General features: G+C 64.7%; 55 protein-coding genes (1 of these 55 only partly in view). 29 read left to right on the plus strand and 26 right to left on the minus strand.

The features are described from left to right. Positions 1 to 151 precede the first annotated feature (151 nt). The 3 genes from L6637_RS35755 to L6637_RS35765 all read right to left on the minus strand — a co-directional run bounded on the left by L6637_RS35755 (position 152) and on the right by L6637_RS35765 (position 1,667). A complete protein-coding gene (locus L6637_RS35755) occupies positions 152 to 436 on the minus strand; it encodes a hypothetical protein (protein WP_338076888.1) in 285 nt (94 codons plus the stop codon). 127 nt (positions 437 to 563) lie between these two features. Beyond that, the gene (locus L6637_RS35760) at positions 564 to 1,001 is read right to left on the minus strand and encodes a hypothetical protein (protein ID WP_237873612.1); all 438 of its coding nucleotides are present in this window, start codon (positions 999 to 1,001) and stop codon (positions 564 to 566) included. A 39-nt stretch (positions 1,002 to 1,040) separates the two neighbouring features. After that, entirely contained in the window at positions 1,041 to 1,667 is a 627-nt protein-coding gene (locus L6637_RS35765; RefSeq protein ID WP_237873614.1) for a LysR family transcriptional regulator, read from the minus strand. A 128-nt stretch (positions 1,668 to 1,795) separates the two neighbouring features. Here L6637_RS35765 and L6637_RS35770 point away from each other — a divergent pair, with 128 nt between their 5' ends. Further along, positions 1,796 to 2,188 (plus strand): RidA family protein, encoded by a 393-nt coding sequence (locus L6637_RS35770; protein ID WP_237873616.1) that lies wholly within the window; start codon positions 1,796 to 1,798, stop codon positions 2,186 to 2,188. Positions 2,189 to 2,226: 38 nt separating this feature from the next. Next, positions 2,227 to 2,919 carry an L-2-amino-thiazoline-4-carboxylic acid hydrolase gene (locus L6637_RS35775; RefSeq protein WP_237873618.1) on the plus strand — a complete coding sequence of 231 codons (693 nt, stop codon included), beginning with the start codon at positions 2,227 to 2,229 and terminating at the stop codon, positions 2,917 to 2,919. A gap of 32 nt (positions 2,920 to 2,951) precedes the next feature. On the opposite strand, the gene L6637_RS35780 is transcribed toward L6637_RS35775, so the two are convergent. After that, positions 2,952 to 3,779 carry an MBL fold metallo-hydrolase gene (locus tag L6637_RS35780; protein WP_237873619.1) on the minus strand — a complete coding sequence of 276 codons (828 nt, stop codon included), beginning with the start codon at positions 3,777 to 3,779 and terminating at the stop codon, positions 2,952 to 2,954. Between the two features lie 94 nt (positions 3,780 to 3,873). Between L6637_RS35780 and L6637_RS35785 the strand changes: the two genes are divergently transcribed. Beyond that, on the plus strand, positions 3,874 to 4,725 hold the full coding sequence (locus tag L6637_RS35785; protein ID WP_237873620.1) for a LysR family transcriptional regulator: 852 nt from the start codon (positions 3,874 to 3,876) through the stop codon (positions 4,723 to 4,725). A gap of 7 nt (positions 4,726 to 4,732) precedes the next feature. Here the strand turns inward: L6637_RS35785 and L6637_RS35790 are convergent, their stop codons facing one another. From L6637_RS35790 to L6637_RS35805, 4 genes are read right to left on the minus strand one after another with little or no spacing between them, the layout of a single operon-like run. Further along, complete coding sequence (locus tag L6637_RS35790) at positions 4,733 to 5,497, minus strand: hypothetical protein (RefSeq protein WP_237859354.1); 765 nt, start codon at positions 5,495 to 5,497, stop codon at positions 4,733 to 4,735. Between the two features lie 2 nt (positions 5,498 to 5,499). Then, positions 5,500 to 5,694: a hypothetical protein gene (locus L6637_RS35795; RefSeq protein ID WP_237859476.1), complete on the minus strand. Its 195-nt coding sequence runs from the start codon at positions 5,692 to 5,694 to the stop codon at positions 5,500 to 5,502. Beyond that, entirely contained in the window at positions 5,694 to 6,137 is a 444-nt protein-coding gene (locus tag L6637_RS35800) for an Ig domain-containing protein (RefSeq protein WP_237859356.1), read from the minus strand. The genes L6637_RS35795 and L6637_RS35800 overlap by 1 nt, the downstream gene beginning before the upstream one ends. Positions 6,138 to 6,162: 25 nt before the next feature. Further along, positions 6,163 to 9,582, minus strand: coding sequence for a CHAT domain-containing protein (locus L6637_RS35805; RefSeq protein WP_237873621.1), 3,420 nt, complete (start codon positions 9,580 to 9,582; stop codon positions 6,163 to 6,165). A 94-nt stretch (positions 9,583 to 9,676) separates the two neighbouring features. Between L6637_RS35805 and L6637_RS35810 the strand changes: the two genes are divergently transcribed. Continuing rightward, positions 9,677 to 10,651 (plus strand): dienelactone hydrolase family protein, encoded by a 975-nt coding sequence (locus L6637_RS35810; RefSeq protein WP_237873624.1) that lies wholly within the window; start codon positions 9,677 to 9,679, stop codon positions 10,649 to 10,651. Between the two features lie 9 nt (positions 10,652 to 10,660). Here L6637_RS35810 and L6637_RS35815 read toward each other — a convergent pair whose 3' ends face one another. Then, a complete protein-coding gene (locus tag L6637_RS35815) occupies positions 10,661 to 11,422 on the minus strand; it encodes a hypothetical protein (RefSeq protein WP_237859359.1) in 762 nt (253 codons plus the stop codon). Between the two features lie 15 nt (positions 11,423 to 11,437). Next, positions 11,438 to 11,626: a hypothetical protein gene (locus tag L6637_RS35820; RefSeq protein ID WP_100177693.1), complete on the minus strand. Its 189-nt coding sequence runs from the start codon at positions 11,624 to 11,626 to the stop codon at positions 11,438 to 11,440. 255 nt (positions 11,627 to 11,881) lie between these two features. On the opposite strand from L6637_RS35820, the gene L6637_RS35825 reads away from it, so the two are divergent. Further along, positions 11,882 to 12,859 (plus strand): DUF2336 domain-containing protein, encoded by a 978-nt coding sequence (locus tag L6637_RS35825; protein ID WP_237859360.1) that lies wholly within the window; start codon positions 11,882 to 11,884, stop codon positions 12,857 to 12,859. Between the two features lie 97 nt (positions 12,860 to 12,956). Here L6637_RS35825 and L6637_RS35830 read toward each other — a convergent pair whose 3' ends face one another. The 4 genes from L6637_RS35830 to L6637_RS35845 all read right to left on the minus strand — a co-directional run bounded on the left by L6637_RS35830 (position 12,957) and on the right by L6637_RS35845 (position 16,301). After that, positions 12,957 to 13,301, minus strand: coding sequence for a DUF1491 family protein (locus L6637_RS35830; RefSeq protein ID WP_237863871.1), 345 nt, complete (start codon positions 13,299 to 13,301; stop codon positions 12,957 to 12,959). Between the two features lie 53 nt (positions 13,302 to 13,354). Continuing rightward, positions 13,355 to 13,564, minus strand: coding sequence for a hypothetical protein (locus L6637_RS35835; protein ID WP_237873625.1), 210 nt, complete (start codon positions 13,562 to 13,564; stop codon positions 13,355 to 13,357). Between the two features lie 153 nt (positions 13,565 to 13,717). Continuing rightward, positions 13,718 to 14,443: a peptidoglycan-binding domain-containing protein gene (locus tag L6637_RS35840; RefSeq protein ID WP_237873627.1), complete on the minus strand. Its 726-nt coding sequence runs from the start codon at positions 14,441 to 14,443 to the stop codon at positions 13,718 to 13,720. Beyond that, positions 14,436 to 16,301, minus strand: coding sequence for a PAS domain-containing sensor histidine kinase (locus L6637_RS35845; RefSeq protein WP_237873628.1), 1,866 nt, complete (start codon positions 16,299 to 16,301; stop codon positions 14,436 to 14,438). Before L6637_RS35845 ends, L6637_RS35840 begins: the two co-directional genes overlap by 8 nt. 387 nt (positions 16,302 to 16,688) lie before the next feature. Between L6637_RS35845 and L6637_RS35850 the strand changes: the two genes are divergently transcribed. Further along, positions 16,689 to 17,135 (plus strand): DUF5330 domain-containing protein, encoded by a 447-nt coding sequence (locus L6637_RS35850; protein WP_237873630.1) that lies wholly within the window; start codon positions 16,689 to 16,691, stop codon positions 17,133 to 17,135. 69 nt (positions 17,136 to 17,204) lie between these two features. After that, entirely contained in the window at positions 17,205 to 17,633 is a 429-nt protein-coding gene (locus tag L6637_RS35855) for a SufE family protein (RefSeq protein WP_237863866.1), read from the plus strand. 119 nt (positions 17,634 to 17,752) lie between these two features. Here L6637_RS35855 and L6637_RS35860 read toward each other — a convergent pair whose 3' ends face one another. Then, on the minus strand, positions 17,753 to 18,169 hold the full coding sequence (locus tag L6637_RS35860; RefSeq protein ID WP_237863865.1) for a Ros/MucR family transcriptional regulator: 417 nt from the start codon (positions 18,167 to 18,169) through the stop codon (positions 17,753 to 17,755). Positions 18,170 to 18,332: 163 nt separating this feature from the next. Continuing rightward, the gene (locus L6637_RS35865) at positions 18,333 to 19,208 is read right to left on the minus strand and encodes a DUF308 domain-containing protein (RefSeq protein WP_237873631.1); all 876 of its coding nucleotides are present in this window, start codon (positions 19,206 to 19,208) and stop codon (positions 18,333 to 18,335) included. Positions 19,209 to 19,522: 314 nt separating this feature from the next. Between L6637_RS35865 and L6637_RS35870 the strand changes: the two genes are divergently transcribed. Both L6637_RS35870 and L6637_RS35875 read left to right on the plus strand, forming a co-directional pair. After that, a complete protein-coding gene (locus L6637_RS35870) occupies positions 19,523 to 21,172 on the plus strand; it encodes a glycosyltransferase family 39 protein (protein WP_237863863.1) in 1,650 nt (549 codons plus the stop codon). Between the two features lie 127 nt (positions 21,173 to 21,299). Further along, a complete protein-coding gene (locus L6637_RS35875; RefSeq protein WP_237863862.1) occupies positions 21,300 to 22,079 on the plus strand; it encodes a class II aldolase/adducin family protein in 780 nt (259 codons plus the stop codon). A gap of 206 nt (positions 22,080 to 22,285) precedes the next feature. Here L6637_RS35875 and L6637_RS35880 read toward each other — a convergent pair whose 3' ends face one another. From L6637_RS35880 to L6637_RS35890, 3 genes are all read right to left on the minus strand, one after another. Further along, on the minus strand, positions 22,286 to 23,680 hold the full coding sequence (locus L6637_RS35880; RefSeq protein ID WP_237863861.1) for a M20/M25/M40 family metallo-hydrolase: 1,395 nt from the start codon (positions 23,678 to 23,680) through the stop codon (positions 22,286 to 22,288). Between the two features lie 25 nt (positions 23,681 to 23,705). Next, entirely contained in the window at positions 23,706 to 25,034 is a 1,329-nt protein-coding gene (locus L6637_RS35885; RefSeq protein WP_237873632.1) for a glycosyltransferase family 87 protein, read from the minus strand. A 137-nt stretch (positions 25,035 to 25,171) separates the two neighbouring features. Beyond that, positions 25,172 to 26,791, minus strand: a complete 1,620-nt coding sequence (locus L6637_RS35890; RefSeq protein ID WP_237873634.1) for a helicase HerA-like domain-containing protein — start codon at positions 26,789 to 26,791, stop codon at positions 25,172 to 25,174. A gap of 343 nt (positions 26,792 to 27,134) precedes the next feature. Between L6637_RS35890 and L6637_RS35895 the strand changes: the two genes are divergently transcribed. From L6637_RS35895 to L6637_RS35955, 13 genes are all read left to right on the plus strand, one after another. Next, positions 27,135 to 27,500, plus strand: a complete 366-nt coding sequence (locus L6637_RS35895; RefSeq protein ID WP_237863858.1) for a DUF2267 domain-containing protein — start codon at positions 27,135 to 27,137, stop codon at positions 27,498 to 27,500. A 24-nt stretch (positions 27,501 to 27,524) separates the two neighbouring features. Further along, complete coding sequence (locus L6637_RS35900; RefSeq protein ID WP_237863857.1) at positions 27,525 to 27,932, plus strand: DUF4332 domain-containing protein; 408 nt, start codon at positions 27,525 to 27,527, stop codon at positions 27,930 to 27,932. A 185-nt stretch (positions 27,933 to 28,117) separates the two neighbouring features. Further along, positions 28,118 to 28,978, plus strand: a complete 861-nt coding sequence (folP, locus tag L6637_RS35905; RefSeq protein ID WP_237863893.1) for a dihydropteroate synthase — start codon at positions 28,118 to 28,120, stop codon at positions 28,976 to 28,978. After that, positions 28,975 to 29,343, plus strand: a complete 369-nt coding sequence (gene folB, locus L6637_RS35910) for a dihydroneopterin aldolase (RefSeq protein WP_237863856.1) — start codon at positions 28,975 to 28,977, stop codon at positions 29,341 to 29,343. Before folP ends, folB begins: the two co-directional genes overlap by 4 nt. Then, entirely contained in the window at positions 29,343 to 29,834 is a 492-nt protein-coding gene (gene folK, locus L6637_RS35915) for a 2-amino-4-hydroxy-6-hydroxymethyldihydropteridine diphosphokinase (protein WP_237863855.1), read from the plus strand. Before folB ends, folK begins: the two co-directional genes overlap by 1 nt. A gap of 83 nt (positions 29,835 to 29,917) precedes the next feature. Continuing rightward, positions 29,918 to 31,789: a methylmalonyl-CoA mutase subunit beta gene (locus tag L6637_RS35920; protein WP_237873635.1), complete on the plus strand. Its 1,872-nt coding sequence runs from the start codon at positions 29,918 to 29,920 to the stop codon at positions 31,787 to 31,789. Next, on the plus strand, positions 31,786 to 32,250 hold the full coding sequence (locus tag L6637_RS35925) for a GFA family protein (protein ID WP_237863853.1): 465 nt from the start codon (positions 31,786 to 31,788) through the stop codon (positions 32,248 to 32,250). The genes L6637_RS35920 and L6637_RS35925 overlap by 4 nt, the downstream gene beginning before the upstream one ends. A 23-nt stretch (positions 32,251 to 32,273) precedes the next feature. Then, positions 32,274 to 34,430 (plus strand): methylmalonyl-CoA mutase, encoded by a 2,157-nt coding sequence (scpA, locus tag L6637_RS35930; RefSeq protein WP_237863852.1) that lies wholly within the window; start codon positions 32,274 to 32,276, stop codon positions 34,428 to 34,430. Between the two features lie 221 nt (positions 34,431 to 34,651). Further along, positions 34,652 to 35,422 carry an RsiV family protein gene (locus tag L6637_RS35935; RefSeq protein ID WP_237873704.1) on the plus strand — a complete coding sequence of 257 codons (771 nt, stop codon included), beginning with the start codon at positions 34,652 to 34,654 and terminating at the stop codon, positions 35,420 to 35,422. Positions 35,423 to 35,539: 117 nt separating this feature from the next. Beyond that, entirely contained in the window at positions 35,540 to 36,526 is a 987-nt protein-coding gene (locus L6637_RS35940) for a tripartite tricarboxylate transporter substrate binding protein (protein WP_237873636.1), read from the plus strand. A 41-nt stretch (positions 36,527 to 36,567) separates the two neighbouring features. Next, positions 36,568 to 37,557: a methylmalonyl Co-A mutase-associated GTPase MeaB gene (meaB, locus tag L6637_RS35945; RefSeq protein WP_237873638.1), complete on the plus strand. Its 990-nt coding sequence runs from the start codon at positions 36,568 to 36,570 to the stop codon at positions 37,555 to 37,557. After that, on the plus strand, positions 37,554 to 38,201 hold the full coding sequence (locus tag L6637_RS35950; RefSeq protein WP_237873640.1) for a pyroglutamyl-peptidase I: 648 nt from the start codon (positions 37,554 to 37,556) through the stop codon (positions 38,199 to 38,201). Before meaB ends, L6637_RS35950 begins: the two co-directional genes overlap by 4 nt. A gap of 208 nt (positions 38,202 to 38,409) precedes the next feature. Continuing rightward, positions 38,410 to 39,780, plus strand: a complete 1,371-nt coding sequence (locus L6637_RS35955; RefSeq protein WP_237873643.1) for a TIGR03808 family TAT-translocated repetitive protein — start codon at positions 38,410 to 38,412, stop codon at positions 39,778 to 39,780. A gap of 19 nt (positions 39,781 to 39,799) precedes the next feature. Here the strand turns inward: L6637_RS35955 and L6637_RS35960 are convergent, their stop codons facing one another. From L6637_RS35960 to L6637_RS35975, 4 genes are all read right to left on the minus strand, one after another. Then, positions 39,800 to 40,438, minus strand: coding sequence for a TIGR03809 family protein (locus tag L6637_RS35960; RefSeq protein WP_237873645.1), 639 nt, complete (start codon positions 40,436 to 40,438; stop codon positions 39,800 to 39,802). Positions 40,439 to 40,919: 481 nt separating this feature from the next. Continuing rightward, positions 40,920 to 42,605: a S8 family serine peptidase gene (locus L6637_RS35965; protein WP_237863847.1), complete on the minus strand. Its 1,686-nt coding sequence runs from the start codon at positions 42,603 to 42,605 to the stop codon at positions 40,920 to 40,922. A 12-nt stretch (positions 42,606 to 42,617) separates the two neighbouring features. Next, positions 42,618 to 43,310: a hypothetical protein gene (locus L6637_RS35970; RefSeq protein WP_237863846.1), complete on the minus strand. Its 693-nt coding sequence runs from the start codon at positions 43,308 to 43,310 to the stop codon at positions 42,618 to 42,620. Next, complete coding sequence (locus L6637_RS35975) at positions 43,307 to 43,876, minus strand: sigma-70 family RNA polymerase sigma factor (protein ID WP_237873647.1); 570 nt, start codon at positions 43,874 to 43,876, stop codon at positions 43,307 to 43,309. Before L6637_RS35975 ends, L6637_RS35970 begins: the two co-directional genes overlap by 4 nt. 437 nt (positions 43,877 to 44,313) lie before the next feature. Here L6637_RS35975 and L6637_RS35980 point away from each other — a divergent pair, with 437 nt between their 5' ends. Beyond that, positions 44,314 to 45,471, plus strand: a complete 1,158-nt coding sequence (locus L6637_RS35980) for a GGDEF domain-containing protein (protein WP_237873649.1) — start codon at positions 44,314 to 44,316, stop codon at positions 45,469 to 45,471. A gap of 63 nt (positions 45,472 to 45,534) precedes the next feature. Beyond that, positions 45,535 to 46,629: a DUF2336 domain-containing protein gene (locus L6637_RS35985; protein WP_237873653.1), complete on the plus strand. Its 1,095-nt coding sequence runs from the start codon at positions 45,535 to 45,537 to the stop codon at positions 46,627 to 46,629. An 83-nt stretch (positions 46,630 to 46,712) separates the two neighbouring features. Here L6637_RS35985 and L6637_RS35990 read toward each other — a convergent pair whose 3' ends face one another. Beyond that, positions 46,713 to 47,351 carry an NrsF family protein gene (locus L6637_RS35990; protein ID WP_237863843.1) on the minus strand — a complete coding sequence of 213 codons (639 nt, stop codon included), beginning with the start codon at positions 47,349 to 47,351 and terminating at the stop codon, positions 46,713 to 46,715. A 2-nt stretch (positions 47,352 to 47,353) separates the two neighbouring features. Next, positions 47,354 to 47,899: a sigma-70 family RNA polymerase sigma factor gene (locus tag L6637_RS35995; protein WP_237863842.1), complete on the minus strand. Its 546-nt coding sequence runs from the start codon at positions 47,897 to 47,899 to the stop codon at positions 47,354 to 47,356. Between the two features lie 289 nt (positions 47,900 to 48,188). Here L6637_RS35995 and L6637_RS36000 point away from each other — a divergent pair, with 289 nt between their 5' ends. From L6637_RS36000 to L6637_RS36020, 5 genes are all read left to right on the plus strand, one after another. Continuing rightward, complete coding sequence (locus L6637_RS36000; RefSeq protein ID WP_237863841.1) at positions 48,189 to 48,872, plus strand: hypothetical protein; 684 nt, start codon at positions 48,189 to 48,191, stop codon at positions 48,870 to 48,872. Between the two features lie 95 nt (positions 48,873 to 48,967). Next, complete coding sequence (locus tag L6637_RS36005; protein WP_237863840.1) at positions 48,968 to 49,747, plus strand: enoyl-CoA hydratase; 780 nt, start codon at positions 48,968 to 48,970, stop codon at positions 49,745 to 49,747. 189 nt (positions 49,748 to 49,936) lie between these two features. After that, a complete protein-coding gene (locus L6637_RS36010; RefSeq protein ID WP_377803209.1) occupies positions 49,937 to 51,367 on the plus strand; it encodes a TolC family outer membrane protein in 1,431 nt (476 codons plus the stop codon). 22 nt (positions 51,368 to 51,389) lie between these two features. After that, a complete protein-coding gene (locus tag L6637_RS36015) occupies positions 51,390 to 51,947 on the plus strand; it encodes a P-loop NTPase family protein (RefSeq protein ID WP_237873657.1) in 558 nt (185 codons plus the stop codon). A 40-nt stretch (positions 51,948 to 51,987) separates the two neighbouring features. Beyond that, positions 51,988 to 52,899 (plus strand): amidohydrolase family protein, encoded by a 912-nt coding sequence (locus tag L6637_RS36020; protein ID WP_237873660.1) that lies wholly within the window; start codon positions 51,988 to 51,990, stop codon positions 52,897 to 52,899. A 2-nt stretch (positions 52,900 to 52,901) separates the two neighbouring features. On the opposite strand, the gene L6637_RS36025 is transcribed toward L6637_RS36020, so the two are convergent. Beyond that, positions 52,902 to 55,740, minus strand: the 3' portion of a protein-coding gene (locus L6637_RS36025) for an efflux RND transporter permease subunit (RefSeq protein WP_237863836.1). Its footprint extends 278 nt past the window's final position; 2,839 of the gene's 3,117 nt are visible here — the last part of the coding sequence; its start codon lies off the right edge, out of view; it ends in the stop codon at positions 52,902 to 52,904.

Genomic DNA, 55,740 nt, shown 5'->3' on the forward strand with positions numbered 1-55,740 from the left:
GGCAATCATCATCAGGCCGCGACACTGCCTCGCCATCCTGATCGCCGCGCACTTCCTACCCAGATTGCCGCGCTACAGCCTGCGGCAGCGACGCCAGCACGCGCGCGATGCTTCGGTTCACAATTGATTGTGCACTCGTGAAAGGACGCCATCACGCGTGAGGCAGAACGGTCGTGATCTCGTAGATCGCCACCGCCGTTCCGAGACAGCGCCGCCAGGGATTGACGCCGCGGACGATCTCGTCGGCGGCCCAGAGGAGAAGTCCACCTTTGATGATAACGGTCAGCGCAACGTTGGCTTGACCTGAGGGCAGCCAGAGCCACCGGAGAAGGGCCGCTGCGATCACGATCCACAGAACCAGATTGGGCGCCTGAACAATCGTGATAGCGCCTGTTTCACGATTGCGGAAAAACCAGTTCAGGAGCTTGCGCATCATCGCGGGCTGAGCGGTTGCAACGAAGGGACTGGCCTCGTGGTCGTCCAGGAGATGGAGGTGCGCGGCTTTCCGCTCATACAAAACCGCCCCTGACACGAGTCAAGGGCGGTTTCCAGATCGGGCCGGATCAGTGACCGGTGCCCGGCTTGGTGGTTTTCGGCGGCTTGCCGTCTTCCATACGACCTTCGTTGCGAAGATCACGGCCCTCCTGGGCCTTGCGCTGGCTCTTCGGATCCTTGTCGTGCTCGTTCATCTCTTCCTTGATGTAGCCGGCGCCTTCCTTGATCTTACCTTCAACACTCATGACGTCCTCCTTCGATATGGGAGGTAATGCGCTGGCGAGCCTGACGTTCCGGCGCTGGACGTCCGTCTGGCATAGGAACGCAAGGAACTGCCCTGCGTTACGGAGCAAATGAGTCAGGTCCGACGAAGAATACGGCAGGCAAAGACGTTGAGCGAAAGGCTCGCTGAAGCTGCGCGCGAAGCCCGCGCGCAGGTGCAGCCCCTGCCGGATGGACAGTTGCGAGACGTCCGCCTGGAAAAGGCTCGCCAGTACGAGGCGCAAATCCCGCTCAATGCATTTCCGGGACAGCGCCGATAACAATCAGCTCCCGACGCCGCCGACCAGCCGCGGCCGGCGGCTCGCGCGCGCCCTCTCATCCATCACGGTACGCAGCCATTCGCGAAAGCTGACGATCTCCGGACAATCCACGGTGCCCTCGGGCGCGATCAGCCAATCGCCGAGACCTGTCCCCTCGGTGACCCTGTCGCAACGATAGCCGGGATGATGGCCGAGGCTGCGGGCGATCAAGAGATCAACCTTGCCCTCGACAAGCTCATGCAGGCCGGCAGGCTGGAGCACGCGCAAACCGATCTCCGCATGCGCACTCCGAAACGCCGCGAGATCAAGGCGGCGCAGATCGAAGCTGGCATGGACGCCCAATTGCAGCAGCACGACACCTTCAGGCTTCAACTGCGAGGTCGCCTCCGCGATGTGGCGAAAACCCTCGGACACCCCCGGCAGATAGGCCTGACCTGCCGCGGTCAGGATCAGCTGCTTGTGCAACCGCTCGAACAGCTGCACGCCGAGGCGCGCCTCCAGCGCTTTCACCTGCTGCCCGACGGCAGCGGGGGTCACGTGAAGTTCGTGCGCGGCCAGCTTGAAGCTGAGATGGCGCGCAGCAGCCTCGAAGGCGCGGAGCGCGTTGAGTGGCGGAAGGGCGTAGGTCATCGCGCATCAGTTTGACACCGATGGACCGCCGTCTTGCAATAGATTTTCTTGCGCTGAACCGCAGGAATGATGCTTTGCGCGGCAGTGATGTCGCCGGATAGGGTCGGTTCGCAATCCGGAGACAGGTCATGCCCCAAGTTCTCATCGTCAGTCACAATCCCAGAGCGGTTCACCCTCCCGCCGGCGGCTACAGCCTTGGGCTTGAAGTGACGCAGCACCGCCGCCTGCTATTCATCAGCGGCCAGGTCCCTGAAAAGTCCGACGGCTCCGTGCCCGAAGGGTTCGAGGCGCAATGCGAGCAGGCCTGGCGTAACGTCATGGAGGTGCTCACTGCTGCCGGTCTTGGCGTTGAACATCTGGTCAAGGTCACCACCTTCCTGACCGACCGCAATCAGGTCGTAACCAACCGCACCGTTCGCCGCAGGATGCTCGGGGAGCATCAACCCGCGCTGACGGTCATGATCGCCGAGACTGTCGACAGCAAATGGCTGCTGGAGATCGAGGCGATCGCCGCCGAGTGAAAACAGCTTCAAGACTTTTCCAGATGCTCAGGTGCCCCATGCCTCAAACCATCCATCCCTTCTACGAGACCCATCGCGATGCCATGGAATCCGCCATGCGCCAGCGCCTCGACCTGGCCGAGCCGATGCTGCGCGAGCGCACGCATTTGTCCGACGTCGACGTAATCAGGCAGGAGGTGATGGACGAATTCGCCATCGTGCTCGCCCAGATGCCCTATGTCGGCGGCACAGCGAGCCGCATGAGCGATTTCTTCATGCGCCTCACCGGCTTCATGGCCATCAGCCGCGTGCTGCGGCGGCATGGCGTGCCGGTGCCCGTGATCGGCGAGATCGAGCGGGCGATCTACAAGGCACAGCTGCTCACTGAGCCCGAAGCGGATCGTCTCGCCGCAGGGGATCAATTCATGTCGGCGGAGAACCAGATTTTGCTGCGCGAGCAGGCGGCGAGAAGCGTCACAGAGAGCCATCAGGCCGAATTTCCGGAGGATTTCGCCTACGATTTCGTCGAGCCCGGTCCGAATGATAGCTTTGAATTCGGCATCAACTACAAAGCCTGCGGCTTCTGCAAATTCGCTGGCCGCCACGGCGACAAGGAGATCCTGCCCAACATTTGCGGCCTCGATTTCGACGCCTATGCAACCCGCGGCATCCGCCTGGAACGGACGCAAACGCTGGCCGGCGGCGCGAGCCATTGCAATTTCCGTTTCTCGCGATTGCAACGTGACGGATGACGTCGCGCGCGGGCGCCTGTTCGTAAGCTGCGCTAATGCGCGCCGCACCGGCAGTTCTCGTAGTCCACGGGATCGTGGCTGTTGAAAATCGCCACACGCTTCCCATGGTTCAGCTTCAGCTCCCGCAAGCGCGCCTGGTTGGCGCTGCGGGCATTGCGGTCCATGTCGACCTTGCGCTGGAAATAGCGGAGCATCATCGGCGCGCGCGGCGATGCGTCGAGCTGGCCGTGATGGAAGTAGCTGTCGCCGGCATGCAGCAGCCATGTGTCACTGGTGCGGACCGCGATGCCGCAATGGCCAAGCGTGTGGCCGGCGAGCGGGATCATCAGGATATCGGCCTCGCGATCGCCAAGCGCGCGCACGCCCTTGAAGCCGAACCAGTCTTCGCCGGTCTCACCGTAGAAACTCCAGCTCGGTCCGTGGCTCCATTGGCCCGTGACATAACGCCCTTCGGGGGGCGCCGGCTTGTGCAGCACGGCCATGTCGTATTCGGCGCGATGGACGTGGATCGCGGCATGGGGAAAGTCGGGCACGCCGCCGGCGTGATCGCGGTCGAGATGTGTCAGCAGCACGTGACGCACGTCATTGGGCGAATAACCGAGCGCCCTCACCTGCTGCACGGCCGTCTCTGCCGGATCGAGCCTCGGTGCGGTCTGGCGCAGCCATCGCCGCCCGAGCCTTTCGGGCGCGGCGATATCGCCGAGCCCGATGCCGGTGTCGACCAGCGCGAGGCCGTTATTGGTCTCGATCAGCAGGCAATGGCAGACCATGCGGGCGCGCTGGAACAGGCCGCCGGTGCCGTTCACGAGCCGGCGGCCCATCGGGCACATCGTGCCGGTGTTGAGGTGATGAATTTTCATGGATGACGCTCGCCTGTTGTGGACAGCGCCTTCTTGTCATCCTCGAATCCATAGGTAAAATATTGAATATTGATGATATCTCTAGGCACATCCTATGGACATCCGCGAGCTCCGCTACTTCACCGCCGTCTACCGTGAACGCAACCTCACCGCTGCGGCTCGCACCTGCTTCGTGTCGCAGCCGTCGATCTCGACCGCGATCACCAATCTGGAGGCCGAGCTCGGCACCACGCTGTTCATCCGGCACAAGAAGGGCGTCGCGCCGACGGCCTCGGCCGAGCAGTTTCATACCGTCGCCCGCCGCATCATCGACGAGGCCGACGCCGCGCGAAAGCTGTTCCGCAAGCCCAGCGCCAGGACGACGGTCACGCTCGGCCTGATGCGGACGCTCGACGCAACCAGGACGATCGCGCTGCTGAAGCCGTTGACGGCACGAAGCGACGTCGCGCTACGGCTCGTTGGCTGCGACGAACGCACCGATGCACGGATCATCTCGAAAAGCATGTTGCGCGACGACGAGCATTTCGTGCCGCTCTGGAGCGAGCGTTACGTCGCGGCGCTGCCGCCGTCGCATCCGCTGACGCTGAAAGACAAGCTCAGCACCGCCGATCTCGCCGACGTGCCGATGATCGACCGCTGCCATTGCGAGCAGAGCGCGTTCTTCGGCCGCGCGGCGCGGCGGCGCCAATCCGCGGCGATCGCGCAATCGGAGGATTGGGCCATGGCGCTGGTCGCGGCCGGCGTCGGCATCGCCATCGTCCCGGAAGGCGTAGCGAAGGGCGTCTCCGATGTCGCCATCAGGCCAATCGAGGTGAAGATCAAGCGCGAGGTCGGGCTCGCCTATCGCGCATCCGCGCCGCTGGCGGACGCGTTGAAGGATTTTGTCGGGAAGCTGCAACGCGTGCGCGCAAAGCCTCGCAACAACTCCAGCCGCCGGCACGACTGACGACAAGCTATCCGAGCAAGCCCTTCAGGCCGGCATAGATCGAGCCCACCGCGGTCGCGGCGACACCGGCCAGCGGGCCGACGGTCTGCATCAGGTCCTGAATCAAGCGGGCACGGCGGCGGAGCTGTTCCTCGCCCACATGCTGCCCGAGCAGGCGCGCCATTCTGAAGGCGAAAGCATTGGGCTTGCCGCCCTGGCCCAGAACGCGCGGCAAGACCTGGAAGATCACGACTCCCAATATGTTTCCGGACACGAAGGCGAGCAGGATGCTCGCACCGTATTCGAACACTTCGCGCCATTCGACCCACACGGTGGGCAGGATAGGAACATCATCGTGGAATCCGGTCACCGTCAGCATCGCCTGGATGCTGACGCTGGCGAGCAGCAACGCCAGCACGAACGCTCCCAATGTCGAGACCCGATGCAGCGGATAGGCTGCAAACCCGAACAGCAGCGGGATGACGATCGAGGCGATGCGGAGCGGAATTGGCGAGAGATTGAAGGTGATGGTGACCAGAACATGCGCGAACGTCAGCAGGATCGACGGAATGACGACGTAGAGAACGGCATGCGTCCCGTAATAGCGCAGCGGATTCTTGTACCGCTCGAGCCGGACATTGACGCGGTCGAGATCGCGCCTCAGCTTGTCCAGCTCGGCGACGATGTCGTCGATCTCGAGCAACGTCGGCCGCACCACGCGCAGATCGCGCGAGCAGTGCTTGCACGCGATGGCTTCGTCCTTGATCGTCTCGGCGCAGAATGGACACTCCATCGTCAGCGCGACGTCCTGCGCCGCATGATGGTCTCGACCTCGTCTCTGGCCCGCGCCAGCTCATCGCGCAACTGGTCGCGCTTGCGCAGGAGATCGTCGCGCTCCGCAATCAGCGTTGCGGGAACGGCGATGTCTCGCGAACAGGATGCGCAGACCAGCGCGCGATCCGCATTCTCGGCCTGGCAGTAGGGACACATCACTTGGGTGCGACCTTGAGGGTGAAGATGGCCGTGCCCGGCCGCCCGTCGCTGTCCTTGATGTCGACGCGCACGGTGTATTCGCCGGGCGGCAGTTCCGCGTCCTGCATGTTGATGCCGTCAGCCTGGACGAACGGCTTGATCCTCGACGTCAGATCGACGTTGGGCGAGCGGAGGAACACCATCTTGACGGATTCGGGATCGATCTTGGCGCCCCCGAACGACTCGAACTTCAATTGCAGCCGCATAGGCGAGGACACGGCATCGCCCGGCGAGATGAACTCCACCTTGGGACCGCGCAGGATGCCGCGCCGGTCAGCCGCGACCGCTCCCTTCGGTGGCGGCAGCTTGGCCTCCTCTTCCGTGATCAATTGTGTTGCCCGCGACGCTCCCGAAAACAGGAGACCAGCCGCAACCAGCCCGAGCAAGATATTCCGCATCATTGGCCTTCCAACCTTCCCAAATCAATCATCGTACGCCGCCATCACCGATGATCGTGTACGGCGCCCAGAACAGCGGATGCGCGTAGGCGAACTCGGTCTTGCCCTCGCCGTTCAGGTAACCGGGACCATCGACCAGGGCCATCATCGCCTGCCGCAGCGCTTCGCTCCGCGACAGTTTTGGATCGTCGGCCTGGCGCTTGAACAGATCGGTCACGAGCTGGCGAGCCGATTGCGAATGCACCGACCAGTTGGTCACCAGCAAGGCGCGCGTTCCGGCATAGAAGAACGCGCGGCCAAGACCGGAGGCCGCCTCGGCGCCGGCGCCGGCGCCAGCGCCGGTGTTGCAGGCGGACAGGATGACCCAGTCGGCGTCAAGCTTCAGGCCCAGAATTTCCTCCATGGTGAGGAGGCCATCTCCGCCTTCGCCAGTCACCGCCGGCGACGACAGGGCGAGGGCCGGCTGCGTCAGGCCGTTGAGCTCGCCCGGCACAAGACCGTGCGTAGCGAACGCCAGAATCCTGAAGCCGGAGAGATTCATCGTCTTCACTGCGCTTTCGGTCGCATTCTTGCCGAGGAACAGCACCTTCGAGGGATCTGCCTGCAAGGCCAGCGCGATCGATTTGAGCTCGTCGGCGGTATCGGGGAGACGGGGCAAGAGGCCGAGCTCTGCGCTATCGACGCCTTCGAGCTTCGGGCTGCTGCGACGCTTCAGGGGCATGCCGCGGGTGACGTTGCCGCCGACATCGGCGACCTGCACTTTGCCGTCGGCGCTTTCTGCCTCGGCCTGCTGATCCTTGTTGAAATAGGGATCGCCGAACGCCACGAGATCGCCGCGGCCGGGCTTGCCGGGCGGCAACTGCCGCAACGTGCGCAAGGCCGCGGCCGAAGGCACCGTCGAGACGGCATGGGTCCGCGCCAGCCACGGCACGTTGCGATAGCCGACGAACAGCGGATCCTCGTCCGCCGCCACTTCTGCCGGTGCGGTCGGCAGCAGCGACAGCGGCAGCAGGCCGAGCGCGCCGTTGGTCACCACGATCAGGTTCTTGGCCGGCTTCCATCCGCTCTCGACCGGCTTGAGCAGCAGCTCGTAGAGCTCGTAGCCGAGCTTCAGGTCAAACGGCGGAATGTCCGAGATCATCGCGGCCTGCGGCTCAAGCGCCTCGCGCAGCTTGCGGATCTTCGTCTCGATATCGCCGCTCCTGGCATTGACGGCGGCGAAGGCCACCGGACCCGATTTCGGCACGGCCCAGACGAAGCTGCCGTTCTGGCCGAAATAGAATGACAGCATCGCTTCATTGTCCGACAACGTCGCGCGGATCTCGGCAACGCTCGGCGGCTTCGGCGAAACGAGATCGGCATAGACAGGGAATTTCTGCTTGATCTCTTGGCGCGCCTTGTCGCGTTCACCGCGCAAGGCCGTGATCGACGCCTGGATCTGCTGCACCCCCTTCTCGTCGCGCTCCGCCGAGGGAATGGCGAGGACGTTGTTGAGCGTGCCGAGCTGGGCGTTGACCTGTTTTGTCAGGTCCTGCTCCTTGCGGACGAGCTCGGCGAGCGCGGGATCCTTTGCCGCGGCACGCGCGCTGGAGGCTGCGAGCGCCTGCTGCACGGAATGGCCGCGGATGGCATCGGCCAGGCTGAAAGTCTCCTCACCGACGGCGCCGCCGGTGCCCTCGGCCCGCGCCAGCAGCAGGAGGTAGCTCTCGACGATGGTCTGGAGCCGTTGGCTGCGCGCGGCCACCACGGTCGTGTTCTCGTCGTCGGCGTTCTCATTCGCATTCGCCATCATGATCGGAATGGCGGCCTTGAATTCCCTGATGGCATCGGCATCCCGCCGCGCCCGCATCAGGCCGATCGCCAGGGTGCCACGCGCCGACGCAGCGTCGAAATGGTTCTCGCCGACCCGCCCGATCTGCTTCTTGACCAGTTGCTCGGCGGCGGCGATGCCGGCGTCGAGCTGGCCGGAATTATAGAGCGCGAGAATGCGCGCCGGGTTGAGCTCGATGACCTGTCGGCGCTGCGGATCCCAATTGGCGACGGCCTTGTCGATTTGCGCAAACATCTCGTTGGCCTCGGCATTCTTGCGCCGCAGGTTGAGAATGCCGGCGAGATGAGAGAGCAATTGCACGGTCGATTGCGAGTCATCAGGCACGCCGACGGTCTTGTTGATCTCGAGCGCGACGCGGCCGAGCTGCTCGGCTTCCTCGTAGCGGCCCTCGTCGACCAGGATGCCTGCCAATCCCATCACATAACGCGGCATCACCGGATTGTACTTGCCGGTGTCCTTCAGGCGCGACAACAACGCCCGGCGCGCGTCGACCTCCGCTTCGGCAAGTCGGCCTTGCCGTGCCTTCATGCGGGCCTGACTGAGCACGAAATTGTCGATCGCCTGCAGCACGACGGTTTCAGCCGGCGGATTGTCCGAGTCCAACAGGGCCTTGATGGCGGCGCGTTTGCGTTGCTCTGCCACGCGATAGGCGGCCTCGGCCTCGACGAACTGCCCGCGCGCCTCGAAGATCAGCGCCCTGGTGCCTTCGAGATCCGCCTCCCAGCTCTGCCCCATGCGCGCATAGGACGTGCGCCAGCCCGGAAGACCGCTGGTTCGCGCTTCTTGGATGGCACTCATGGTCCGGCGCAGATAGGCCTCGGCCTGGGCGATGTCGCCCATCTGGATGAGAATGCCGACAACGGACCTATTGGCGCTGAGTTGATATCCCTTGGCGCCAGGCAGGCTCGCGGTGTCGCGCAACAGCCGCTGCATGACTTCGAGCGACCGTTTTGGATCGCCGGCCGCGGCATATTGCAGCGAGAGGAGCTGCATCAGGCGGCCCATCATGTTGGGCTCCACCACACCGCGGCCGATCTCGACGGCCTTGCTGGCGTCGGCGGTGGATTCGGCGAGCCGACCGAGCTGCGAACGCGCGTTGGCGCGGTCGAAATAGAATTGCGCGAGATCGCCGCGCGATTCCTTCCCCGTGGGCGTCGCCTCCGCGTCCGATTTCAGCTCCGCGATGAGCTTTGCGTCGGGCTTTTCGCTGTCGAGGATCGCGGTGATGTCGGCGATGGTGCGGGGCGGAGCGATGAAATCCTTCGGCAGTGCCGTGCCGGGGTCGAGCTTGGGCGCAGCTTCCTTGGGAAGCTCGACAGCGACATTGGCGCGGCCATTGGCTGCGTTCAGAGCTGCCATCACGCAGGCCCTGACCTGCGGCGAGGCCTTGGCGCGGCACCCCTCGATATCGGCACCGGCCTTGCGGCCACCCTGCGCCTGCATGCAGGCTTGCACGATCGGCTTGCCCACCGTCATCCGGCAGTTCTCGAGTGCCGCCTCCTTGGTCAGCGCGGCAGCCGAGCCTGATGATCCCAGAAGAACGGCGAGGGCCAGCAGTTTTCGCGGCAGGGTAACATCCAGACGGCTCTTAACCGGACTTGCGGCGTTGAAGCGCATCGCGAAGGACCTTTGGATGAAAATCACTTGAAGAAACGGGCCAATCCTACCCCTATTACCCGGGAGGACAATCACCAATCGGTAGGGTGGCGGGATGCCTGGAAGGGTTAGCGGCAGCGGTCGGCACCGATTCCTCGGGCGGCCGGGCCACAGGGGACGGCGCCGGCTGATCGTGCTGGTTGTCGGGCTGATCGCTGGGTATAGCCCCGCAAGCGCGGTGGACGGGCCGGAATGGAAGGCGGCGGTCTGGGATGCCGAGGCGATCTATCGCGGAGCAACAATCGCCCCGGACCTCGTTCTCCCTGAAATCGTCGAGACGGTCGACCGGCTGACGTCACCACGGATGGCATTGATCAAGCCGCCCGGCTCAGGCCCGTTTCCAGCCATCGTTCTCATGCACCAGTGCAGCGGGCTGAACGTTGCCGTTGCTGCATGGGCTCGCGCCGCCGCCTCGCGCGGCTACGTCGTCCTGCTTGTCGACAGCCTGGAGCCGCGTGGCGTCAAGAGCGTCTGCTTCGGTCCAAAGAACGGCGTGAACTTCTTTCGGGGCGCACGCGATGCGCTGCAAGCGGCCGAACATTTGCGACGAATGCCTGATGTCGATGCGCAACGAATTGCGCTTGTCGGTTTCTCATGGGGTGCGATGGTGGGCTTGCTGGCAGCCAGCCCGCACTACGTCGATGCCTTGAAGTCGGGCCCGGGATTTGCAGCCGTCGCAAGTTTTTATCCCGGATGCTTCCGCATCACGCCGCAACAACGGCCGCCATACGATCTTGTCAATCCAGATGTGTCGCGACCACTTCTGGTCTTGATGGGCGATGCCGACACCGAGACGCCCGCGCAGGAATGCCTCGACCGGCTCGACGTCCTGAAGCAAGCCGGCGCCCCCGTCGAATGGCACCTCTATGCCGGCGCGACGCATTGCTGGGATTGTCAGCAGCTGGACGGGCTTAACAAGATTGACGTCCGCGGCGATCACGTCGCCTATCATTTTCGCCAGGACGTGACCGACGATTCCCGGCGCAGGCTGTTCGAGTTCCTGGACCGGGTGATGCCCAGACGACCCTAGCGGCCACGCTCAGCCCTTGGACACCACCGCGCGACCGTAAGGCGGCTGCGAGATAACAGGCGGATTGGCGGTTTGTGCGGCGAGCTCGCCGATCAGGCGATCGGCGTCGGCGGCCATGCCGTCGGGTGCCTGGATCACCAGCCGCTCCAGCGCCCAACGATAGGACGAGACGCGCTGCTCGAGGCTTTGCTGCACCCACTGGACGATCAGCGAGTTCTCCTGCATGCGCGCGACGGCGTCCGCCTTTTCCTGTGGCGACAGTGCGGAGACCCGCGCCATGCTGGCGTCACGCTTCCTGTCGAGATCGATGACGCGGATCGCGCATCCAAAGAACGGCTCGAAGCGGGTGACGTCGTTGCGCACGTCCTCGATCAGCTGCGCATAGCGCGAGGAGTGCGAGCGATGCGGCTCGTCGATCAGCGTGCGCCCGTACATGGTGCGATCGAACACGACCTTCTGGCGCCACGGTGCCGGCAGGGCCTTGTAATCGCCGAACACGCTCTTCCAGGCCGGCCGGGACAGCGGCGGCTCGATCATGGGATAGGCAAGGTCGCGGAGCTGGCGCTCCTCGTCGGTCAACTGGAATTGGGAGGACTTCAGGCCGAGGCTGCCGGTGGCTTCAACGCCGAGCCAGCTGTGCATGTCGTCGCTGCGCATGTCGGCGCGGGTGCGGCCAAAATCACCGCCGCTGCAGCCAGCGAGCGAGGCGCCTACAGCCGTGAGCAGAAGGGCCGATAGAACGGTGCGGATCTGGCGAATTGATTCCGGCATTGCAAGAGCCGCAATTCAGCGGCGACGACGACGGCGCCCCGGCGCGGTGCCCTGCTCCGGTCCGCGATCGCCGCTGGTTTCGTCGCTCTCGCGCTCGATGCGGATGACGGGAAGGATCAAAATCGTTCCCATGTCCGCGCGCGGTGTGACGTCCCCCGACGAGCCCACCCGGCGACCGGCCGGAAATTCGATGATGGTCCCCATGTCAGCTCTCTCAACTACCGCGCGCCCGAACGCGCCCCGGCAACATGGGGGTCATTAGGATCAGTTTATGGTTAACGGGGTGTAAACATGGCCATTGGACCGTAACCGCACGGACCGTTGCCTCGCCGTCCCGCAGCGAGACGAGATGGCTTGAATTGAGTGGGTTTGCTTCACATCTCGTTTTCCTTAACGAGCCTTTAAAGGAACTCTTGATAGGCTGAGACAACAGTTCTTTTCCGAGTTGCGTACGCCTCCATGACCAAGTCGCTGTTTCCCGGATTCGACGGGCTGATGACACTCTCCCGCCGCGAGGGCGTCGATGTACGCCCGACCCTGCTGCGCGTGTTGACCGATCTCTACGTCCAGGCCAGCACCCACACCGAGGATGAGCAGCGCCAATTCATCGAGCTTGCAACGCGGCTGATCGATCAGGTCGACGATGCGACGCGCGCGTCCGTCAAGGCGAAGCTTGCGATCTATCCGCACACGCCCGTGCCCGTTCTGCAGAAGCTCGGGCTGGTCGCGGCGCAGGAAGGCCGCCGCGTGCCGCTCGCGCGCACAATCCCGCAGCCCACGCCCGCCCCCTCGCCTGTTCGCACGCCGACGGACGCGGAAGCGCGCATGGCCGCCAACATGGCGATGCAGCCGAAGGAAGCGGCCGAGATCCACGACATGTTCTTCGGCGCCGATGCAAGCCAGCGCGCGCTGATCCTGCAAAATCTGGCGCAGACGCCGCTGAAGGCCGCGCCGCGGATTCCGACCGCACATGCCAAGCGCGCGATCCAGGTTCTGGAGATGGCGGCGATCGCCGGCGACGTCGACAGCTTCGCCTACGAGCTCGGCGACACCCTGATCCTGCCCTCGCGCGTCGCGGCGCAGATCGTCGACGATACCGGCGGCGAGGCACTCGCGGTTGCCGCGCGCGCGCTCGACATGCCGAGCCCGAATTTCCAGCGCATTCTGTTGTTTTTCAAGCCCGCGATCGGCAATTCCGTGAACGAGGTCTACCGGCTGGCGCGGCTCTATGACCGCATCAGCGACCGCTCGGCGCTGGTGATGCTGGCCGCCTGGCGCGGCTCGACGCTCGCCGTCACGCGCGCAAAATATCAGCCGTCACTGCACGACAGCGAGCGCCAGCGCGCACGCGCCGCGGCCGGCCAGTCGCGGCCGAGCGTACAGCCCGGCTCGAGCCCGGTGGTGCGCACCGGCAGCGGCGGATCATCGAATCGCTAAAGCGCGATGAGATTGGGTTGAACCGTCATCGCGCTTTAGCTCTCTGTTTGAGCATGATCTTTTCGGAAAACCGCTTCACACTTTTCCGGATCATGCTCTAGGTCTTCGCCAGTTCCAGGAAATGCCGCCCCGCGCGGTCTTCGGTCTCGACGATCCAGGCATCCGGATCGAAACGAAGCTCCTTGGTCAGGCGCTCCTCGACGGCTGGCTCCGGCATCGGCTGCGGCGCGGCGGGCACGAAGAAGCGATCGACCGGGCGATCGTCGTCATAAGAGGTCTGTGGGGCCGGCACGTAGAGCAGGGCGTTGCCGTCGAGCAGCGACACTTTGACGAACACCGCGCCCGCCTCTTCGGCGCCGCGATGGCGCACCGCGCCGAACACGCCCTCGGTCTGGCACCGTCGCAAATAGGCCGCGACCCATATGTTGGATTTCAACCGCATGAGTCGGACGATAAGCCAGCGCGACGTGCACCGCCAGTGTCAGCTCGGAATTGTCATGCCTTGCCGACGCCTTGCCCGCCACCGATCTGGCGCGCAACGAGGTATGACAGTGGCATTGCGAGCGCAAACCCCACGGCGACTGCGTACGGGATGTTCCTGATGGCGTCGGCGGCAAAGCTCGGCACCATCAGCACCACGACGAGGCTGACGCCCGCCAGCACCGTGCCGAGCATGATCCAGACGACAATCGAGACCTTGAACATGACGACCTCTCTGCCTTGATGAGATGGACGATCATGTTCTTCGAGGCTTCCCGCCGTCATTGATCCCACGCAAATCGCGCCTGCGCGATTGCGGCCTGTCACGCCGACGTGCGGTCCGCAGATTGATTGACGTCAATGACAGCGGAGGTTCGACTATTCGACGAGATGACCGATCGCGGCGGCGAGCTCGCGCAGCAGGCGATCCGTCACCTGGCCGGTGACGGGCAACTTGTGCTGGCGTTCAAACGTCTGGATCGCAGACTGGGTCTCGCCGCTCATCGTGCCGGTGATCTTCAAATTGCCGTAGCCGTACTCAGACAGCGCGCGCTGCACGCCGGCGAGGCGGCGCGCCGCCGGGCTCTGCTGCGGGATCGGCGCCGGCGGCCGCGCGACGGCGACCGCGGACGGTGCCGGCGTGGGTGCCGTGGCCTTGATCACCAGATTGGTCATGGGATCGCCCGAGCGCAGCGTCGAGGCCGTCGTTTCAGTGGGCTTCTCCGGCGCCTTTTCGGCGGGCTTCTCGGCCGGTTTGGGCTCGACGCGAAACTCGGTCGCCTTCGGCTCGAGCGGCGAGGTATCGGCGCCGACGGGGCGCGGGCGCGGCATGGGGCTGGACAGCGACGCGGGCGACGGCGCGGGAAGATTGATCACGGTGCCGAACATCGGCGCCGGATGCCGGCCGGTCTGCAGGAACAGCGCGTTCGCCACGATGGCGCTTATGGCCGCGGCAGCGACGAGGCCGGCCAGCGTGTCCTTGGGGCTATGCAAGAGCACGCGCATCACCAGGTTGCGCTCGGTCTCGACATCGATGACCGCAGCCTTGGCCTTGGCGCCACGGCGGCGCGGAGCGGCTTCGTCGTTGGCAGACTTTCTAGGCACTTTTCTTCACCAGAGCAGGTTGGTCCTGAACGTCATGACGGAGCACCGGCGTCAACGTCGCGATCTTGCTCGCCGCCGGCTTTGCTTGCGGCGGCGTGTAGACGAGCGGCAGCTTGACCGTGACGGCGGTGCCCTCACCGAGCTTGCTTTGTACCGTCAATTCGCCGAGATGCAACGCCACGAGGCTCTTCACGATCGAAAGACCAAGGCCAGTTCCTTCGTGCCGGCGCTCATAGGTCTTGCCACACTGGAAGAACGGCGCGCCGATGCGCTTGAGATCGTCGGGCCCGATGCCAACCCCGGTGTCGCTGATGCGCAGGGTCAACTGCGAAGCCGATGCCGACGCTGACACCGTGACCTGGCCGCCGCGCTCGGTGAACTTGACGGCGTTGGCGACGAGATTGAGCACGATCTGCTTGAAGGCGCGGGGATCGCCCGTCATCACGGGCAGATCCTGCGGCGCGTCGGTGATGAGGTCGATGCCATTCTCGCGCGCCTTCAGCGCCAGCAGATTGCAGCAATGCATCAGCGCGGCGCGCGGCGCGAAAGGTTCCGATGCAATCTCGAAATTGCCAGATTCCATCTTCGACATGTCGAGGATGCCGTTGACCACGGACAGCAGATGCTGGCCGGAGGCGTTGATCAGCTCGGCATATTCCTTGCGCTGGGAGGCGGCCAGCATCAGGGTCTGCTCCTGCGCGATCATCTCGGAGAAGCCGATGATGGCGTTGAGCGGCGTGCGCAGCTCATGGCTCATGGTGGCGAGGAAGCGCGTCTTGGCGGCGTCGGCCGCTTCCGCCGCGCTGCGGGCCTGGTCGAGCGCCTGCTCCGACAGCTTGCGATCGGTGACGTCGCGCATCACCGCGACGACTTCGAGATCGGCGGTGACGTCACTGTAATGATTCTGGTGGCGCTGGTCCTGGTCGAGCGGCCGGCAGCGCATCTCGACCCAGATGAAGTCGATCTGGCCGCGCTCGGAACCGATAAGGTCGCGCCGCAGCCGGAATTCGACGCTGCGGACCTCGCCGCGCGCGGCGTCTGACAGTGCGGTGAGATAGGCCGGACGATCGGCGACATGGACGCGATCGAACAGGCCGTGGCCGAGCAATTGCGCGACCGGCATGCCGAGCATGGCTTCCGCCGCCGGCGAGATGAACTGTACCGCGCCGTTGCGCTGATGCCGCGAGATCACGTCGCTCATGTTGCGCGCCAGGAGGCGATAGCGCTCCTCCTCGCGCGACAGCAGCGCGACGCTGGTGCGTGCAAGCGACTCGGCGCCGAAAGCAAGGCCCGCGGCATAGAGCGTTGCGGAAGCGACGCCGAACGCCATCATCATGCCGCGCCCGGTTCCGCTGAATTCGCCAGCCGGCAGCCAGCCAAGTTGGCTGAGCAGGATCAACAAGCCCGCGCATGACAACGCGAGCAGAGAAGCAAAGGCCGCGACACGGCGCGAGGCCGACAGTGCGGCCTCCAAGGGAACCACGACCAACCAGATCGCGGCGAATGATTCGATACCGCCGGTCGTGGCCGCGATCGCCATGATCAGGCCGGCGAGCGCCAGCGACGACAGCACATGCGCGCCTTCATAGCGCCCGGTGCGCGACAGGAACCAGGACAACAGGATCGGCGCGATCAGCCAGGCGAAGGCCGCGACCTCGATCGCGCTCGGCACGCCACGCAGGACCAGATAAACGGGAAATGCGGCAAAGGCGGCCAGGCTTCCGAGAAGCCGCGGCGCCATGAAGGCCCGATGCCGCGCACGCGTCAGCGCATCGTAACGCGCGGAGGGATGCAGCAGTGCATCGAGACAATCGCGGATGATACTCAAAACTGTCACGGGTCTCGCGCTTCGGCTCATTCGTCAAAAGACGCGCCGGAACGCCTCCTTGTCGTTGAGCCACCGTGTCAGAGCGACCTTAAACGAGTGCTAAGGCGGATCGGCCGGCCCCCGAACAGCATGTCATCGCAGAGGTTTTTAGGCGATTTGGCGATGTCATCATCACAGATGGTGAACACAGGGTTTCGCCGTCCCGCTCATGGTTTCGAATTGGTGGATGCGCCGGGCCGGACTACCACGTAGGCCGGCATCAATCGAAAATTTACGAGACCGCGTCTTGCCAAGATTTTCGCGTAAATTTTCTGCGAATTAAGCTCAAGGCAATCACTTGCGATTTATCGAGAGTTGCTAGGTCGCTGGCGCCGCGCGGAGATCGCCGCGGGCCAGATCTAACTACAGGTCGATAAGATGCGCTTTCTGCTCCGCATCACATTCTGGCTCGGGCTGGTGCTGGTGCTCCTGCCGCGGGACAAGACGCCCGAATCGGACAAGCTGCCGAACATCGGCGCTGCCGACGCGGTGCAGGCTGCGACCGCGGCCGTCTCCGACATGAGCCAGTTCTGCAAGCGCCAGCCGGCGGCCTGCGAGGTCGGCGGACAGGCCGCAACCATCATCGGCCAGCGGGCGCAGGACGGCGCGAAAAAGATCTACCAGATCATCAACGACAAGAAGGAGCAGATCACCAACGAGAAGAACGAGAAGAACGAGAAGACCGACAAGAAGACGCCCGACCATACCGGCTCGATCACGGTGGCCGGCGAAGGCGATGCCACGGCGAGCGACGCGCCGCACGACACGCTGACCCAGGAAGATCTCGCGCTGGAATGGCGCGGCCCCGAGGCGACGGCGAATTAGGGCCCAAATCCTATCGATTTCGACGCTTCGCATGCCTATATTGGCCTGAACGGGAACCACAGGCCATCAATGACTTCGATTGACGACATCCGCGAGAATTTCGAGCTTCTGGACGATTGGGATGACCGCTATCGGTACGTCATCGAGCTCGGCCGCACCCTGGAACCGATGCCCGAGGCAGAGCACTCCGCCGCGAACAAGGTGAACGGCTGCGTCAGCCAGGTCTGGCTTCAAAAGCTGGTCGATCGCGGCAATGGCGCGCCGATCCTGAGATATCGCGGCGACAGCGATGCGCATATCGTGCGCGGGCTGGTCGCGATCGTGCTCGCGCTCTATTCGGGCCGCACGCCGCAGCAGATTCTCGATACGGATGCGATTTCCGTGTTCAACGAGTTCGGCTTCCGCGACCATCTGACGCCGCAGCGCTCCAACGGCCTGCGCTCGATGGTGGAGCGGATCAAGACGGATGCGAGAGAGGCGTTGGCGGAAGCGTCGTGAGGACACTTCCGCAGGGTGAGCAAAGGCGCGAAGCGCCGTGCCCACGAATCTCTCATTGATCGCACTCAGAACGTGGGCACGCTTCGCTTTGCCCACCCTACGAGATCTTGAGCGCGGCTCTACTTCCCCTTCTTCCGCTGCTGCTGACCCAAGCCCATCTTCTTAGCCAGCTGCGAACGGGCCACCGCGTAGTTCGGCGCGACCATGGGATAGTCGGCCGGCAGGCCCCATTTCTCGCGATATTGCTCGGGCGTCATGTTGTACTGGGTTCGCAGATGGCGCTTCAGCGATTTGAAGCGCTTGCCGTCTTCCAGACACACCAGATAATCGGGCGCGATCGACTTCTTCAGTGACACCGCTGGCTTTGCCGGCTCGTGCGGCGCCTCGACGCGGCCCGACGACACCCGCGTCAACGCCCCGTGCACCTGGCTGATCAGGTTCGGAATCTCGCCGGCCGGCGTCGGGTTATTGCTGAGATAGGCCGAGACGATGTTCGCCGTCAGCTCGATGAAATTCTTGCCCGCGGCATCCGACATGGGCGCGCCCTCTCTCCAATCCGGCTCCGTCGCGCTGCATTGGCGGCGGTGAAGTATTCTCTGTCAACAATACGTTTGGCCGAAATACGACGACTGGCGAACATGAACCGATTACTGATCTCGCGACAATAGCGGCGAGACTTTACTTGAACGCGAGAGGTCTTCAGCCTCCGCGCTGGTCGAGATGGGCGCGCAGCTCGTCGATCGAGGCAAAGCGCATCATGCCTTCAGGCATCTGCGCCTCGATCGAGCCGTCGGAATAGAGCGAATAGGCCATGCCGTCGACGATGCCGGATTTGAGCACCGTCACCTGCGGCTGTTCGGCCGGCGGCAGCTCGGGCGAAGGTACGGTGGGCGGAGGCGCAGCAGGCTCGAAGGTCGATGACGGGCGCGGTGGCGGTGGCGGTGGCGGCGGTGGACGACGCGCCGCCGGTGGCTCCGGCGGCCGCGCGCGGTCCGGCTTCGGCCAGGCATCGTCGAAGCTCGCATGCGGCGCTTCCGGCGCGGCGGGTTCTGCGGGAGCCTGCGGCGGCTCGGCAGCTTTCGCCTCGGCACGCTCACGCTCCTTGCGCGAGCTCGAGGCGAACATCAGGTTCCGCTTGCGCGGTGGTTCCGGCACGGCGGGCGGCGGAGGCAGCGGAGGGGCTTCCGGCTCGGCCGGCGCCTCAGCACGCGGGCGCGCGGGCGCTTCAGCCTGCCATGGTGGCGCGGCGGGCGGTGGCGGCTCCGCGCGCATGGCCGGAGCGGGCTCCGGCGCAGGCGCACCGAGCCCATTGGGCGAGGCAAGGCCCGGCGGCAGCACCGGCCTGACGCGAACCTCCGAGGCCGCGGCTGTCCCGGCCAGGCGGCGGGCGATGGCCTGCAGCTCGAGCAGCACGACGTAGAGGCCTATCAGTAACATACCGGAGCAGACGCCGATCGTTCCGCTCGTTATGAGCGTGCTGCCGAGGCTGAAATCCCTGATGGAATAGCCAAAAGCGACCGCAAGGAGGCCCGCCAGAACGGCGAAAATCCCAGCGATCAACATAGCCACACTCATCGAACACACCCCCGGCCGCGCATCCATGCGCGACACCCGCTACGCCACGATACCGTCATACTGCGTTCCACGCCAACGACCAATTGGCGCCACTGTTCCTAAAGGGAAGGATATCAGGGACTTATTCACATTCCCTTCAGCAATGGTCCGCTAGCTCTCATGGGCTGCCAAGCGTATCGGAAATTGCTGCGTCGCATCAGGAATTTAGCCATCATGCCCAATTACTTGGTTATGGAACTGCGCTATAGGGATTCCGGGGAGCAGGCCCGCGCGCACCAGCAGGGCCACGAGGGGATTCCGGGTCACCAATAGCCATGACATCCATCACGACTTCGGCGATCGACACGCCTCAGGGGCGCTCGGTTGAACGGACTTGCGACGACCTTGCCATGCTGGTGCTGGCTGCCGTCGCCGTCATCGCAGGCCTGACCTTCCGCGACTACGGGCTCGGCTGGGACGACTACACCCACGCCGAATATGCCGACCTGCTGCTGCGCATGTACGGCTCCGGCTTCAGGGACACCTCCGCCCTCTCCTTCGCCAATCTCTACATGTATGGCGGCGGCTTCGACATGGTCGCAGCCCTGCTGCACAAGATTCTCCCGCTCGAGCTGTTCGAGACGCGACGCCTGGTCGGCGCGATCGTCGGCGTGATCGGTCTTGCGGTGACATGGCGACTGGGCCGCCGCATCGGCGGACCTCTTGCGGGCCTCGCCGCGCTGCTGCTGCTCGCGCTCTGCCCGATCTTCTACGGCCACATGTTCATGAACCCGAAGGATGCGCCCTTCGCGGTGGCGATGATCATCCTGATGCTCGGCCTCGTCAGGCTCGCCGAGGAATATCCAAAGCCCTCGCCGCGCACGATCCTGATCGTCGGCCTGGGAGCCGGTCTCTCGATCGGCTCGCGCATTCTCGGCGGGCTCGCGCTGGTCTATGCGATGATCGGCTTCGTCCCGCTGTTCCTGGAGGAACTGCGCGGCGAGGGCGTCCGCGAGGCCGCCAGACGGTTCGCCCATGTTGTCTACGTGCTGCTGCCCGGCCTTGTGCTCGGCTATCTCGTGATGGGCCTGATCTGGCCGTGGTCGATCATGGAGCCCGGCAATCCCTTCGAGGCTTTGACCTATTTCTCGCACTTCTTCGAGAAGCCCTGGAAGGAGATGTTCGACGGCGCGATCGTGTCCGTGCCCGACATGCCCTGGTCGTATCTGCCGACGCTGTTTGCGCTACAGCTTCCCGAAGTGATGCTGGTGTTTATGACCGGCGCCATCATCGGCACCATCGCCATGTTGCCGCGCCGCGCGGTTCCAGCACGCCGCAAGACCATCCTTTTGATGCTGACGCTGGCAGCGACCCTGCCGCTCGCGATCGCGATGGTGAAGCGTCCGGCGCTTTACAACGGCATCCGCCATTTCGTGTTCGTGATCCCGCCGATGGCAGTGCTCGGCGGCGTCGCCTTCGCCTGGACCATCGAGCGCCTGCGCGCCAACCATCGCGCCTGGCAACCGGCCGTGCTCGCACTGTTCTGCTTCGGTCTCGCGCTGCCGCTGGCCGAGATGATCCGGCTGCATCCCTATCAATACACCCATTTCAACCACATCGCCGGCACCGTGCGCGCCGCCGACGACCGGTTCATGCTGGACTATTGGGGCCTCGCGCTGAAGCAGGCCTCCGACGAATTGCGCGAACAGCTGGTCGAGCGTCAGGAAGTTCCGCCGCGCAATCGCAAATGGAAGGTCGCGGTGTGCGGTCCGCAGCGACCGGCCCAGGTCGCGCTCGGCCCCGATTTCACCATCGGCTGGGATTCGAATGCGGCCGATTTCGCCATGACGCTCGGCGAATTCTACTGCAAGGGCCTCACCGCGCCTGTGATGGTTGAGATCAAGCGCGACGACGTGGTGTTCGCCCGCGTCTACGACATCCGCGGCCGCAGCATTTCCAGCCTGCTGTCGATCCCGGCACCGTAAAATTCGCCTCCACCGCAGCCCGCTCCATGCGGGCTACGCTGAACTGCCGCGCTTTGCCCGCCTTGCTGCCCGCTTCACCCGAGACTACGCTCCCCCTCCGCAACAACGAAGTTCGGAGAGATTTGCCATGTCGCCAGCGGAAGCCCGCCTGAAGGAAGTGCCGTCGAACATGACGGAGGCCGAGTGGCAGCAACGGGTCAATCTCGCCGCCTGCTATCGCCTCGTCGCGCTCTATGGATGGGACGATCTGGTCGACACCCACATCTCGGCGCGCGTGCCTGGCCCCGACCATCACTTCCTGATCAACCCCTATGGGCTCATGTTCGACGAGATCACGGCCTCGAGCCTGGTCAAGGTCGATCTGCACGGCAATCAGCTCTCCGAGAGCGAGTACAGCATCAACCCGGCCGGCTTCACCATCCATTCGGCGATCCACGAGGTGCGCGAGGACGCGATCTGCGTGCTGCATCTCCACACTCTGGACGGCACCGCGGTATCGAGCAGCGCCGAAGGGCTCTTGCCGCTGAACCAGACCGCGCAGCTGGTCACCCACGACCTCGCCTATCACGACTATGAAGGCATCGCGCTCGATCACGACGAGCGGCCACGGCTGCAGAAGGATCTCGGCAACCACAACCACATGCTCCTGCGCAACCACGGCACGCTCACCGTTGGCCGTTCGGTCGCCTCCGCCTTCGAGCGCATGTACCATCTCGAGCGCGCCTGCTCGATGCAGGTGCGCACCCGCGCGCTGGGCACGCCGGTCTATCCGGTCGAGCCGATCGCGATCGAGAAGAACACCGAGTTGCTCGCCAACCGCGACAATGCCGAGCTGCGCTCCAACACCCTCGTATGGCCACCGCTGCTGCGCAAGCTCGACCGCGAGCTGCCGGGCTACCGGTCTTGAGATTTTCATGAATGTCGGGTAGTGTTTTCGTCGAACGACCTCTGCACGTTCTGGAATGAAACGCCGTCCAATCCCGGGCGGCGTTTTTATTTTGGGCACACCGTCATTGCGAGGAGCCCTCGCGACGAAGCAATCCAGACCGTCTCCCCAGAGGGATTCTGGATTGCTTCGCCACGCTCGCAATGACGAGGAGAGTGTTTGCGCCTTTACTTCACTTCCGCGAGCGCCGCGAGGATTCTTGCCCAGGAGCGGATGCCCTTCTGGAAGCTGCGCAGATCGTACTTCTCGTTCGGCGAATGGATGTTGTCGTCGTCGAGGCCGAATCCGACCAGCAGCGAGTCGAGCCCAAGCGCACGTTTGAAATCGGCGACGATCGGGATCGAGGCGCCGGAGCCCATCAGCACGGTCTCCTTGCCCCATTCCTCGGTCAACGCTCGTTTGGCCGCAGCAAGCGGCTTCATGTTCCAGTCGAGCGCCACGGCGGGCGCGGCGGAATGGTCGCCGAACTCGACCTTGCAGTCGCCAGGAATCCGGGCGGTCACGTAATCGCGGAAGGCCTTGCGGATCTTTTGCGGGTCCTGCCCCTGGACGAGGCGGAACGAGACCTTGGCCGAGGCATGCGACGGGATCACCGTCTTGGAGCCCTCGCCGATATAGCCGCCCCAGATGCCGTTGACGTCGCAGGTCGGACGCGTGGACGCCTGCTCGACCATCAGCCGCCCCTTCTCGCCAGCGGGAATCGACAGGCCGATCGGCTTGAGAAACGTCTCCGGCGTGAAGTTGAGCTTCTTCCACTGCTCCAGGATCTCCGGCGGCGTATCCTTCACGCCATCATAGAAGCCGGGAATGGTGATGTGGTTGTCGTCGTCGAACAGCCCGCCAAGGATCTTGGTGAGCACCCGGATCGGGTTCATGGCGGTGCCGCCGAACACACCGGAATGCAGATCGCGACTGGCCGCGGTGATCTTCACCTCTTCGTAGAGCAGGCCGCGCAGCGCCGTGGTGATCGCCGGCGTGCTCGGGTCCCACATGCCGGTGTCGCAGACCAGGACGTAATCGGCTTTGAACTCGTCCTTGTTGGCCTCGACGAACGGCACGAAGTTCTTGGAGCCGACCTCCTCCTCGCCTTCGATCAGGAAGGTGATGTCGATCGGCAGCGAGCCCGTCACTTTCTTCCAGGCGCGGCAGGCCTCGACGAACGTCATCACCTGGCCCTTGTCGTCCTCGGCGCCGCGCGCGACGATGATCTTGCGGCCGTCGGCGTGATCCGTGACTGCGGGCTCGAATGGCGGACGGTGCCAGAGCTCGAGCGGATCGACCGGCTGCACATCGTAATGGCCGTAGAAGATCACATGCGGCCGCCCGCCCGCCTTGACCTTGCCGACGACCGCGGGATGGCCGGCGGTCGGCCTTACCTCGGTGGCGACGCCGAGGCTCGCAATGTCCTTGGCCAGATGCTCGGCTGCCGCCTTGCAATCTCCGGCATAGGCCGGATCGGCGGAAATCGACTTGATCCGCAGCAGCGAGAACAGGCGCTCGAGGCTGTTGTCGAAGTCCTTGTCGATGTGATCGAGCACGGATTGAAGCTGCGCATTGGCCATGGTCGGATGTTCCGCTTTTGGAGTCTCAGGATGGCTGTGATTTTAGCCCTGCCGCGGCGTCGGAGCTAGCCGCATCAGGCGGATGGCGGATGTGCCAGGCAAGCGCAAGGGCGAGGATCGCCGTGGCGACGAGGTTGTTGCCCCAGGCCTGGATGGCGTTGGGAAACGGCGGCAGCGACAGCAGCATGAGGATGCCGGCCGCGCCGAGCGCAAGCCAGGTTCCCAGCCGCACCTTCGGCCTGATGTCGAAGGCGGCCCGATGCATCAGCACCGTCAGCGGCAGGAACAGCCACATGAAGTAATATTGTCGCGCCAGCGGCGAGGCCACCGTCATCAGACAGAACAGGATACCAAGCTCCTCGGCATCCGATCGCGCCGTTCGTTGCCGTTCTGACGGCATGAGTGCGATAAAGCCGAGCCCGAGCAACACCGATACCGCGAGCACGATCCAGTTCGCCGTCCTGTAGTCCACGTCGATGACATTCATCGTATGCGCCGGCTTGCTGGGATCCTCCAGATTGAAGTTGATCGGCCGAACCAGGCGGTGCGTCACGGCAATGATGGACTGGTTGACCCACGACCAGTTCTGCTCGTCGCGCTGGCCAAAACCCTTTTCCGAGCTCGAGCCGACCATGCCCTGGTACCAGGTCTTGAGCTCGGCCGCGTTGCGCTCGAAGCCGCGGATCGGTGCCGGCACGACGTAGAGCAGGATGCCGATGAAGGCGAGCATGCCGACGACCGCCGCCCATTGCCGACGCCAGACCAGATAAGGCAGCACCGCGATCGGATACATCTTGATGGCGGTGGCGAGCGCGAACATGAAGCCCGCCAACCAGGACCGCCGATGCTGGAGGCTCCAGAAGCCGTAGAGCATCATCGCCAGCAGAACGAGGTTCGGCTGCCCGAGATCGAACATGTCGAACACGAAGGTCACGGTGACGAGCGCCGGCAGCGCTTCGAGCCACGGACCGGGCTTGCGATCCGATCCGGTCATGGCGTTGGAAAGCATCCCCGTGTACCACCACGCCACGGAGTTCAGCACCGACAGCACGATATAGAGCGGGATCTTGCCGAACCAGCTCGGGATCGCGAGCAGAATCGCCGACAGCGGTGGATAGATGAACTCGAAATATTCGTGGACGTCGCTCGGATAGAGCGAGCCGCCATGCAGCACCTGCTGCCCGGCCCAGTACCACAGGGAATAGTCCTTGGTCTTGCCGTGACCGAAGATCTCCGGCCCGAGGACATCGGCGGTCAGGATCAGGCAGCAGAGCAAGAAGAGCAGGTCCAGCGGCGCACGCAGCGAAAGAGCTCGGAGCGCACCGGGTTTGTTGGGCGAATGGGCTGTGGTCACAATGCCTTCAATCTGCGGCCGGGAGAGTGTCGATATATGTCTACCCAGACACAAGCCGCAAGTCTCTCCCTCGCCCCGCAGGCGCGAGGTGAGCTGCGGGGGTCGCAGAAAGCCGCTTCAAAAATGTCCTTGCCTGCCTAGCGTCGGAGCAGTCCGCCGAGCGCGCCGCGCACCAGCGCCCGGCCGACCGAACCGCCGAGCTGGCCGCCGACCGACTTGCCGAGATCAGCCACGACGCCGCCGACCACCTTGTCGGTGACCGTGCGCGTGACGTCGCGCGCAATGCGCTGACCGGTCGTCAGGCGATTACGCCCGGTATTGGTGCCGAAGACGGTGCCGACGATCGAGCCGATCTGGCCGAGGAGGCCGCCACCGCCACCCGCCTGACCATCGGCCGGCGCCGCAGTGCCTGCGATCCGCTTCTGGATGATCTCATACGCCGACTCGGCATCAACAGCGGTGTCGTATTTGCCCTTGACCGGACTTGCATCCATGATCGCCTTGCGCTCTTTCGGTGTGATCGGCCCGATGCGAGCCGATGGCGGCCGGATCATCACCCGCTCGACCATCGCCGGCGTGCCGTTGCCTTCAAGGAACGACACCAGCGCTTCGCCCTTGCCGAGCTCCATGATGACCTTGGCGGTGTCGAGTTTCGGGTTGGGCCTGAAGGTCTGGGCGGCAGCGGCGACCGCCTTCTGGTCGCGCGGGGTGAAGGCGCGCAGCGCATGCTGCACCCGGTTGCCCATCTGCCCGAGCACGCGGTCCGGCACATCGATCGGATTCTGGGTGACGAAATAAACACCGACGCCCTTGGAGCGGATCAGGCGAACCACCTGCTCGATCTTGTCCATCAGCGCCTTCGGCGCATCGTTGAACAACAGATGCGCTTCGTCGAAGAAGAACACCAGCTTGGGCTTGGGCAGATCGCCGGCCTCGGGCAGCTCCTCAAACAGCTCTGACAGCATCCACAGCAGGAATGTCGCGTAAAGCCGTGGGCTCTGCATCAACTTGTCCGCAACGAGGATGTTGACCATGCCGCGACCGTCGCGATCGGTCTTCATGAAGTCCTTCAAGGTCAGCGCCGGCTCGCCGAAGAACTTGGTGCCGCCCTGGTTCTCCAGCACCAAGAGCTGGCGCTGGATGGTGCCGACGGTCGCCTTGGTGACGTTGCCGAACCCTTGCGCCGCTTTCCGGATCGGCGCGAGCGGATCCTCTTCCGCGTCCGGCCCCTTCTTGCCGCTGTCGGGCACGATCGCATCGAGCAACGCCCGCAGATCCTTCATGTCGATAAGAGCAAGGCCATTGTCGTCGGCGACGCGGAACGCGACGTTGAGCACGCCCTCCTGCACGTCGTTGAGATCGAGCATGCGCGCGAGCAGCAGCGGCCCCATCTCGGTGATGGTGGCCCGCACCGGATGGCCCTGCTCGCCGAACACGTCCCAGAACACCGTCGAGAACTGGTCGGGCTGGAAATTCAGTCCCATCTCGCTGGCGCGCTTGACAATGAAGTCTTTGGCTTCCCCGACCTCGGAGATACCGGAGAGGTCGCCCTTGATGTCGGCTGCGAACACCGGAACGCCGGCCCGCGCAAATCCTTCCGCCATCACTTGCAGCGTCACCGTCTTGCCGGTCCCGGTGGCGCCGGTGACGAGGCCGTGGCGATTGGCGAGCGCCAGTGTCAGCCAGGCCAGCTCGTCTCCCTTGCCGACAAAAATCTTGTCGTCGGTATCGCCGAGCTTGTTGTCCTGCACCGTCATCACACTCTCTATTGTTGGTTTCGCGCATTGAAAATTCGAGCCAGCCAGTTCCGTAGTTTAACGCATGTCACAAGCCGATTGAAACCTTTCAGGGCGCCGTCGACATGCGACATCGTCGGAGAACTCGCGCCCGGCATGCGCCAAAAGTCGGATGCGCGCATTCGAACCGCGGTGATTTTTCATGAATTTCGTCTCCGCTCTTGCATCGCTGCAACACTATTCGTGTCTTCGAGAATGAATCGGAACGTCGCACGCGTTCATCGCTTGTATTTCACATCGCGGGGGCTCAAGATCACTCTTCGAAAATAATCCGGCATGTGAACCGGCTGAGGGGCAGGCCCATATGGACGAGCTGATCGGACAGCTGGCGACGAACGCCAGCATAGATAGTGCTGTCGCTGAAAAGACCGTCGGCATTATTCTGGGATTCCTCCGCAGTGAAGGTCCTTCCGACAGCGTGCAGGCCCTGATCGACCAGATCCCCGGTGCAGAAGGGGCGATCGAGGCGTCCAGGAGCGGCGGCGGACTGTCGCGGCTGATGGGCGGCGGCCTGATGGCCGTCGGCACGCGCCTGATGGGCCTCGGGCTTGGCATGTCCGACATCCAGACCATTGCCCGTGAACTTTTTCGCTTCGGCCGAGACAAAATCGGAGCGGATCAGATGGGCAAGATCATCGCGGGGACGCCGGGCCTCAGCCAGTTCGCCTGAGCGACGCTTTTCATACCGAGTATCATGACATATCCGATCTCCGAGATTGAGGGCCTGCCGGCCTTTGCCGCCAACAAGTTGAAGGCGCAGGGTATCCGCACCACCGACGCGTTGCTGGAAGCCGCGAGCACCGCCAAGGGCCGCAAGGCGCTCTCGGCCAAGACCGGCATCAGCGAGCAGCTGCTGCTGGAGTGGGCCAACGTCTCCGACTACATGCGTATTCCCGGCATGGGCCGGGCCAAGGTGGGCCTGGTCCGCGCCGCTGGCGTCACCACGGTGCGCGAGCTCGCCTATCGGAATCCGGCAAGATTGGCGCAGAGCATGCGCGAAGCGAACGATCGCAAAAAGCTCGTCCGCATCCTTCCTTCCGAGAAGTCGGTCGGCGACATCATCGCCAAGGCCAGGAAGCTGTCGCCGAAGATTACGTATTAGGCGCTCTCGACATACGATCTGCAGCGTTAGCTCTCGGTGTCATACCCCGAAAGCGGGGTATCCAGTACGCTGCGGCTCCTCCGCATCACTGCACGGCCCTGGAGTACTGGATTGCCCGCTTTCGCGGGCAATGACAGGGAGGGATGGTCTTGACACCCCCTCCCCGACCGCGCAAAGCGGGCCGCATGAATGCCTCGCCTTCCCCATCCGTCCCGCCGGCCGGCTCGGCCGGGCCAGATGTGCTGCGGACGCTCATGGGCCGGCCGCTACCAGCGGTGATGGGCGTGCTCAACGTGACGCCCGACTCCTTCTCCGATGGCGGCGATTTCATCGCGCCGGAACAGGCGCTGGCGCGGGCGCAGGCGATGATTGCCGATGGCGTCGACATCATCGATATCGGCGCCGAATCCACCCGGCCCTACAAGGGTGCGCAGCCAGTGACGGCCGCGGACGAGCTGGCGCGGTTGAACCCGGTGCTGGCAGGCATCGTTGCGCTCGGCGTGCCGGTCTCGATCGACAGCATGAAAGCGGAGGTCGTGGCCTTCGCGCTCGACCAGGGTGTCGCCATCGCCAACGACGTCTGGGGGTTGCAGCGCGACGCCGGCATGGCGCCGCTGGTGGCCGCGAGAGGCGTCCCTGTCATCGTCATGCACAACCGCGAGACCGTCGATTCCGCCATCGACATCGTCGCCGACATGAAGGCGTTCTTCATGCGCTCGCTGGACATCGCCACGACGGCCGGCATCGGGCGTGACAAGATCGTGCTCGATCCCGGCATCGGCTTCGGCAAGACCGCCGAGCAGAGCATGATTGCGTTGGCGCGCCTGCGCGAGCTCGACATGTTCGGCCTGCCGATCCTGGTCGGCGCCTCGCGCAAGCGTTTCATCGCCTCTGTGTCGCCCTCGGAGCCGAAAGAGCGGCTGGCCGGCTCGATCGCCGCGCATTTGATTGCCGTGCAGAAGGGGGCGAAGATCATCCGGACCCATGACGTCGCCGAGACCCTGCAGGCCCTGCGGGTCGCCAACGCAATCGAGAGCAAGCAATGACAGATACGATCTTCGTGACCGGCCTGTCGATCCATGCACGCCATGGCGTGCTGGATCACGAAACCGAAGTCGGCCAGCGTTTTGTGATCGACCTCGAGCTCTACACCGATTTGTCGGAGCCTTCGCGCAGCGATCGCCTGGTCGATACCGTCTCCTATGCCGACGTGGTGGCGACCACAACGGCGGCGTTCAAGAACACCAATTACAAATTGCTGGAACGCGCGGCGGGTGCGGTCGCCGACGCCATCCTGTCGAACTTTCCACGCATCCGCGCCGTGAAGATCACCGTGCACAAGCCGCACGCGCCGATCGCCGCGATCTTCGACGATGTCGGCATCATGCTGACGCGCTCGCGGCATCCCTGATGGCGAGCGTGCTGATCGCGCTCGGCGGCAATGTCGGCGATGTCCGCACGACGTTCAAGAAGGCGATCGCCCATATCTGCGGCATGGCGCAGGCCGCAATGATCGCGCGCTCGTCGGACTATGCGACGCCACCCTGGGGCGACGAGGACCAGGATCCCTTCATCAATGCCTGCGTCGAGATCGAGACGGGCCTCGATCCGCACGCGCTTTTGTTCGTGATGCAGAAGGTCGAGCAGAGATTCGGCCGTATGCGCGACAAGGATCGGCGCTGGGGTCCGCGCACGCTCGATCTCGACATGATCGCCTATGACGATGTGTCAATGAACAAGCCCGACCTGACCCTGCCGCATCCGCGCCTGTTCGAGCGCGCCTTTGTGCTGGTGCCGCTGGCCGAAATCGCAGCCGACCGCGTGATCTCGGGCATTCGTGTGCGTGATGCCCTCGCCAGCGTCTCGACGCAAGGCATTGAGCAGCTTCCGGATACCGGTTAACCAAAATCCACCGTTTGCAGGAACGGGGGCCGCCGTGGCAAATTCGCCTGCACATAACAAGATGTTCGGGAGCCCTTGGCCGTATGACCTCCGTGACTGACGATCTGCCGCTGGCGGCCGATTTTCCCAAGGCGACGGACGCGGACTGGCGCAAGCTGGTCGACGGCGTGCTGAAGGGCGCGCCGTTCGAAAAGCTGGTCGGCAAGACCTATGACGGTCTCAAGATCGAGCCGCTCTACCCGCGCGCCAAGGGGGTAGCGCCGGTCGCGGGGCGCCCGGCGGCCGCGCCGTGGCAGATCATGCAGCGGATCGATCATCCCGATGCGGCGGCTGCGAATGCGCAGGCCCTGACCGATCTTGAGAATGGCGCCACGGGACTCGCGCTCGTGTTCGCCGGCGGCGCCGGCAGCCACGGCTTCGGCCTGGAACCGACAGCCGATGCGGTTGCAAGGGCGCTGAAGGACATTCACCTCGACGCCGGCATCGGCCTCGAGCTTCAGATCGGTCCGCAATCGCGGATGGCTGCGATCCATATCGCGGAATATGTGAAGAGCAACGGCATCGACCCCGCCGCCTGCGACATCCGCTTCGGGCTCGATCCGCTGGCGGCCTGCGCGGTGTGGGGAAACAGCCCCTACAGCTGGGAAGAGATCGTTCCCGCGGTGACCGGCGGCATCAAGGGTCTCGCCGCGCTCGGCTTCAAGGGGCCGTTCGCACCTGCTGATGGCCGTGTGATCCATGATGCCGGCGGCTCCGAGGTGCAGGAGCTCGCTTTCGTGCTTGCCTGCGGCGTCGCCTATCTGCGCGCGATCGAGGGCGCCGGCGTTCCACTCGAGCAGGCGCAAGGCATGGTCTATGCGCGGCTCGCCGCTGATGCCGACCAGTTCCTGACCATGGCGAAGTTCCGCGCGCTACGATTGCTCTGGGCGCGCATCGAGGCCGCCTGCGGCCTGACGCCGAAGCCGCTGTTCATTGCCGCCGATACGGCCTGGCGCATGCTGACGCAGCGTGACCCCTACGTGAACATGCTGCGTGCGACCATCGCGACATTCGCAGCCGGGCTCGCAGGCGCCAATGCAATCACCGTGCTGCCGCACACACTGGCGCTCGGACTGCCCGATCCGTTCGCGCGGCGCGCCGCACGCAACACGCAAGCCCTGCTGCTGGAAGAAAGCAACCTCGCCAAGGTCAGCGATCCCGCGGCGGGATCCGGCGGCATCGAGACGCTCACGGCGCAGCTCTGCGAGGCCGCCTGGGCGCTGTTTCAGGAGAGCGAGAAGGCCGGTGGCGCCTTCGCCGCACTTCAGCAGGGCCTGTTCCAGAGCAAGGTCGCAGCGGCGCGAAAGGCGCGCGAGGCCAACATCGCCAAGCGCCGCGACGTGTTGACCGGCGCCAGCGAGTTTCCGAACCTGCACGAAAGCGAGACGGCCGTGCTGAAGGCGACGCCCATCGCGCTCGCACCCTATGGTGAAGCCAAGTACAAGTTCGATGCCCTCGCGCCGATCCGCCTTGCGCAGCCATTCGAGGCGCTGCGCGACAAATCCGACGCGGCGTTGAAGGCGCGCGGATCGCGGCCCAGCGTATTCCTGGCCAATCTCGGCACGCCCGCCGATTTTACGGCACGCGCGACGTTCGCAAAAAGCTTCTTCGAGGCCGGCGGCATCCAGGCGCTCGACAGCGAAGGTTTTGCCGACCCGGCCAAGCTGGCTGCGGCCTTCAAGGCGTCCGGCGCGGCGCTAGCCTGCCTGTGTTCCAGCGACAAGGTCTATGCGGAACGGGCCGAAGCCGCCGCGAAGGCCCTGCAAACGGTGGGCGCGCGACATATCTATCTGGCGGGTCGTCCAGCCGAGGCGGAGGCGGCCTTGCGCGCGGCCGGTGTCACGGGCTTCGTATTTGCCGGGGGCGACGCGCTTGCGACGCTGCAAGACGCCTATGTCCTGATGGAGCAGGCATGACCGACGCGAGCAAACCCGTTCTCACCGGCGGCTGCCAATGCGGGGCGGTGCGCTTTGCGATTTCGGCAACACCCAACAAGGTATCGATCTGCCACTGCCGGATGTGCCAGAAGGCGAGCGGCGCGCCGTTTGCTTCCTTCGCCGATATCAACCGGACGGATTTTGCCTGGACCAAGGGCACGCCATCCGCATTCCAATCCTCCACGATCGCGATGCGCGACTTTTGTGCCGCGTGCGGCACGCCGCTGAGCTTCCGTCGCATCGACGGCCCGCGCATCGAGATCATGACCGGCGCGTTCGACCGACCTGACCGGTTGGTGCCGACGCGTCAGTACGGGACCGAGTCCCGCCTCGGCTGGGTGGTCGGAATCTCCAACCTGCCGAGCCAGACCACGCAGCAGAATTACGGGCCGGAGAAGATGGCGACCATCGTCAGCCATCAGCATCCGGATCATGATTGAGCGCCGATGATATGATTGAATCCATGACCCGCATTCCCAACTTCGCCGACGTCGCCTTTGAGCGCGCCGCGACCGCCGCTCCATCAGGCAGCGCCGAGCCGTGGCTGACGCCCGAGGGCATCCTGGTGAAATCAGTCTATGGCGAGGCCGATCTCGCCGGGCTCGATTTCCTCGAGACTTATCCGGGCCTCGCGCCGTTCCTGCGCGGCCCCTACCCGACCATGTATGTCAACCAGCCCTGGACCGTCAGGCAATATGCCGGCTTCTCCACGGCGGAGGATTCCAACGCCTTCTATCGCCGCAACCTGGCGGCAGGACAGAAGGGCCTCTCGGTCGCCTTCGATCTCGCCACCCATCGCGGCTATGACAGCGATCACCCGCGCGTCGGCGGCGACGTCGGCATGGCCGGCGTTGCCATCGACTCCATCTACGACATGCGCACGCTGTTCGCTGGCATCCCGCTCGACCAGATGAGCGTGTCGATGACCATGAACGGCGCGGTGCTGCCGATCCTCGCGCTCTATGTCGCGGCGGCCGAGGAACAGGGCGTTCCGCCTGAGAAGCTGTCTGGCACCATTCAGAACGACATTCTGAAAGAGTTCATGGTGCGTAACACTTATATCTATCCGCCCGCGCCCTCGATGCGGATCATCTCGGACATTTTTGCGTACACCTCGCAAAAGATGCCGAAATACAATTCGATCTCGATCTCCGGCTATCATATGCAGGAGGCCGGCGCGACGCAGGATCTCGAGCTCGCCTATACGCTCGCAGACGGCGTCGAATATTTGCGCGCCGGACTTGCTGCCGGGCTCGACGTCGACCGCTTCGCGCCGCGCCTGTCGTTCTTCTGGGCGATCGGCATGAACTTCTTCATGGAGGTCGCCAAGCTGCGCGCCGCGCGGCTGCTCTGGGCGAAGCTCTTGAAACCGTTCAATCCGAAGGACCCCCGCTCGCTGTCGCTGCGCACGCATTCGCAGACCTCGGGCTGGTCGCTGACCGCGCAAGATGTCTTCAACAACGTGATGCGCACCACCGTCGAGGCGATGGCGGCGACGCAAGGCCACACCCAATCGCTGCACACCAACGCGCTCGACGAGGCGCTGGCTCTGCCGACTGACTTCTCCGCGCGCATCGCCCGCAACACCCAGCTGTTCCTGCAGCAGGAGAGCGGCACCACCCGTATCATCGATCCCTGGGGCGGCTCCTATTATGTCGAGCGGCTGACGCGTGACCTCGCCGCGAAGGCGTGGGGCCACATCCAGGAGGTCGAGGAGCTCGGCGGCATGGCCAAGGCCATCGAGGCCGGTGTGCCCAAGCTGCGCATCGAGGAAGCCTCCGCCAAGACGCAAGCCCGCATCGATGCCGGCAAGCAGGCGGTGATCGGCGTCAACAAGTACAAGCCGACGGACGAGGCGCCGATCGACATTCTCAAGGTCGACAACACCAATGTCCGGCGCCTGCAGATCGACAAGCTGACGCGGCTGAAATCCGAACGCAATAAGACGGAGGTCGATGCCGCGCTTGCCGCGATCACGCGTTCCGCCGGCGAAGGCAACGGCAATCTGCTCGCGCTCGCCATTGATGCTGCGCGGGCCAAGGCGACCGTCGGCGAGATTTCGGACGCGATGGAAAAGGTGTTCGGCCGGCACCGCGCCGAGATCAAGTCGATCACCGGCGTCTACAAGCGGGAGGCGTCCAGCATGGGCAACCAGGTCGAGAAGGTTCAGGCGCTGATCGACGCTTTCGAGGAAGCCGAGGGCCGCCGCCCCCGCATCCTCGTCGCCAAGATCGGCCAAGACGGGCACGACCGCGGCCAGAAGGTGATTGCCTCTGCGTTTGCCGATATCGGCTTCGACGTCGACATCGGACCGCTGTTTGCCACCGCCGACGAAGCGGCGCGGCAGGCGGTCGAGAACGACGTCCACATCCTCGGCGTCTCCTCGCTCGCCGCAGCCCATCTCACTGCCGTACCCGAGCTGAAGGCCGCGCTGAAGAAGCAGGGCCGCGAGGACATCATGATCATCGTCGGCGGCGTGGTGCCGCCGCAGGATTACGAAGCGCTCTATGCGGCTGGCGCCGAGGCTATCTTCCCGCCGGGCACCGTGATCGCGGACGCGGCCGAGGAGCTGATCCGCAAGCTGAATGCCCGGCTCGGGCATAGCGAGGCGGCGGAGTAATTCCGCCGCCCTCGGCTTGAAGTATCAAACCGGCGGGCGCGCTGCCGCGACCAATTTTCACGTCCCAGTGTTTCGCACCGCGCGCTCCGCGCCGGTTCATCTTGCGGTCATTACAACAATGCAGACATCCAAGCGCCGCGACGGCGTCGCCGCGACGGCGGTCGGGTGCAGAATTGATGGATATTGAAGTGACATATCTTCGTGCAAACGTGCGGGCCGGCTTGCTCGCGATCCTGTCTGCCGTGACTACGATCGGCCTGGCCTCTCCTTCATTCGCCGCCGATCCCAAGCCCGACGCCGCCGTCAAGAACAGGAACATCGACGCGCGCGTCTTTCTCGACGACAAGATCAAGGCCGACGCGCCCCTCGCCGCCGATTGCCTGGCCGAAGGCAAAAGGTGGCTCGACAAGAACGCGGCTGACGCCGCGGCCTCGCGCAAGCAGGACCCACAATTCTTCAAAGACGGCGGCTGGGATTTCGAGCGCAAATATTCGATCCGCTCTGTGGTTGCCGATCGCTATGTCAGCATCCTGCGCGACGACTATATGGACACCCATGGTGCCCATCCCAATTCGGACGTGAATACGGTGCTGTGGGACAAATCCGAGAACAAGCGCATCTCGATCCGCCCGTTCTTCACCGAGACCGCCGACAATGGCGCAACCATGAAGGCGATGGTGAAAGCCGTGATCGCCTCGCTGAAAATCGAGAAGAAGAAGCGCGATAGCGGCGAGACCGCGACGCAGGAGTGGTTCAAGGACCTTACACCTCGCCTGCTCAAGATCGGCGCCGTGACGCTGGCGCCATCGACCGAGACAGACAAGAGTTCCGGCCTGACCTTCCACTACCCGCCCTATGCCGTCGGCCCCTACGCCGAGGGCCAATATGTCGCCTTCGTTCCGTGGGAGACGTTGAAGCCCTATCTCACGCCGGAAGGCGCACGCATCTTCGGCGGCGCACGGCCAAAGGCCGATGCCGACGAACAACAATAGGAGCGGAACCCGTTGCCCACGGCGCCACAGGGCTGCCGCTTGCGACATCGGCGCAAAGCTGCGTAGCATGTTGCGATGACGCGAGCCCGATTCCCGAGGGCGATGCCGGGAACATTGATGTCAGGAATTACCCGCCGCGCTTTCGCGGCCTCTTCTGTGGCTGCAGCCACGTCAGCTCTCCTCTCCCCTGCGCGCGCGCAAGCCTATCCGGCGCGGCCGGTGACCTTGATCGTACCCTGGGGTGCGGGTGGCGGCACGGATGCGACTGCACGGATCATTGCGACGCTCCTTCAGAAGGAGCTCGGCCAGCCGTTCAACGTCGTCAACCTCACCGGAGGATCCGGCGTTGTCGGCCACGCCGAGATCGCAACCGCACGGCCGGATGGCTACACCATCGGCATGATCACCGTGGAAATCGCGATGCTGCATTGGCAGGCGGTGACGCATCTGACGCCGCGGAACTTCATGCCGCTGGCGCTGATGAACGAAGACCCACCGGGCATCCAGGTGGCCGCCGCCTCGCCGTACAGAACGGTGAAAGAGCTGACGGAGGCCATCAAGCTGGCGCCCCCGGGACGGTTCAAGGCATCGGGCACTGGACAAGGCGGCATCTGGCATCTCGCACTTGTCGGCTGGATGCAGGCGATGGGATTGCCGGCGAACCAAGTGAATTGGTCCCCCTCGAATGGTGCAGCACCGGCCATGCAGGAGCTCGTCGCGGGCAGCCTCGACCTCACCACCTGCTCGGTGCCGGAGGCCCACGCGACCATCGAGGCCGGCCAGGCGCGGAGCCTCGCAATCATGGCGCACGCGCGCAATCCGAGCTTTCCCGACGTCCCGACGCTGAAGGAAGCGCTCGGCGTCGACTATTCCACCAGCTCATGGCGCGGCATCGGCGGTCCAAAGGGCCTGGCGCCGGAGATCGCGACCAGGCTGACCGGGGCCCTGAAGACGGTGTACGACTCCGCCGCCTTCAAGGACTTCATGACCGGACGCGGCTTTGGCACCGTATGGCGGGATGCAAGCGACTTCGAAACCTTCATGGACGAGGCTGATCGCCAGATGGGCCAGGCCATGAGGGCCGCCGGTTTTGCCAAGACCTGAGAGGCCCTCGCCTGCCTGCTTCCGCCGTTGTAAAGCAGGACATGGTTGAGAAGAAGACTTCGCTCGATATCACCACCCTCGCCCGCGACCTGCGTGCGGGCCATCGCGCTGCGCTCGCGCGCGCCATCACGCTGGTGGAGAGCCGGCGTGGCGATCATCAGGCGCAGGCACGCGAGCTGGTGCAGACGCTGCTGCCCGACACCGGCAAGGCGGTCCGCGTCGGCATCACCGGCTCGCCCGGCGTCGGCAAATCCACCACCATCGATGCGCTCGGGACCTATCTGATCGAGCAGGGCAACAAGGTCGCCGTGCTTGCGGTCGACCCGTCCTCGGCCCGCAGCGGCGGCTCGATCCTCGGCGACAAGACGCGCATGGCGCGGCTGTCGGCATCCAGCGATGCCTTCATCCGTCCCTCGCCGTCCTCGGGCACGCTCGGCGGCGTCGCTGCAAAAACCCGCGAGGCGATGCTGCTGTGCGAGGCCGCCAGCTTCGACGTCGTCCTGGTCGAGACCGTCGGCATCGGCCAATCCGAGACCGCGGTCTGCGACATGACCGATTTCTTCCTCGCACTGATGCTGCCAGGCGGCGGCGACGAGCTGCAAGGCATCAAGAAAGGCCTGGTCGAGCTCGCCGATATGATCGCGATCAACAAGGCCGACGGCGACAATCTCAAACGCGCCAATGTCACCGCAGCCGACTATCGCAGCGCGCTGCATATCCTCAGCCCCCGCTCCGAGCATTGGCATCCGCCTGTCGTCACCTATTCGGCACTGGCCGGCACGGGCATCGCCGAGCTTTGGCAGAAGGTCCTGGATCACCGTAAGGCGATGAACGCATCCGGCGAGTTCGCCGCACGGCGGCGGGAGCAGCAGGTGAAATGGATGTGGTCGATGCTGGAGCAGCGCATGTTGGCACGATTGCGCAGCGAGCCGTCCGTCCGCGCCAGGGTCAAGAAGATCGAGGCGGAAGTTGCCGATGGCCAGCTCACCCCGGCGCTCGCCGCCGAACGGATTCTGGAGTTGCTGCAATGAGCGATAAGCTCCGCGTTCTCCTCACCGGCTTCGGCCCGTTTCCCGGTGCCCCCCATAATCCGACCCAGCCGCTGGTGGCGCGGCTGGCGAGGCTTCGTCGTCCCGCGCTCGATGATGTCGAGCTATCGCACCACATCTTTCCGGTGACCTATGCCGCGGTCGACCGGCAATTGCCTGATGTGCTGGCACAGGTGAAGCCGGATGCGCTGCTGATGTTTGGGCTCGCGGCGCGTACGCCTTACCTGCGCATCGAGAGCCGCGCGCGCAACGCCGTCACCATGCTGTGGCCCGATGCTGCCAACACCCGCTCCAGCAAGCGCGGCATTGCCGGCCATGCGGACGCCATGAATTTCGGCCCGCATACGGCAAGACTGTTGCGTGCCGCGCGGCTCACCGGCATCGATGCGCGGCCCTCGCGCGATGCCGGCGCCTATCTCTGCAACTATCTGAGCTGGCGCGCGATCGAGAAGGCCCGCGGCGGCGGACCGAAGCTTGCCGCGTTCATCCATATTCCGCTGCTTGCACGCAGCGGCGCCGTGCGGCGCAAGGGCGCCCCGCGGATCACGCTGGAGGAGCTGGTGGATGCGGGGGAAGCGATGCTGATGGAGATGGTGGGTTTGGCAAGGAAGGCGCGGAACGCTTAGTTAGGTCTTGTAGGGTGGGCACCGGCGCATGGCGCCGTGCCCACGTACGTCCTTGGCGACAATCGTGGGCACGCTTGCGCTTTGCCCACCCTACGGCACCGTCTTTGCGGTAAACATTTAACCCTACCGCGAACAATCCTCACCGCCCCCTCCGCCCTGCGCTACCTAATCTTTCGCGGACATCTCCCGCGTCCGCCAAGGACGCGTCATGGACCTCAACCGCCGTCATCTCATCGGAGCTTCGACTGCCGGCATTGCCGGTGCGCTTGCCATGCCCGCCGACGCCGCACGTGCGGCGCCGCTGACGTCGCTGCTCGGGCGCGATGCAACCCAATACGGCGTGCGACCCGGCAGCAGCGAGGACCAGACGCGCGTTCTCCAGCGTGCGATCGACGAAGCCTCGCGGGCGCAGATGCCGCTTGCGCTGCCGCCCGGAATCTACCGCGCGGGCCTTTTAAGACTGCCTGATAGGGCGCAGCTAATCGGCGTGCGCGGCGCGACGAAACTCATCTTCACTGGCGGCGCCGCGGCGATCCAGAGCGACGGTTCTGATTCAATCGGCCTCACCGGTATCACTTTCGACGGCGGCCGCATTCCGCTGCCGACGCGGCGCGGGCTGATCCATGTCCTTGGCGGGCGCGACGTCCGCATCACCGATTGCGAGATCACCAGCTCCGGCGGCAGCGGCATCTGGCTGGAGCAGGTCTCAGGCGATATCTCCGGCAACATCTTTACTGACATCGCGGTGACGGCGGTCGTCTCGTTCGATGCCAAAGGCCTCAGCGTGTCCCGCAACACCATTGTCGGCACCAACGACAACGGCATCGAAATCCTGCGCACCGCCATCGGCGATGACGGCACAATTGTTGCCGACAACCGCATCGAGGGCATCAAGGCGGGCCCGGGCGGCTCCGGCCAGTATGGCAATGCCATCAACGCCTTCCGCGCCGGCAACGTGATCGTGCGCGGCAATCGCATCAAAAATTGCGACTACTCCGCCGTGCGCGGCAACTCGGCCTCGAACATCCACATCACAGGCAACAGCGTCAGCGACGTGCGCGAGGTCGCGCTCTATTCCGAGTTTTCGTTCGAGGCCGCCGTGATTGCCAACAACACGGTCGACGGCGCCGCCGTCGGCGTCTCCGTCTGCAATTTCAACGAAGGCGGACGTATCGCGGTCGTGCAAGGCAATATCATCCGCAATTTGATGCCGAAGCGGCCGATCGGCACCGCGCCTGACGACGATGCCGGCGTCGGCATCTATATCGAGGCCGACACGTCGGTGTCAGGCAATGTGATCGAGAATGCGCCGTCCTACGGCATCGTCGCCGGCTGGGGCAAATATCTGCGCGACGTCGCGATCACGGGCAATGTGATCCGCAGGGCGCTGGCCGGCATCGGCGTCTCCGTCGTGCAAGGCGCCGGCACCGCGCTCGTCAACAACAACATGATCTCGGAAACCCCGCGCGGCGCGGTGGTCGGCCTCGACCACGCACGCGCCGTGACGGCGGATCTGTCCGCGGAAGGCGCGCAGCGCTTTGTGCAGGTGGTTGTCGGCGGAAACGCAGTGCGGCAGTAGGGCCGCCCCCCGCGCTAGACTAGAACGTATTCCGCAGCAGCGGGTACTTGGCTTCAATGCCGTCGAGGCTGAAGGTGAACTCGACCACGCGCTCGGGGGCCGCGACGATCTCGTCGGCGGGCGGCGTGAAGGTCTGCAGGAACGATGCGATGGACGCTGCCGGCGCAGTCGGAGCGATCCGTTCAGCTGGAGCGATTCGAATTGCCGGAGCAACCCGTGCAGGCGCGGCGACCGGCGCCATCGGGGCCGCCGGCGCAATGGGCGCCTCGACGATTTCCGCGAGCATATCCGGCTCGGGCTCGAGCCTGACCGGAACGGCGGCCTCTGGGGCGATATGCACGGCCTTTGGCTGCACCGTCTGGGCCTGCTCGCGCGGAAAAACGCGCGGCATGGTCGCCGGCGACCAGCCGAATGCAGAGGTCACGCTCGCGGCGGCCGCGGCGACATCCTCGCCATTCGCAAGCGCGCGCCAGGTCTGGACCGCGCGCTTGGCTTCCTGGATGTTTTCGAGGAATGCGAGCTCGGAATGGTAGCGGCGCCACCGCCCGGTCTCGAACATTTCAGAGAGATGCTCCAGTCGCTGCTCCGCGAGAGCGCACCAGCGTGCCGCAATTTCACGGCCGGCCGTGCCTCGGCCAGCGTCATGGCGATGAGTCATTAATCAGCCCGTCAGGAGAAAGGTACGGACGCGACGCAACGCACACGAATCAATTTAGGAGCGACAGGAATATTTTGTGGAAAAGTTTTGACTTGTCCAGCAACGACACGGCTCAGGTCACAAAACACCGTAGTCACGCGGAGTTTCCAGGAGTTTGGGAGTCAAGCTTCGCACAAGCATGGCGGACCTGCCGCGTGGAGTCGCTTCCTCGTCACAGCGACGCGCTCGCGGTCTCAACCGCAAGCTGATCTCGCATTACGCTTCAAGAGATCCGACGCCCCAAAAGAAAAGACCCGTCCGGGGGGACAACCGGACGGGTCGAGCCATATGGGCGCTTGGGGTGGATGGGCGCTCGCGCCTGATATGACTGATGGGGAGGGATGACCGCTCCCACATTATTTGGTCGTGGCAGCAGGCTGAACGTTCAAAACCGCGGCTCGATTTTTTAACCTTTGGCCGGCGCGCAATGTTGTCGCGGGCGCTAGCGCGCAGCCGGCCTATCCGCCTGAGAAATCGCGGATTTATCGTCCGCGCTCGACAGCGAGGGCTGCTCGATCGCGCGGATGTTGGGGTCGTCGCGGCGCTTCTCGGAATCTTCACGTTTAGTTGTAGCGGCGGCGGCCGCGACCGGCGTCGTGCTGTCGGCCGGAACGGCCATGACCGCGGCAAACGCATCGGGCTCACCGTCGCCGAAGAGATCATCACGCCCGGGTGAACCGAGGTCGCGCGCGGTCTTCGCCAGCGTCATGCGCACCGCTTCCGGCTTCAGGGTGTAATTGCGCTCGAGCAGCAAGGCCGCGACGCCGGAGACATAGGCGGCCGAGAACGAGGTGCCCGACGTTATCTGGTATTTGCCGTCGGGCGCCGGCAGGAAGATGTCGACGCCGGGCGCGGCCAGCGCGATGTAATTGCCGCGGTTGGATGCAGTAAACAGCTTGTCCTGCTGGTCGGTCGCGCTGACGGCGATCACGTTGGGATTGGCGGCAGGATAGAGCGGCGGCGATTTGGCGCCCGCATTGCCGGCGGCCGCGATCAGCACCAAGCCGCGCGCGGCGGTTGCCGCGATCGCACGCTCGATCACCGCGTCCTTCGGGCCGGCGAAACTCATATTGACGATCTGGGCGCCGTGCTCGGCGGCGTAGTTGAGCGAGCGCAGGATGATGTACGACGAGCTCTCCGCTCCGCCGGTGGTGCCACCGAAGGCCCTGATGGCGATGATGCGCGCCTCCGGCGCGCTACCCATCAGCTTCGTATGGGCCACGATGGCGCCCGCAATGCCGGTGCCATGGACGTGGGCGCCTTCGCTGCTGCCGAGCGCATCAAAATTGTCGGCAATGGAATTGGCGAGTTCGGGATGCTTTGCATCGATGCCTGAATCGATCACGGCAACCGTGACATTGGCGCCGTGCACCAACGTATGCGCCTGCGGCAGGCGCAGCTTGGATAGCACGTATTGAGCCGGATCGCCTTCGGTCGGGACCCCCGGCTTCTGGTCCTGCAGCACATAGCGGAAGTTCGGCTGAAGCGAGCGCACACTGGCGTCGGCCGCGAACTCGCGCCGCGCTGTCTCATAAGGGCGGCCGTCGGTGATGCGGAACAGGCCGACCGTGGCCCCGATCAGCGGAAAGTTTTCCGACGACACGCGGGTCAAGCCGTGGCGCCGGGCGAGCTCATCGGCTTCGGTCGGCGACAGCGCGCTGTCGATCTCGGCCACGAATTCATTGGCGAAACTGCGCGACGTCATGGCGACGGGCGTCGCCTTGCCACGCCCCTTGCCGGCGCTCTTCTTGGCCGACTTGCCGGAGCCGTCGCCGCCGCCATTCGGCTGGCTGATGCACTCGCCATCAGCATCGCGATAGGCGTTGGAACAGGCCGGATAGAGATTTGGCGAGTAGCGCGCGTAGGGCAGCACGGGATTCGGCACCATCCGCCCCGTGATATGAACCGTCGGCGTCAGGTGCGGACCATGATCGCCGCCGCCCACGGCTCTCGCCGCGCCAGTTACGGAGATCGTCGGCGTGCGCGAGGGAACGCTGATCGTCGGCGTGCGCATGATCGCCTGGGCGTGCGCCACTCCGATGCCGAGACAGGCGGCGAGCAAGAGCCCAGCTCCAGCCGAGGAAGCATAGGCACCGGCTCGCAACTTACTCTCGGACTTGCGCATCATTGGTGCAGGCGCTTAAGGCGCCGCCACGGCGAGGTTGATGAACTTCTCGCGCTGCATTCTGGCGAGCAGCGCAGTGAGCTCGTCCTGGCTCATCGCCTTGTCGAACTGCAGGCGGAACATGCCGCCCTTGGCATCGCCGATGATCGAGGCCTGATAGCTGTCAAGCAGCGCGGTGATGTCGGCGACGCGCGCCTCGGGCGTGAAGCGCACCAGCGCCCGCGAAGGCGCAGCCGCCCCGAGCTCACGCGTGATCGGCGCGCCGGTCGAGAGCGACGCAGTCTGGAAGGTCGCAGTCTGAGTCTTCATCAAGACGGCACCGATGATGCCGGCCTGCAGCAGCAGCGCGATGGCGCCCAGGCTCGCCGACCAGGCCATCGTGCGCGGCGACAGGCTCGCAAAGAACGTGGCGATGCGCGCCGACAACGGTAGCGAAGCGGTCGCGCGCGCCGGCTCGGCGTCGATCGCGGCGAACAGCTTCTGCATCGCGCGCGCCGACGGAGCACCCAGGCTCTCGTTCAGGTGGATGGTCTCTTCGTATTCGCCGCGGATCGCCGCATATTGTTTTGCAAGCTGCGGATCGCTGGCGAGCGCTTCCTCGACGCGGCGCGCATCGCGCGCGTTCAGCGTGCCGGCGGCATGCCACGGCAGCAGCAACTCGATCTCACTGGGCTCTTGCTGCAGCATCTTCTTGCTCAAAGCCATCATGGCCAGCCTCGCTCAATGCCGGCTGCCTTCAGCAGTTCGGCCAATTTCTTGCGCGCATAGAACAGGCGCGTCTTTACCGTGTTCTCCGGGATCCCGACGATTTCGGCCACTTCCTCCACGGACTTCTCGTGGTAGTAGACGAGGTCGACGATTTCCCGATGGTCCGGCGAGAGGCCCGTCAGACACTCCCGCAACGCTTCACTGGTGTCCTTCTTCTGCACCACCGTCTCCGGATCGTCGGACGAATCCTCGATCGCGTTGGCGGCTTCGTCGTCCAACTCAAAATCCTTCCTGCGGCGAAGCGCAGACAGGGCCTTGTATCGGGTGATTGCCAGGAGCCAGGTGGAAACTGCGGACCGGCCCTCGAACTTACCGGCCTGACGCCAGACGTCGAGAAACACCTCGCTGATGAGGTCCTCCGCCGTCTGCTCGTCCCGCACGAGCCTGAGCCCGAACCTGTACACCCTGACATGGTGCCGCCCGTACAGCACCTGCATGGCGAGCCGGTCACCCTGGGCGATCCTGGCGATCAGGACCTCGTCCGTAGCCGCCTGTGTCACGCTCAAAGCCCGTCTCGCAAGATTGGTCGGGTCGATGCGGGGGACGGTTCGACGGGAGGGGTGAAATTCTTCAACCTACCGCAGTCATACGGGGACTTGTGTGATCTACCACACATACGCGCAATTTCCTTGTCCCACCCGTGGCGGTCGGCCGTTTGGCTCCAAGACGGTAACATAATACGGAAACACTCTCTTGCGGACTTGCCGTGGGCCGGGCGCGGATGGCTCGGTCGAGCGCCTCTATCACGGCCCCGTGCACATTATGTCGCACGACGCAGGATTTGGTCCGCGATATCGGCGGCGATGGCTAATCGACCACCAAATTCCGTGCCGCCCGAGGCCCCTCACCCGCGCAGCGTCCCCCGGATTCGGTTCAAAAGGATACCAAACCTAAAGGCTTGCCACGTAGATTTTTTCGGCTGACATCCACCATTGGCGGGACCATGAACACGGCCGCGACGTCCTTTCCTGAGAGGAGTGCCGCAGAGGCCGCGGATCTCGTCCTTACGCGTGAGGAGGCGGCGCCTGGAGTGCTGGCGCGCCGGATCCGGCAGCGTCGGCAGATGTATGTCGGCCAGGTCGCGAGCTATTCGCTCGGCGCCTTCGTGCTGCTGCTCTACGCCTATGACGGCGCCATCCGTGGCAACGTACCATCGCTGTTCTGGGTCGGCGGCGTCACGATCATCGGCATCTTCGTCGTGATGTCGGAGGCCGGCGTCGGCGACAGGCACAACGACCATTATCTCACGGTCTTCCAGATCTCGGCGCATATGGCGCTGCAATTCGTCTTTCTGGTATCGGTGCCGACGATCGGGATTGCCTTCATCAGCGTGCTGTTCCTGATCTTCGCCTTCGGTACGCTGCGCATGACCTCGGTCCAGGCGATGCTGACCTGGGCACTCGCGACCTGCGCACTCGCGGCCGTCTTCCTCGCCTCCGACCTGCCGATCGGCATGCCGGTCGCGACACGGCTGCAGCGGACTGCCTCGATGCTGTGCTTCGTGCTGGTGATCGGCCAGTGCGCCTTCCTCGGCCTGTTCGGCGCCACGCTGCGCAAGATCCTGTACCGGCGCAGCATCGAGCTGAAGGCCGCCTATCAGCGCATCGAGGAGCTCGCCGAGCTCGACGAGCTGACCGGCTCCTACAATCGCCGCTGCATCATGCGACTTCTCGACGCCGAGATCGAAAAGTCGCGGCAGGCGGACGCCCCCTGCGCCATCGCGCTGATCGACCTCGACTGGTTCAAGCGCATCAACGACGCCCATGGCCATCCCGTCGGCGACGAGGTGCTGCGGACCTTTGCCATCACCATCTTCGCCAACATCCGGCCCGACGACCGTTTCGGCCGCTATGGCGGCGAGGAATTTCTGCTGCTGCTGCCCGGGACCGCAAGCGAGGCTGCATCGCGCATGCTCGATCGGCTGCGCAGCATCATCGCCGAGCTCGACTGGAGCGCATTCTCGCCCGGCATGCGCGTGACGATTTCCGCCGGCGTCGTGACGCTGCGCACCAATGATACTGCCGACACGTTTCTCGCGCGCGCCGACAGCGCGCTATATTCCGCCAAGGCGCAAGGGCGCAACCGCATTGCAACGAGCTGACCAATCCATTTGTCGCCGGCACGTGAGAACACGCCGCCGGACCGAACGCTCCAGGACAGGGCTATGAGATCAAAGACCGTCAAGTCATCCGAAAATTTGCTCGAGGAATTGCAGTCGGCGCTCGCGCACGGCACCGTCGCACGCCGGGTCGAGACGCTGCGGCGCGTCACCGATCTCTTCATCAACAATGCGGTGGACTATTCCGACGATCATATCCGCGTGTTCGACGACGTCTTCCAGTGCCTGATCGAGCAGATCGAAACTTCGGCAAAAGCATTGCTCGCCGACCGTCTCGCGCCGATCGGAGCCGCGCCGCCGCAGATCATCCGTACGCTTGCGCTCGACGACGTCATCGAAGTCGCAGGTCCCGTGCTGTCAAAATCGGAGCGGCTGGACGAGACCACCCTGATCGAAATCGCGCGCGGCAAGAGCCAGGCACATCTCAAGGCGATCTCGCTGCGGCGGGTGCTGTCGGAGGCACTGACCGACGTGCTGGTCACGCGCGGCAATGAAGACGTGGTACAGTCGACCGTCAACAACCACGGCGCACGCCTTTCCGAGAGCAGCCTCGCCGATCTCGTCACGCGCGCCGAGCGCGACGACGATCTCGCTACCTGCATCGGCCTGCGTCCGGACCTGCCGCGGCATCATTACCTGAAGCTGGTCGCCAAGGCTTCTCTCAGCGTTCGCAGGAAGCTGGAAGCGGCCCATCCCGAACTCGCCAGCGAAGTGTCGAGCGTGGTCCAGGTAGCGGCGCAGCGGGTCCGCGCCGCTGCCATGACGAAGCAGACTGAAATGGCGCGGGCGCTGGTGAAATCGCTGCACGACGACGGCCGCCTCAACGAATTCCAGGTCGCGACCTTCGCCGAGCAGGGCAAGTTCGACGAGGCCAATGCCGGGCTCGCGGCCCTCGCAGGCGTTGCGGTCGAGACCGCCGAAAACATGATGATCGAGAGTCGCACCGAAGGCCTGATGATCCTCGCCAAGGTCGCCGGCATGCAATGGTCAAGCGTGCGCGCAATCATCGCCATGCGCGAGAAGCTCTCGGGCGGCTCGCAGACCGACATGCTGTCGCTGCGCGACGCTTACGAGGCCCTGCGCTCATCCACCGCACAGCAGGTGCTGCGCTTCCACCGCATGCAGACGTCCGCGGCTTGAACCGTGATGAGAGTCATCGCGCTTTAGGTTTTTTTGAGCACGATCTTTTCGGAAAACCGCTACGCACTTTTCCGGATCAGGCTCTAATACTTCAGGACTCTCGATCCGACAGCGGCGCCGATCGCGGTCACGATTGCGGTCGCGATCGTGTACCAGGTCGCGACGAACAGCGGCGAGTCGTCGGTGCAATGCGAGGCGTAGAGCGTGGCGGCGAGCCCGGCCGACAGCAGGCCGGCGAGCGCGCCGGCCTGCGCCGGTCGCGACGGCGCGCCATGGCGCAGGCCGAACAATGCACCCGCGAGAAGCGGCAGCGACATCGCGGGGATCGCCAACATGCACCACCGCGAATTCTTGCCGACGAGCCGCATCGTCATCGGCATCGCCGGCGCCATCATCGCCTCGCTGCCGATCGCGACAGCAAGCAGTCCGACGGGCAGCAGCAGGAGCCAGCCCCAACCGCGCATCAAGGCTTCGGGACGCGACAGATGCAGGCTGATGATGATCGCGGGAATCGCGAGCGACAAAGTCACCGCGAACTTCGTATCGAAGAACGGGTTGTGCATCGCCGTCATCACGTCCGGCCGCACGCCCAGGAAGGTCGCGAAAATCAGGATCGAGAACGGCGCCGCGACCAGAAGTCCGGTGGTCAGCAGCGCGCCGACGCGCGGGGCGCGGTGGGCGTTGTCGGCCGCGAGCGTGCGAATGAGTTGATCGGTATCCATGACTAGTGGTCCCGTAGTTTGGCGGTCAGGGCCGCAAGCCCCCGATGCAGCGCGACGCGCACCGCACCTTCGCTCATCGCAAATTTCGTCGCCGTATCCTTGATCGAGGCGCTGTCGACCGCGATCGATTGCAACACGTCGCGCTGGCGCTGCGGCAGCGTGTTGAGCTGCGCGGTGACCTCGCCCGCCGAGGCCGTCTCCTGTGGCGTCTCGCCGGGCAGCGTCTCGGCGAAATCGTCGATATTGACGAAAACGCGCCGGCCGCGGCGCCTGAGCGCATCGATCAGCTTGTTGCGCGCAATCGCGAACAGCCAGGGGGCGAAGGGGGCCTCGCTGTCCCAGGTGTGCCGTTTCAGATGCACCGCCAACAAGATTTCCTGCACGATATCCTCGGCCTGATCGGGAGGCTGCCCGGCACGCGCCAGGCCGCGCCTCGCAGCAGCGCGCAGCACCGGCGTGACCGCTTTCAGCAGGCGATGATACGCCGCATCATCCCCCGCCATGGCCGACCGCATCAGGTCGGTCCATTCGTCCTCACGTCCGCGCACGCGCGCTCCTACACGGCAATTCGGCCGCTCTTTCAATTTGTTACATCGCCAACCCTGATATCACGAAGTCGTGATCAAGGCGCAGCCAGGGAATCCAGTCCCCACCCGGAAAAGACCGGAGGCTCATAACACCGATCGGTCCATCTCGCATCCGGGAGCGTGCCGCACCAACCAGTTTGCCGCCTTTTTGCCCGGTGTGGCCCGAAGATTCCCATTTTTTGCCCCGCTGTCGTCATGCGCCGGGGTCTCTGTTCGCATCCGGGACGGGCGAATTGGGGAGATCGTCAACATGATGAAAGCCAGCGGGCGCGCGGCATGGATTGTTCTGGCCGGGCTGTTTTTGCTGTCCGCAGGCGCGGCTCAGGCCGCGCCGAGCTCCGCCGCGAGCGCCAAGCCGGACAGCGCGAGCAAGCAGGCCGATGCGGGCAAGCAGCGCCACCACGCCGCTCGCCGTCATACCGACAGCAAGACAGCGCAAAAATCGGACGACAAGACTGACAAGACCAGCGCGGACGCAACGCCGCAGGCTGGCGAGGCCAAGTCCGATAATAAGACCGATAACAAGGCCGGCAACGATACGCCGGCCTCGAGCCAGATGCCGCCGGAAGTCGCCAACGCCAACGCACAGCTCGCCGCGACGGATACGCCGCCTGCGGCTGCAGCCTCGGCGATGACCAGCCGCGCCAACGACAATGTGCAGGCCGCAGCCGATAATACCGCTGCGCCCGCTCCCGAGAACCAGGTCGTGCCGCCCGACCAGCTCAACGACCTCGACCGCGCCCTGCAACAGGACAACCCGCCCGCGCAGAAAGCGGTGATTGCCGCGACCGACGCGCAGCCCCGCCCCGCTCCGGTCATGGCGAGCAGCCAGCCCAGTTCGGCCTGGGACCAGAGCTCCCTGATCGGCAAGATCTTCATCGGCGTCGGCACGCTGCTGACCTTGGCCTCGGCCGCGCGCATGTTCATGGCCTGATTGCTCGGGACGCGCTCACTTGGCGCGTTCCGGCCCCTTGAAGGCATCCACGCGAGCGGGCACATTGCCCGCCCAATCAAACGCGTGGGTGGAGCATGAGCACGTTCGAACACATCATCGTCGAAAGCATCGGTGCAGTCGGCATCATCAAGCTGAACCGGCCGAAGATGCTCAACGCGCTCTCCTTCGGCGTCTTCCGCGAGATCGCCGCAGCCGTGGACGATCTCGAAGCCGATGACGCCATCGGCTGCATCGTCGTGACCGGCAGCGAGAAGGCCTTTGCCGCCGGCGCCGATATCAAGGAGATGCAGCCGAAGGGCTTCATCGACATGTTCTCCGAGGATTTCGCCGCGATCGGCGGCGATCGCATCGCGCGCTGCCGCAAGCCGACCATTGCCGCGGTAGCAGGTTATGCGCTTGGCGGCGGCTGCGAGCTCGCGATGATGTGCGATTTCATCATCGCCGCCGACACTGCCAAGTTCGGCCAGCCCGAGATCACGCTCGGCACCATCCCCGGCATCGGCGGCACGCAGCGTCTCACCCGTGCGATCGGCAAGTCCAAGGCCATGGATCTCTGCCTCACCGGCCGCATGATGGATGCTGCGGAGGCAGAGCGCAGTGGCCTCGTCAGCCGCATTGTGCCCGCCGACAAGCTGATGGACGAGACGATTGCGGCTGCGGAGAAGATCGCCTCGATGTCGCGCCCCGCCGTCGCGATGGCCAAGGAAGCGGTTAACCGCGCCTTCGAGACCACGCTCGCCGAGGGTATGAGCGTCGAGCGCAATCTGTTCCACTCGACCTTCGCGCTCGAGGACCGCTCCGAGGGCATGGCTGCGTTCATCGAGAAGCGCAAGCCGGCGAACAAGAACCGGTGAGAGCCGACCGACGGTAAGGTTGGCGTAAGACTACATCCCTTTCCCGCAGCCCCCTGTGACGCACCTGCAACAAGCACGGATTTCATGGGGGTTTCCTCCGCGGCAGTTTGCCTGCGGGACCGGCGCTGGGTAAACAGTTAAGAGAGCCGCCGTCGGCGGGGGCGGACAGCCGGGGTTTTGCGGGATTACATGATTGGGCGTGCCGCCAGAGCTGGTCGCGTGATGACGCGGCGACGATCGGGCGTGGGTCGTGTCCTGGCGGCATGGACGGCGCTGGGGCTCTGCTGCGCTCTGCCCGCCGCGGCCAATGCAGAGGCGCTGCCGGAGGCGCTGGCCAAGGCCTACCAGACCAATCCGCAGCTCAATGCCGAGCGCGCAAGGCAGCGCGCCACCGACGAGAACGTGCCGCAGGCGCTCGCCGGCTATCGCCCGCAGATCGTGGCCAGCCTCAGCGCCGGCCTGCAAGCCGTGCGCAACCTGCTTCCTGACAACACCATCCAGACCGCAACGCTGAAACCCTGGACCATCGGGGTCACGGTGTCGCAGACCCTGTTCAACGGCTTCCGCACCGCCAACAGCGTGCGGGTTGCCGAGCTCCAGGTGCAGTCCGGCCGCGAGGCGCTACGCAATGTCGGCCAGGGCGTGCTGCTTGACGCGGTCACCGCCTACACCAACGTGCTGGCGAACCAGTCGCTGGTCGAGGCGCAGCGCTCCAATGTCGCCTTCCTGCGGGAGACGCTCTCCATCACCCAGCGCCGCCTCAACGCCGGCGACGTCACCCCGACCGACACCGCGCAGGCCGAGGCGCGCCTCAGTCGCGGCCTTGCCGATCTCAATGCCGCCGAGGTCGCGCTCGCGGTGAGCCAGGCGACCTACACCCAGGTGATCGGCACTACGCCCGCCGCACTTCGCCCCGCCGAGGTGGTCGATCGCTATCTGCCGAAGACCCGCGAGGATTCGATCGCGATGGCGATCCGCGAACACCCGGCGGTGATGGCAGCGGGCTTCGATGTGGACGTTGCCTCAACCAATATCCGCGTCGCAGAAGGCGCGCTGCTGCCGAGCGCGAGCCTGCAGGGCAGCGTTAGCCGCAGCCGCGACAGCGACCAGACGCTCGGCACCTTCGCCACCGACCAGGCCTCGATCGTCGCCAACGTCACCGCGCCGATCTATGACGGCGGCCAGGCGGCGTCGCAGACCCGGCAGGCCAAGGAAGTTACGGCGCAGAGCCGGCTGGTGCTCGATCAGGTCCGCAACCAGGCGCGCACGGCGGCGGTCAGCGCTTGGGTCGCCAACGAAGGCGCCAAGATCGCGGTCTCGGCATCCGAGTCCGAGGTGAAGGCGGCGACCGTCGCGCTTCAGGGCGTGCAGCGCGAGGCCGCCGGCGGACAGCGCACCACGGTCGACGTGCTGAACTCGCAAGCCGACTTGATCCAGGCCCGGGCCCGCCTGATCGGTGCGTTGCGCGACCGCGTAATCGCCTCCTACACTCTGCTCAGCGCTGTCGGCCATCTCGACGTCAAGACGCTGAGCCTGAACACGCCGGACTACCTGCCCGAGGTGCATTACCAGCAGGTCCGCGACGCCTGGCACGGTCTGCGCACGCCGTCGGGGCAGTAATCTCAATTCTTCGGGTCGACCGATGAAGAGCCGCCGCATCCATCTGATGGGAGCTTCGGGCTCCGGCGTGACGACGCTCGGCCGCGCGCTGGCGGGCCGGCTGGCGCTGCCGCATCACGACAGCGACGACTATTTCTGGCTGCCGACCGTTCCGCCCTACCAGACCACACGTCATGCCGCCGATCGGCGGCGCCTGATGCAAGAGATGTTTCTGCCGCGTTTCGATTGGGTGCTGAGCGGATCCGTCACCGGATGGGGCGACGAGTTCGTGCCGTTGTTCGATCTCGTCGTCTATGTGACGACGCCGCGCGACCTTCGCATGCAGCGGCTGCGTGCCCGCGAAGCCGCTCATTTCGGCGCCGATGCCGTTGCAGAGGGCGGCTGGCGTCATCAGGAGACCGAGTCGTTCGTCGAATGGGCCTCGCACTACGAAGCCGGTGATCGCGAGGGCCGCAGTCTCGCAAAACATGAGGCGTGGCTCGCGGGTCTGCCCTGCCCGGTCGTCCGCGTCGACGGTTCGCAGCCGGTTGCGGAGTTGGTCGAGCAGCTATGCAGCGACGTGGCGGGACTGCCAGGCTGATGTGATATCGTTCGCCGCCTGTCGCGACTCCGGAGCAGCCATGACCGACAACATCTACGCGCGAGCCGCGCAACCCTCGACGCCGATCAATTTCGACGTGCCTGCGCATGCTTGCGACTGTCACACCCACATCCATGGCGACGCCGAAAAATTTCCGTTCTTCGCGGGGCGCGTCTATACGCCGGGACCTGCGAGCCCGGAAGAGATGGCGGCGCTGCACAAGGCGCTACATATCGAGCGCGTGGTGATCGTCACGCCGAGCGTCTACGGCACCGACAATTCCTCCAGCCTGTTCGGCATCAAGGCACGCGGCGCCACCGCGCGCGGAGTGGCCGTGATCGACGACAAGACCACCGAAGCCCGGCTTGACGCGATGCATGCGGACGGCTTTCGCGGCATCCGCATCAATCTGGCAACCGACGGCGTCAACAATCCCGATGTCGGCCGCGCGCGCTTCACAGCCGCCGTCGAGCGCATGACGGCACGCGGCTGGCACGTGCAGCTCTACACCACGCTGTCGATGATCTCGGCGATCAAGGATCTCGTGCTGGCCTCACCGGTCCCAGCCGTGTTCGATCATTTTGGCGGGCTCGATGCCTCGCTCGGGCTGCAGCAGCCAGGATTTTCCGACCTCGTCGCGCTGGCCAAATCCGGCAAGGCGTATGTGAAGATTTCGGGCGCCTATCGCTCATCGACTCTCGCGCCCGACTATCAGGACATGGCGCCATATGCGCGTGCGCTGATCACGGCAAACCCGGATCGCATCCTCTGGGGCACCGACTGGCCGCATCCGGATTCGGCGCAGGTCGCGGGCCGCAAGGCCACAGACCTCGCCCCGTTCCATCAGATCGACGACGGCCGTCTGCTCAACCAGCTTCCGCTGTGGGCGTCGGATGCGGAGGTGCGCAAGACAATCCTCGTCGACAATCCCGCGCGGCTCTACGGCTTTTGAGATCAGCGCGCCCGGCGCGAGAAGAACGAAATCAGCACCGGCAGCGTCACCAGGATCACGACCGGCGCCAGCATCATGCCGGTGACGACGACGACCGCGAGCGGCTTCTGCACCTGGGAACCGATGCCTCCCGACAGCGCGGCGGGTAGCAGGCCGACGCCGGCGACGACGCAGGTCATCAACACCGGGCGGAGCTGCAACTCGCCGGTGCGGATCACCGCGCTCATGCGGTCCATACCTTCATCGATGAGCTGGTTGAACTGCGAGAGGATGATGATGCCGTCCATCACGGCGATGCCGAACAGAGCGATGAAGCCGATCGCAGCCGAGACGCTGAACGCCGTGCCGGTGATCAACAGACCGAGCACACCGCCGAAGATCGCCATCGGGATCACGCTCATGGCGAGCAAGGTGTCGGTCATCGAGCCGAAATTGAACCAGAGCAAGACGGCGATCAGCGCCAGCGAGATCGGCACCACGATCGACAGCCGCCGGATCGCATCCTGGAGATTGCCGAATTCGCCGACCCATTCCATGTGCGAGCCGGGCGGCAACTGCACCTGATCGGCGATCTTCTGCTGCGCCTCGCGGATGGCGCTGCCGAGATCGCGCTCGCGCACCGAGAACTTGATCGGCAGATAGCGCTCCTGCTGCTCGCGATAGATATAGGCGGCACCCGAGACGAGGCTGATATTGGCGACTTCGCTCAGTGGGATTTGCGTGATGGTGCCGTTCGGTCCGGGCGCGCCGATCCTGATATTCTGGATCGCCTCGGCGCTGCGACGGTACTCCGGCGCAAGGCGAACGATGATCGGGAAGTGGCGGTCGCTGCCCGGCTCGTAGAGATCGCCCGCGGTGTCGCCGCCGATCGCGACCTTGATGGTGGCATTGATATCGCCGGGCGCGAGGCCGTAGCGCGCGGCCTTGGCGCGGTCGATGTCGATCTGCACGGTCGGCTGCCCCAGCGAGGTGAAGACGGCGAGGTCGGTGACGCCCTGCACCGTCGACAGCACCTGTTTGATCTTGTTGGCGGTGTCAGTCAGCGCCTGGAGATCGTTGCCGAACAGTTTGATCGAGTTCTCGCCCTTCACGCCCGAGACGGCTTCGGAGACGTTGTCCTGGAGATATTGCGAGAAATTGAACTCGACGCCCGGGAAACGGTCGTCGAGCTGCTTGAGCAATTGCGCGGTCAGCTCGTCCTTGTCATGTGTGCCGGGCCACTCGCTCGCGGGCTTCAGCGGCGCGAAGAACTCGGCGTTGAAGAAGCCGGCGGCGTCGGTGCCGTCGTCGGGGCGGCCGTGCTGCGACACGACGGATTCGACCTCGGGCCGGGCGCGGATCAGCTTGCGCATCTCGTTGACGTAGCTGTTGCCCTCCTGCAGCGAGATGGTCGGCGGCAGCGTGGCGCGGATCCAGAGATTGCCTTCTTCGAGTTTGGGCAGGAATTCGAGGCCGAGCAGCCGGCCGAACATGATCGTCATCACCACGAGGCCGATCGCGCCGCCGAGCATGATGCTTCGGTTGGCGACGGCCCAGTTCAGCAACGGCATGTAGAGCCGGTGCAGGACCTGCATCACGCGGGTCTCTGTCTCCTCGACATGGGCGGGCAGAATGATCGCGGACAGCGCGGGCGTGACGGTGAAGGTCGCCAGCAGGCCGCCGGCGAGCGCGTAGGCATAGGTGCGCGCCATCGGTCCGAAGATGTTGCCCTCGACGCCAGAGAGCGTGAACAGCGGCAGGAAGGCCGCGATGATGATCGCGGCGGCAAAGAAGATCGAGCGCGAGACGTCGGCCGCGGCGCTGAGGATGGCGTGGCTCTTCATGCCGAACAGCGTCTCTTGCGACATCTGCTCGGATTCCGACGGTGGCGTGGTCTGCGTCAGGCGGCGGAAGATCGCCTCCACCATGATGACGGTGGCATCTACGATCAGGCCGAAATCGATGGCGCCGACCGAGAGCAGGTTGGCCGATTCCCCGCGCAACACCAGGATGATCACGGCGAAGAACAGCGCGAACGGTATCGTGGCGCCGACGATCAGCGCGCTGCGCAAATCGCCGAGAAAGATCCACTGCAGCAGCACGATCAGCAGGATGCCCACCACCATGTTGTGCAGCACGGTGTGGGTGGTGAGATCGATCAGGTCCTTGCGGTCGTAGATGCGCTCGATGCGCACGCCCGGCGGCAGGATGGTTGAATTGTTGATCTGGGCGACGAGCTGCTCGACGCGACTGATGGTCGGCGTGCTCTGCTCGCCGCGACGCATCAAGACGATGCCCTGCACGATGTCGTCGGAATCGTCGAGGCCGGCGATGCCGAGGCGCGGCTTCTGGCCGACGGTGACGGTGGCGACGTCCTTCACCAGCACCGGATTGCCGTTGGTCTGGGCGACCATGGTGTTAGCGAGGTCGTCGATCGACTTGATCAGGCCGACGCCGCGGACCACCGCCGATTGCTGGCCGATATTGACGGTGTTGCCGCCGACATTGACGTTGGAGTTGCTGACCGCCTGGAGCAGCTGCGGCAGTGTCAGGCCGTTGGCGACCAGCTTGTTGTTGTCGACCTCGAGCTCATAGGTCTTGCTCTTGCCGCCCCAGCCGGTGACGTCGATCACGCCGGGCACGGCGCGGAAGCGGCGCTGGAGGATCCAGTCCTGGATGGTCTTGAGGTCGAGCACGCTGTAGTTCGGCGGGCCGACCAGGCGATAGCGGAAGATTTCGCCGATCGGGCTCAGCGGCGATATCTGCGGCTGCACGTTGCCCGGCAGCGGCGCCAGCTGCGCCAGGCGGTTCAAGACCTGCTGCAGCGCCTCTTCATAGGTGTAGGCGAAGGAGAACTGCAGT

The sequence above is a fragment of the Bradyrhizobium zhengyangense genome, from assembly GCF_022012435.1.
GTDB lineage: Bacteria > Pseudomonadota > Alphaproteobacteria > Rhizobiales > Xanthobacteraceae > Bradyrhizobium > Bradyrhizobium zhengyangense.

Bases quoted from the DNA above. Each gene is read 5' to 3' on its own strand.
- scpA (WP_237863852.1), top strand. From the start codon at position 32,274: ATGACCCGCATTCCCAACTTCGCCGACGTCGCCTTTGAGCGCGCCGCG.
- L6637_RS35860 (WP_237863865.1), bottom strand. From the start codon at position 18,169: ATGTCGGATGCCGCGGGCAAGAATTTCATCGAGCTGACGGCGAACATC.
- L6637_RS35805 (WP_237873621.1), bottom strand. From the start codon at position 9,582: ATGCGCTTCAACGCCGCAAGTCCGGTTAAGAGCCGTCTGGATGTTACC.
- L6637_RS35880 (WP_237863861.1), bottom strand. From the start codon at position 23,680: ATGGCCAATGCGCAGCTTCAATCCGTGCTCGATCACATCGACAAGGAC.
- L6637_RS35920 (WP_237873635.1), top strand. From the start codon at position 29,918: ATGACCTCCGTGACTGACGATCTGCCGCTGGCGGCCGATTTTCCCAAG.
- L6637_RS35825 (WP_237859360.1), top strand. From the start codon at position 11,882: ATGACCAAGTCGCTGTTTCCCGGATTCGACGGGCTGATGACACTCTCC.
- L6637_RS35950 (WP_237873640.1), top strand. From the start codon at position 37,554: ATGAGCGATAAGCTCCGCGTTCTCCTCACCGGCTTCGGCCCGTTTCCC.
- L6637_RS35785 (WP_237873620.1), top strand. From the start codon at position 3,874: ATGGACATCCGCGAGCTCCGCTACTTCACCGCCGTCTACCGTGAACGC.
- L6637_RS35835 (WP_237873625.1), bottom strand. From the start codon at position 13,564: ATGTTCAAGGTCTCGATTGTCGTCTGGATCATGCTCGGCACGGTGCTG.
- L6637_RS35965 (WP_237863847.1), bottom strand. From the start codon at position 42,605: ATGATGCGCAAGTCCGAGAGTAAGTTGCGAGCCGGTGCCTATGCTTCC.
- L6637_RS35900 (WP_237863857.1), top strand. From the start codon at position 27,525: ATGACATATCCGATCTCCGAGATTGAGGGCCTGCCGGCCTTTGCCGCC.
- L6637_RS35940 (WP_237873636.1), top strand. From the start codon at position 35,540: ATGTCAGGAATTACCCGCCGCGCTTTCGCGGCCTCTTCTGTGGCTGCA.
- L6637_RS35875 (WP_237863862.1), top strand. From the start codon at position 21,300: ATGTCGCCAGCGGAAGCCCGCCTGAAGGAAGTGCCGTCGAACATGACG.
- L6637_RS35865 (WP_237873631.1), bottom strand. From the start codon at position 19,208: ATGAGTGTGGCTATGTTGATCGCTGGGATTTTCGCCGTTCTGGCGGGC.
- L6637_RS35850 (WP_237873630.1), top strand. From the start codon at position 16,689: ATGCGCTTTCTGCTCCGCATCACATTCTGGCTCGGGCTGGTGCTGGTG.
- L6637_RS35845 (WP_237873628.1), bottom strand. From the start codon at position 16,301: ATGAGCCGAAGCGCGAGACCCGTGACAGTTTTGAGTATCATCCGCGAT.
- L6637_RS36000 (WP_237863841.1), top strand. From the start codon at position 48,189: ATGATGAAAGCCAGCGGGCGCGCGGCATGGATTGTTCTGGCCGGGCTG.
- folB (WP_237863856.1), top strand. From the start codon at position 28,975: ATGACAGATACGATCTTCGTGACCGGCCTGTCGATCCATGCACGCCAT.
- L6637_RS36005 (WP_237863840.1), top strand. From the start codon at position 48,968: ATGAGCACGTTCGAACACATCATCGTCGAAAGCATCGGTGCAGTCGGC.
- L6637_RS35855 (WP_237863866.1), top strand. From the start codon at position 17,205: ATGACTTCGATTGACGACATCCGCGAGAATTTCGAGCTTCTGGACGAT.
- L6637_RS35800 (WP_237859356.1), bottom strand. From the start codon at position 6,137: ATGATGCGGAATATCTTGCTCGGGCTGGTTGCGGCTGGTCTCCTGTTT.
- L6637_RS35990 (WP_237863843.1), bottom strand. From the start codon at position 47,351: ATGGATACCGATCAACTCATTCGCACGCTCGCGGCCGACAACGCCCAC.
- L6637_RS35755 (WP_338076888.1), bottom strand. From the start codon at position 436: ATGATGCGCAAGCTCCTGAACTGGTTTTTCCGCAATCGTGAAACAGGC.
- L6637_RS35810 (WP_237873624.1), top strand. From the start codon at position 9,677: ATGCCTGGAAGGGTTAGCGGCAGCGGTCGGCACCGATTCCTCGGGCGG.
- L6637_RS35790 (WP_237859354.1), bottom strand. From the start codon at position 5,497: ATGGAGTGTCCATTCTGCGCCGAGACGATCAAGGACGAAGCCATCGCG.
- L6637_RS35955 (WP_237873643.1), top strand. From the start codon at position 38,410: ATGGACCTCAACCGCCGTCATCTCATCGGAGCTTCGACTGCCGGCATT.
- folP (WP_237863893.1), top strand. From the start codon at position 28,118: ATGAATGCCTCGCCTTCCCCATCCGTCCCGCCGGCCGGCTCGGCCGGG.
- L6637_RS36020 (WP_237873660.1), top strand. From the start codon at position 51,988: ATGACCGACAACATCTACGCGCGAGCCGCGCAACCCTCGACGCCGATC.
- L6637_RS35780 (WP_237873619.1), bottom strand. From the start codon at position 3,779: ATGAAAATTCATCACCTCAACACCGGCACGATGTGCCCGATGGGCCGC.
- L6637_RS35765 (WP_237873614.1), bottom strand. From the start codon at position 1,667: ATGACCTACGCCCTTCCGCCACTCAACGCGCTCCGCGCCTTCGAGGCT.
- L6637_RS35970 (WP_237863846.1), bottom strand. From the start codon at position 43,310: ATGATGGCTTTGAGCAAGAAGATGCTGCAGCAAGAGCCCAGTGAGATC.
- L6637_RS35775 (WP_237873618.1), top strand. From the start codon at position 2,227: ATGCCTCAAACCATCCATCCCTTCTACGAGACCCATCGCGATGCCATG.
- L6637_RS35890 (WP_237873634.1), bottom strand. From the start codon at position 26,791: ATGACGGTGCAGGACAACAAGCTCGGCGATACCGACGACAAGATTTTT.
- L6637_RS35820 (WP_100177693.1), bottom strand. From the start codon at position 11,626: ATGGGGACCATCATCGAATTTCCGGCCGGTCGCCGGGTGGGCTCGTCG.
- L6637_RS35895 (WP_237863858.1), top strand. From the start codon at position 27,135: ATGGACGAGCTGATCGGACAGCTGGCGACGAACGCCAGCATAGATAGT.
- L6637_RS35870 (WP_237863863.1), top strand. From the start codon at position 19,523: ATGACATCCATCACGACTTCGGCGATCGACACGCCTCAGGGGCGCTCG.
- L6637_RS35830 (WP_237863871.1), bottom strand. From the start codon at position 13,301: ATGCGGTTGAAATCCAACATATGGGTCGCGGCCTATTTGCGACGGTGC.
- L6637_RS36015 (WP_237873657.1), top strand. From the start codon at position 51,390: ATGAAGAGCCGCCGCATCCATCTGATGGGAGCTTCGGGCTCCGGCGTG.
- L6637_RS35770 (WP_237873616.1), top strand. From the start codon at position 1,796: ATGCCCCAAGTTCTCATCGTCAGTCACAATCCCAGAGCGGTTCACCCT.
- folK (WP_237863855.1), top strand. From the start codon at position 29,343: ATGGCGAGCGTGCTGATCGCGCTCGGCGGCAATGTCGGCGATGTCCGC.
- L6637_RS35985 (WP_237873653.1), top strand. From the start codon at position 45,535: ATGAGATCAAAGACCGTCAAGTCATCCGAAAATTTGCTCGAGGAATTG.
- meaB (WP_237873638.1), top strand. From the start codon at position 36,568: ATGGTTGAGAAGAAGACTTCGCTCGATATCACCACCCTCGCCCGCGAC.
- L6637_RS35980 (WP_237873649.1), top strand. From the start codon at position 44,314: ATGAACACGGCCGCGACGTCCTTTCCTGAGAGGAGTGCCGCAGAGGCC.
- L6637_RS35795 (WP_237859476.1), bottom strand. From the start codon at position 5,694: ATGTGTCCCTACTGCCAGGCCGAGAATGCGGATCGCGCGCTGGTCTGC.
- L6637_RS35815 (WP_237859359.1), bottom strand. From the start codon at position 11,422: ATGCCGGAATCAATTCGCCAGATCCGCACCGTTCTATCGGCCCTTCTG.
- L6637_RS35960 (WP_237873645.1), bottom strand. From the start codon at position 40,438: ATGACTCATCGCCATGACGCTGGCCGAGGCACGGCCGGCCGTGAAATT.
- L6637_RS35925 (WP_237863853.1), top strand. From the start codon at position 31,786: ATGACCGACGCGAGCAAACCCGTTCTCACCGGCGGCTGCCAATGCGGG.
- L6637_RS36010 (WP_377803209.1), top strand. From the start codon at position 49,937: ATGATTGGGCGTGCCGCCAGAGCTGGTCGCGTGATGACGCGGCGACGA.